This is a genomic window from Pseudomonas sp. P4_D7 (assembly GCF_056401755.1).
Window position 1 is genome coordinate 186,114 of sequence record NZ_JBFUIR010000002.1, and the last position, 57,671, is coordinate 243,784.

General features: G+C 59.7%; 40 protein-coding genes and 2 pseudogenes (2 of these 42 cut by a window edge). 25 read left to right on the forward strand and 17 right to left on the reverse strand.

All coding sequences use genetic code 11. From position 1 onward, the window contains the following. Together AC1DVF_RS02245 and AC1DVF_RS02250 are read right to left on the reverse strand one after the other, a co-directional pair. Nucleotides 1–590: the 5' portion of a lysophospholipid acyltransferase family protein gene (locus AC1DVF_RS02245; protein ID WP_477781935.1), read on the reverse strand. It extends 223 nt beyond the left edge of the window; 590 of the gene's 813 nt are visible here — the first part of the coding sequence; it begins with the start codon at nt 588–590; the stop codon falls past the left edge of the window. Beyond that, nucleotides 566–1,291, reverse strand: a complete 726-nt coding sequence (locus AC1DVF_RS02250; protein ID WP_093430106.1) for a beta-ketoacyl synthase chain length factor — start codon at nt 1,289–1,291, stop codon at nt 566–568. The genes AC1DVF_RS02245 and AC1DVF_RS02250 overlap by 25 nt, the downstream gene beginning before the upstream one ends. A gap of 356 nt (nt 1,292–1,647) precedes the next feature. Between AC1DVF_RS02250 and AC1DVF_RS02255 the strand changes: the two genes are divergently transcribed. Further along, entirely contained in the window at nt 1,648–2,418 is a 771-nt protein-coding gene (locus tag AC1DVF_RS02255; protein ID WP_034152927.1) for a ParA family protein, read from the forward strand. A gap of 130 nt (nt 2,419–2,548) precedes the next feature. Here the strand turns inward: AC1DVF_RS02255 and trxC are convergent, their stop codons facing one another. From trxC to AC1DVF_RS02285, 6 genes and pseudogenes are all read right to left on the reverse strand, one after another. After that, nucleotides 2,549–2,983 carry a thioredoxin TrxC gene (trxC, locus tag AC1DVF_RS02260; protein WP_099757797.1) on the reverse strand — a complete coding sequence of 145 codons (435 nt, stop codon included), beginning with the start codon at nt 2,981–2,983 and terminating at the stop codon, nt 2,549–2,551. Between the two features lie 80 nt (nt 2,984–3,063). Continuing rightward, on the reverse strand, nt 3,064–4,527 hold the full coding sequence (gene selO, locus AC1DVF_RS02265; protein ID WP_116255751.1) for a protein adenylyltransferase SelO: 1,464 nt from the start codon (nt 4,525–4,527) through the stop codon (nt 3,064–3,066). A gap of 48 nt (nt 4,528–4,575) precedes the next feature. Further along, nucleotides 4,576–7,929, reverse strand: coding sequence for a mechanosensitive channel MscK (mscK, locus tag AC1DVF_RS02270; protein ID WP_477781936.1), 3,354 nt, complete (start codon nt 7,927–7,929; stop codon nt 4,576–4,578). A gap of 34 nt (nt 7,930–7,963) precedes the next feature. Continuing rightward, complete coding sequence (locus AC1DVF_RS02275; protein WP_007909521.1) at nt 7,964–9,706, reverse strand: potassium/proton antiporter; 1,743 nt, start codon at nt 9,704–9,706, stop codon at nt 7,964–7,966. A 322-nt stretch (nt 9,707–10,028) separates the two neighbouring features. Next, nucleotides 10,029–10,901 carry a methyl-accepting chemotaxis protein gene (locus AC1DVF_RS02280; RefSeq protein WP_371042268.1) on the reverse strand — a complete coding sequence of 291 codons (873 nt, stop codon included), beginning with the start codon at nt 10,899–10,901 and terminating at the stop codon, nt 10,029–10,031. Nucleotides 10,902–10,931: 30 nt separating this feature from the next. Then, a pseudogene (locus AC1DVF_RS02285) lies at nt 10,932–11,684 on the reverse strand (MCP four helix bundle domain-containing protein); the annotation flags it as partial. A 248-nt stretch (nt 11,685–11,932) separates the two neighbouring features. On the opposite strand from AC1DVF_RS02285, the gene AC1DVF_RS02290 reads away from it, so the two are divergent. The 4 genes and pseudogenes from AC1DVF_RS02290 (at nt 11,933) to AC1DVF_RS02305 (ending at nt 14,499) form a co-directional block, all read left to right on the forward strand. Then, entirely contained in the window at nt 11,933–12,163 is a 231-nt protein-coding gene (locus AC1DVF_RS02290; protein ID WP_007909525.1) for a hypothetical protein, read from the forward strand. Beyond that, nucleotides 12,160–12,462 (forward strand): cell division protein ZapA, encoded by a 303-nt coding sequence (locus AC1DVF_RS02295; protein ID WP_064117128.1) that lies wholly within the window; start codon nt 12,160–12,162, stop codon nt 12,460–12,462. Before AC1DVF_RS02290 ends, AC1DVF_RS02295 begins: the two co-directional genes overlap by 4 nt. Nucleotides 12,463–12,606: 144 nt before the next feature. Continuing rightward, nucleotides 12,607–13,632, forward strand: a pseudogene (locus tag AC1DVF_RS02300) (HAMP domain-containing protein); the annotation flags it as partial. 135 nt (nt 13,633–13,767) lie between these two features. Next, nucleotides 13,768–14,499 (forward strand): methyl-accepting chemotaxis protein, encoded by a 732-nt coding sequence (locus AC1DVF_RS02305; RefSeq protein ID WP_371042269.1) that lies wholly within the window; start codon nt 13,768–13,770, stop codon nt 14,497–14,499. A gap of 211 nt (nt 14,500–14,710) precedes the next feature. Here AC1DVF_RS02305 and AC1DVF_RS02310 read toward each other — a convergent pair whose 3' ends face one another. Beyond that, the gene (locus AC1DVF_RS02310; protein WP_460089604.1) at nt 14,711–16,513 is read right to left on the reverse strand and encodes an acyl-CoA dehydrogenase; all 1,803 of its coding nucleotides are present in this window, start codon (nt 16,511–16,513) and stop codon (nt 14,711–14,713) included. Between the two features lie 259 nt (nt 16,514–16,772). Beyond that, complete coding sequence (gene putA, locus AC1DVF_RS02315; RefSeq protein WP_477781937.1) at nt 16,773–20,726, reverse strand: trifunctional transcriptional regulator/proline dehydrogenase/L-glutamate gamma-semialdehyde dehydrogenase; 3,954 nt, start codon at nt 20,724–20,726, stop codon at nt 16,773–16,775. 458 nt (nt 20,727–21,184) lie between these two features. On the opposite strand from putA, the gene putP reads away from it, so the two are divergent. From putP to AC1DVF_RS02335, 4 genes are all read left to right on the forward strand, one after another. After that, the gene (putP, locus tag AC1DVF_RS02320) at nt 21,185–22,669 is read left to right on the forward strand and encodes a sodium/proline symporter PutP (RefSeq protein WP_460089605.1); all 1,485 of its coding nucleotides are present in this window, start codon (nt 21,185–21,187) and stop codon (nt 22,667–22,669) included. A 351-nt stretch (nt 22,670–23,020) separates the two neighbouring features. After that, a complete protein-coding gene (locus tag AC1DVF_RS02325) occupies nt 23,021–25,036 on the forward strand; it encodes a type VI secretion system Vgr family protein (protein ID WP_477781938.1) in 2,016 nt (671 codons plus the stop codon). Continuing rightward, complete coding sequence (locus tag AC1DVF_RS02330) at nt 25,026–25,739, forward strand: DUF4123 domain-containing protein (protein ID WP_116255759.1); 714 nt, start codon at nt 25,026–25,028, stop codon at nt 25,737–25,739. The genes AC1DVF_RS02325 and AC1DVF_RS02330 overlap by 11 nt, the downstream gene beginning before the upstream one ends. A gap of 336 nt (nt 25,740–26,075) precedes the next feature. After that, on the forward strand, nt 26,076–26,396 hold the full coding sequence (locus AC1DVF_RS02335) for a hypothetical protein (protein WP_477781939.1): 321 nt from the start codon (nt 26,076–26,078) through the stop codon (nt 26,394–26,396). Between the two features lie 50 nt (nt 26,397–26,446). On the opposite strand, the gene AC1DVF_RS02340 is transcribed toward AC1DVF_RS02335, so the two are convergent. After that, nucleotides 26,447–26,902 (reverse strand): hypothetical protein, encoded by a 456-nt coding sequence (locus AC1DVF_RS02340; protein WP_320335937.1) that lies wholly within the window; start codon nt 26,900–26,902, stop codon nt 26,447–26,449. A gap of 517 nt (nt 26,903–27,419) precedes the next feature. Between AC1DVF_RS02340 and AC1DVF_RS02345 the strand changes: the two genes are divergently transcribed. Continuing rightward, nucleotides 27,420–28,259 (forward strand): 23S rRNA (adenine(2030)-N(6))-methyltransferase RlmJ, encoded by an 840-nt coding sequence (locus AC1DVF_RS02345; protein WP_093430119.1) that lies wholly within the window; start codon nt 27,420–27,422, stop codon nt 28,257–28,259. Between the two features lie 127 nt (nt 28,260–28,386). Here AC1DVF_RS02345 and msrA read toward each other — a convergent pair whose 3' ends face one another. The 5 genes from msrA to aceE form a co-directional block, all read right to left on the reverse strand. After that, a complete protein-coding gene (msrA, locus tag AC1DVF_RS02350) occupies nt 28,387–29,052 on the reverse strand; it encodes a peptide-methionine (S)-S-oxide reductase MsrA (protein WP_123448336.1) in 666 nt (221 codons plus the stop codon). Nucleotides 29,053–29,272: 220 nt separating this feature from the next. Then, nucleotides 29,273–31,969 carry a putative bifunctional diguanylate cyclase/phosphodiesterase gene (locus AC1DVF_RS02355; RefSeq protein WP_093430121.1) on the reverse strand — a complete coding sequence of 899 codons (2,697 nt, stop codon included), beginning with the start codon at nt 31,967–31,969 and terminating at the stop codon, nt 29,273–29,275. 252 nt (nt 31,970–32,221) lie between these two features. Next, nucleotides 32,222–33,619, reverse strand: a complete 1,398-nt coding sequence (locus AC1DVF_RS02360) for an alkaline phosphatase D family protein (protein ID WP_477781940.1) — start codon at nt 33,617–33,619, stop codon at nt 32,222–32,224. A gap of 276 nt (nt 33,620–33,895) precedes the next feature. Next, nucleotides 33,896–35,860, reverse strand: a complete 1,965-nt coding sequence (aceF, locus tag AC1DVF_RS02365; protein WP_477781941.1) for a dihydrolipoyllysine-residue acetyltransferase — start codon at nt 35,858–35,860, stop codon at nt 33,896–33,898. A gap of 11 nt (nt 35,861–35,871) precedes the next feature. Continuing rightward, nucleotides 35,872–38,517 carry a pyruvate dehydrogenase (acetyl-transferring), homodimeric type gene (gene aceE, locus AC1DVF_RS02370; RefSeq protein WP_007915682.1) on the reverse strand — a complete coding sequence of 882 codons (2,646 nt, stop codon included), beginning with the start codon at nt 38,515–38,517 and terminating at the stop codon, nt 35,872–35,874. A gap of 384 nt (nt 38,518–38,901) precedes the next feature. On the opposite strand from aceE, the gene glnE reads away from it, so the two are divergent. The 12 genes from glnE (at nt 38,902) to AC1DVF_RS02430 (ending at nt 53,906) form a co-directional block, all read left to right on the forward strand. Beyond that, on the forward strand, nt 38,902–41,841 hold the full coding sequence (gene glnE / locus AC1DVF_RS02375) for a bifunctional [glutamate--ammonia ligase]-adenylyl-L-tyrosine phosphorylase/[glutamate--ammonia-ligase] adenylyltransferase (protein ID WP_093430124.1): 2,940 nt from the start codon (nt 38,902–38,904) through the stop codon (nt 41,839–41,841). 307 nt (nt 41,842–42,148) lie between these two features. Continuing rightward, on the forward strand, nt 42,149–43,183 hold the full coding sequence (gene waaF / locus AC1DVF_RS02380) for a lipopolysaccharide heptosyltransferase II (RefSeq protein ID WP_093430125.1): 1,035 nt from the start codon (nt 42,149–42,151) through the stop codon (nt 43,181–43,183). Between the two features lies 1 nt (nt 43,184). Further along, nucleotides 43,185–44,246 (forward strand): lipopolysaccharide heptosyltransferase I, encoded by a 1,062-nt coding sequence (waaC, locus tag AC1DVF_RS02385; protein WP_077570514.1) that lies wholly within the window; start codon nt 43,185–43,187, stop codon nt 44,244–44,246. After that, the gene (locus tag AC1DVF_RS02390) at nt 44,246–45,367 is read left to right on the forward strand and encodes a glycosyltransferase family 4 protein (RefSeq protein WP_093430126.1); all 1,122 of its coding nucleotides are present in this window, start codon (nt 44,246–44,248) and stop codon (nt 45,365–45,367) included. The genes waaC and AC1DVF_RS02390 overlap by 1 nt, the downstream gene beginning before the upstream one ends. Continuing rightward, a complete protein-coding gene (gene rfaP / locus AC1DVF_RS02395) occupies nt 45,368–46,174 on the forward strand; it encodes a lipopolysaccharide core heptose(I) kinase RfaP (protein ID WP_093430127.1) in 807 nt (268 codons plus the stop codon). Beyond that, the gene (locus tag AC1DVF_RS02400; protein WP_093430128.1) at nt 46,174–46,908 is read left to right on the forward strand and encodes a lipopolysaccharide kinase InaA family protein; all 735 of its coding nucleotides are present in this window, start codon (nt 46,174–46,176) and stop codon (nt 46,906–46,908) included. Before rfaP ends, AC1DVF_RS02400 begins: the two co-directional genes overlap by 1 nt. Next, a complete protein-coding gene (locus AC1DVF_RS02405) occupies nt 46,905–47,657 on the forward strand; it encodes a lipopolysaccharide kinase InaA family protein (RefSeq protein WP_186621221.1) in 753 nt (250 codons plus the stop codon). Before AC1DVF_RS02400 ends, AC1DVF_RS02405 begins: the two co-directional genes overlap by 4 nt. Beyond that, a complete protein-coding gene (locus AC1DVF_RS02410; protein ID WP_477781942.1) occupies nt 47,657–49,108 on the forward strand; it encodes a lipopolysaccharide kinase InaA family protein in 1,452 nt (483 codons plus the stop codon). Before AC1DVF_RS02405 ends, AC1DVF_RS02410 begins: the two co-directional genes overlap by 1 nt. Before the next feature lie 119 nt (nt 49,109–49,227). Then, a complete protein-coding gene (locus AC1DVF_RS02415) occupies nt 49,228–49,563 on the forward strand; it encodes a YceK/YidQ family lipoprotein (RefSeq protein ID WP_093430131.1) in 336 nt (111 codons plus the stop codon). Nucleotides 49,564–49,735: 172 nt separating this feature from the next. Continuing rightward, nucleotides 49,736–51,490, forward strand: a complete 1,755-nt coding sequence (locus AC1DVF_RS02420) for a carbamoyltransferase family protein (protein ID WP_093430132.1) — start codon at nt 49,736–49,738, stop codon at nt 51,488–51,490. Beyond that, nucleotides 51,483–52,391: a glycosyltransferase family 2 protein gene (locus tag AC1DVF_RS02425; RefSeq protein ID WP_093430133.1), complete on the forward strand. Its 909-nt coding sequence runs from the start codon at nt 51,483–51,485 to the stop codon at nt 52,389–52,391. Before AC1DVF_RS02420 ends, AC1DVF_RS02425 begins: the two co-directional genes overlap by 8 nt. Nucleotides 52,392–52,466: 75 nt before the next feature. After that, nucleotides 52,467–53,906, forward strand: coding sequence for a hypothetical protein (locus AC1DVF_RS02430; RefSeq protein WP_460089623.1), 1,440 nt, complete (start codon nt 52,467–52,469; stop codon nt 53,904–53,906). A gap of 3 nt (nt 53,907–53,909) precedes the next feature. Here AC1DVF_RS02430 and AC1DVF_RS02435 read toward each other — a convergent pair whose 3' ends face one another. Next, a complete protein-coding gene (locus AC1DVF_RS02435) occupies nt 53,910–54,563 on the reverse strand; it encodes a toluene tolerance protein (protein WP_093430135.1) in 654 nt (217 codons plus the stop codon). A 125-nt stretch (nt 54,564–54,688) separates the two neighbouring features. Here AC1DVF_RS02435 and msbA point away from each other — a divergent pair, with 125 nt between their 5' ends. The 3 genes in view from msbA to AC1DVF_RS02450 are tightly spaced (at most 4 nt apart) and all read left to right on the forward strand, a layout consistent with a single transcriptional unit that may run on beyond the window. After that, nucleotides 54,689–56,515: a lipid A export permease/ATP-binding protein MsbA gene (gene msbA / locus AC1DVF_RS02440; protein ID WP_093430136.1), complete on the forward strand. Its 1,827-nt coding sequence runs from the start codon at nt 54,689–54,691 to the stop codon at nt 56,513–56,515. Then, nucleotides 56,509–57,405, forward strand: a complete 897-nt coding sequence (locus tag AC1DVF_RS02445) for a GNAT family N-acetyltransferase (RefSeq protein WP_460089625.1) — start codon at nt 56,509–56,511, stop codon at nt 57,403–57,405. The genes msbA and AC1DVF_RS02445 overlap by 7 nt, the downstream gene beginning before the upstream one ends. Nucleotides 57,406–57,409: 4 nt before the next feature. After that, on the forward strand, nt 57,410–57,671 hold the 5' portion of the coding sequence (locus AC1DVF_RS02450) for a PIG-L deacetylase family protein (RefSeq protein ID WP_477781943.1). The gene runs 1,139 nt beyond the window's last position; 262 of the gene's 1,401 nt are visible here — the first part of the coding sequence; it begins with the start codon at nt 57,410–57,412; its stop codon lies off the right edge, out of view.

The window sequence follows — 57,671 nt, forward strand, 5'->3', positions numbered from 1 at the left end:
GGCGTAAGGATTTTCGCACCGCGCAGGGCAATCGCCGCAGCGCCCCGATGAAAGGCCGGCGCCTGGCCCGGCTGGGTGCGCGTGCCTTCGGGAAAGATGATCAGGGTCTGGCCGTTTTGCAGGGATTGGGCGGCGGCATCGAGCATGTCCATGCTGCCGTCATTACTGATGTATTCGGTGCGGCGCAACGGGCCACGGGTGAAGGGGTTTTCCCACAGGCTTTTCTTCACCACGCAATTGGCGTGGCGCACCAGACCGATGAGGAACACCACGTCGATCAGCGACGGGTGGTTGGCGATGATCATCTGCCCGGGGCGACCGAGACGCTCGGCGCCCTGAATGTCATAGGTCAGCACACCGGTGCGGGCCATGAACCGGACGAAAAACCAGAACAGCCGGCTGACGGTCTGCCGCGCGCGCTGGCGATGCACAACGGCGTCACCGGGCAGGCAAGCCAGCAGCGGAAACACCAGCACACGCAGGCACAGCCCGCCAAGCCCGAACAGGGCGAAGCTTGCGGCGGTGGCCAGCAGGCGCCAGTAATAGGCATCGCGGTTTTTTTCGGTCACGGGTTGCGTTGCCAGGTCCATACACGATTTTTCCAGGCATGTTGGCAATGGGTTTGCTGGCCGAGCAGGTTTTGCAACAGATTGAGCGCGTGGGGCCAGTGCGCTTTTGACCGTGTTTCTGTGACGCTGTTCAGGGTCAGCCGCCAGTCGGTACCGGGGGTGAGCAAAAGACCGAGCGCGTAGGGAAACGGTACATCGTCGATCCACGCTGAATAGGCTTCGGGTGGTTGTTCTTCGGTGATCACCAGCAACACCGCCGGGGCGCCTTCATTGAGCAGCGCCGCTGCTTCGAGCATGCCGTGCTCAAGTCCGTCGCCGGCTGCGGCGAGGGCAGTCATTTCACTGGTTTCGCCACGCATGATCGACCACAGACCGATGATCGCGTTGTGCACGGACAGGCTGAACTGGGTCGGCGACAGCGGCTGTTCGGTCGCCAGATCACTGAGGATGTCGTAAGTCCGTGGGGTTTCACCGTGGCGCGAGACGAACACCAGCGGCAGGCTGTCCCGCCCGTCGGCCAGGGGCCAGCCAACGCTGAACGCCATGCGTGCCAGACGACTGAGGCGGCGGCGCTGCATGGCCGGCAAAAACGACACATCGGGCGCGGCATCACTGCGCTGGAGTACGACCGGTTGTCGGCTCCAGGCCTGCCAGGCGTCCACGCTGTCGAGGCCAGGGGCCCACGCGCGCCATTGGGCGATGTTGAAGTTGATCACGGACATTCATCCCGCCCCTGCGGGCTTTTGTTGACGCGTTTGGTCGCCAAAACCGCAGCAGGCTTGACGTGGCGCTTGGCGCCGGGTGGCGCGCATTATCCCGGTGCGACGAGTGTGTAGCAAATGCTGGTTACATTTTGCGCAACGAAATGTACCGAGTGGTTCGCAAGAAAACTGTCACTTGGCCATTATCCAGATTGTCAGCGGCTTGTCTGTCGGGGATCGCGGCGATCAATGGCGGTAATTGCGCTATCTGTCCGCGGATATTTGCACCTGACTCTGTAGTCCATGTCCATGAAGGTAGCGAAGCGAGGTCACGCGCATCTACACTCGGTCATTCTTTGATACACGGAGGTTTTGTCATGCGGCGCGTGGTGTTCAATCAGAAAGGTGGGGTAGGCAAGTCCAGCATTGCCTGCAATCTGGCGGCGGTCAGCGCCAGTGAGGGTTATCGCACGCTGTTGGTCGATCTCGATGCCCAGGCCAACTCCACTCAGTATCTGACCGGGCTCACCGGCGACGACATTCCGATGGGTATTGCCGACTTCTTCAAGCAGACCCTGTCTTCCGGGCCGTTCTCGAAGAAGAATCAGGCGGACATCTACGAAACCCCGTTCGACAACCTCCACATCATCACCGCCACGGCGGAGCTGGCCGACCTGCAGCCCAAGCTTGAGGCCAAACACAAGATCAACAAGCTACGGAAGTTGCTCGATGAGCTGTCCGAGGATTACGACCGGATTTACCTTGATACGCCGCCGGCGCTGAATTTTTATGCAGTATCGGCGTTGATTGCTGCCGATCGCGTGCTGATCCCTTTCGATTGCGACAGCTTTTCCCGTCAGGCGCTGTACGGGCTGATCGCGGAGATCGAGGAGTTGAAGGACGACCACAACGAAGGCCTGGAAGTCGAAGGCATTGTGGTCAACCAGTTCCAGGCCCGGGCGAGCCTGCCACAGCAGATCCTCGATGAGCTGATTGCCGAAGGTCTACCGGTGCTGCCGGTGTACCTGACCAGTTCGGTGCGCATGCGCGAATCGCATCAGGCCAGCATGCCGCTGATCCACCTCGATCCCCGGCACAAGCTGACCCAGCAATTCGTCGAACTGCACAACTTGCTCGAAGATCACTGATCCCTTGAGCTATCCATGAACACCTGTGGGAGCGAGCTTGCTCGCGAATGCGTCAGTTCAGTAGACATCTTCGTTAACTGATCCACCGCTTTCGCGAGCAAGCTCGCTCCCACAGGGGGGGTGGGGTGTGTCAGATCCCTTGGCTACGCAGCCACGCCATCAACTGCGGCAACGGCAACGCACCACTCTGCCGCGCCACTTCCCGGCCGTTCTTGAACAGAATCAGACTCGGAATCGAGCGAATCCCCAACTGCGCCGACAACTGTTGATTGGCCTCGCTATCAAGCTTGGCCAAGCGGCACTTGCCGGCCAGCTGCGCCGCCGCCTGCTCGAACACCGGCGCAAACGACTTGCACGGCCCACACCATTGCGCCCAGACATCCACCAGCAACGGCAGATCACCCTTGATCTGGCTGGCGTAATCGCCTTGCTTGAGTTCGAAGGGTTTGTTCAGCAGCACGGCGGATTTGCAGCGTCCGCACTTGGGTTGATCCGCAAGGCGCTCGGCAGGGATGCGGTTGAGGCCGTTGCAGGAGGGGCAGGGGATGAGGAGTGGGTCAGTCATATTCGGCTCGTTGGCGTTCAGCGTTTCGTACGACTTATCTGGAGCCGTACGAACTGTTTATCAAGATGAGGCGCTGGCACTCAGGAAGAACAACTGATCTCCAAATGCTTGCCCCACTCCGGTGGCCGCTCGGCATAAGCCTCCATCCCCGGCTGCTCCTCAAACGGTTTGCTCAGCACCGCATGCAACCGGCGTACCTCCGAGTAATCCCCTTGCTCTGCCGCATCAATGGCTTTTTGCGCCAGATAGTTGCGCAGGATGTATAGCGGATTGACCGCATGCATCCGCGCTTGGCGCTGCGTTTGATCAGCATCGCCATCGCGGGCAACCCGGGCGACGTAGCGTTCACCCCAGGCATCAAAACCCTTGATGTCGACGAAATCGTCGCGCAAACGGGCAATGGCTTCTACGGCGGACTCTTCACCGAGTCGGCGGAAAAACAGCGTGTAATCAACGCCGCTGTTCTGCATCAGTTGCAGCAGATTTTCCAGCAGTGTTTGGTCGTCATCTTCAGCTGTGGTGAAGCCTAAACGGCGGCGCATCAGGTCGAGGTAATGCGCCTGAAACAGCGGCAAGTACAGGCCGAGGGTTTCGCGCAGGGCTTCGACGCTGATGAACGGCGTCAGTGCCTGCGCCAGCGCGCTGAGGTTCCACTGGCCAACCGGCACCTGATTGCTGAACGAGTAGCGCCCTTGATCATCCGAGTGATTGCAGATGAAGTTGGCGTCGAAATCGTCGAGAAAAGCGAACGGGCCGAAGTCGAAGGTGATGCCGAGGATCGACATGTTGTCGGTGTTCATTACGCCGTGGCAGAAGCCGTAGGCCTGCCACTTAGCGATCAGCTCGGCGTTGCGCTCGACGATTTCACGGAACATCGCCAGATACGGTTCCGGCTGTTCCAGGCACTCAGGGAAATGCATCGCCAGAACGTGTTCGCCAAGCTGCTTCTGCTGCTCGGGGCGCTTGGTGTAATAGAAGTATTCGAAGTGGCCGAAGCGGATATGGCTCGGCGCCAGACGCAGCACCATCGCTGCGCGTTCCTGCTTTTCGCGCCATACCGGGGTGTCGGAGCCGATCACGCAAGCCGCGCGCGATGAAGGAATGTTCAACGCGTACAACGCTTCGGAAGCAAGGAATTCGCGGATCGACGAACGCAGCACCGCACGGCCATCACCCATGCGCGAAAACGGCGTCTGCCCGGCGCCCTTGAGGTGCAAGTCCCAATGCTCGCCGGCAGTGTTGTAGACCTCGCCGAGCAGCAAGCCCCGACCGTCACCCAGTTGCGGCGTGTAGCCACCGAACTGATGCCCGGAGTAAACCATCGCCCGTGGTTCGGCATCGGCCCACAGCTTGTGGCCACCAAACAGTTCGGCAAATTCGTTGGTTTCGGCGGTCGCCGGGTTGAGATCCAGCAAGGCCAGCGCCGCCGGGCTGGCGACGACCAGGCGCGGATTATCGATCGGTTCGGGCAGCACATGGGCGGAGAACGCATCGCCCAGGCGGGCGAAGCGATTGTCGAAGGTCAGTTCGTCGAGGGCTTTCAAGGGCCGGCTCCAGCAGAATGTCCGAGCATTCTGCTGGGAATAAACCGGTTAGTCGAGTTTGGCCGGCGGTGGCTCTTGCAGCGGTTTCTGATCGTCGGCGATCGGCACGATGGTTTTGGTTTCCGGCTCGATCGGCACCATCTTGTATTCCTGACCGTGAAGGTTCTTCAGGTAAACCTCCATCTGGCGGAACGAGATGTTGATGTGCTGCTTCTTGAACTCACGGTTGATGAAGCGGTTGACCTCATCGAGCACCGGGTTGCGGTCACCGAGGTCGCGCACGTGCATGCGCAACTCGTGGTCGAGGGTGCTTTCGCCGAAGTTGAGGAAGTACACGTGCGGCTCGGGTTCCTTGAGCACGCGCGGGTTCTCGCGGGCAGCCTTGAGCAGCAGTTCCTTGACCAGATCCAGATCGGAGCCGTAGTCGACGCCAAGTTTCAGCGTCACGCGGGTGATGGTGTCGGTCAGCGACCAGTTGATCAGTTGTCCGGTGATGAACGTCTTGTTCGGGACAATGATGTCCTTGCGGTCGAAGTCGGTGATGGTCGTGGCGCGGATGCGGATCTTGCTCACCGTGCCCGACAGGTTGCCGATGGTGATGGTGTCACCGATCCGCACTGGGCGTTCGAACAGAATCATGATGCCGGAGATGAAGTTCGCAAAAATCTCCTGCATACCGAAACCGAGGCCGACCGACAGCGCCGCCACCAGCCATTGCAACTTGTCCCAGCTGACGCCGAGGGTCGACAGGGTCGAGACGAAACCGACACCGGCGATCACATACGACAGCAGCGTCGTGGTCGCGTAGGCACTGCCCTGGGCCAGATTGAGCTTGGACAGCACAAACACTTCCAGCAGGCCGGGCAAGTTGCGCGCGAGGGCGAAAGTGATGCCGATGATGATCAGTGCACCAAGCATGTCGCCGATGCTGATTGGCACCATGCTCATGTTGGCGCCGGTGCCGCTGGTGTACTCGTAGAGGGTGATGTTGTCGAGGTACGAGAACACCGAAATCAGGTCCGACCAGACCCAGTACAGCGCGGCGATGAAACCGCCGAGCAGGGCCAGACGGATCAGGCGCAGGGATTGTTCGTTGACCTTTTCGATGTCCAGCGTCGGCTCTTCGATCACCGCTTCGCCATCGCCGGCTTCTTTCGCCGCCTGACGTTTGGCCAGGGCACGCTGGTAGGCCAGACGTCGTGCGGCAACGCTCAGACCGCGCACGAAGGTGGCTTCGATCACCAGCCAGAACATCAGCAGGTACAGGGTGTTGATCAACCGGTCGCTGAGCTTCAGCGCGGTGTAGTAGTAGCCGAAGCACACCGCCACGAACAACGCGATCGGCAGCAGGGTGAACATCACGCCGACGGCTTTGCGGAACAGCGAAGTGTTCTCGTGGGCCGGGCTGCTGATCAGCAAGCGACTGAGCAGCCAGGCCATCAGGGCATAGCAGGTCAGCACCACCGGCATGCCGAGCACGTCGTCTGCCAGTGCTGCCGGTTGCAGTTCGGCCACGGCGACAATAGTCACCAGCGCCATGACCACCAGACCCAGACGACGGATCCAGCCCTGGAGGAATTCGACCTGCGGCTTCTCCCAGCGGAAATGCAGTTCCGCCACGCCACCCGGCGCCAGAATCCGATAAGCGGTGTAGAACACCAGCCATGCCTGGCCCATTTGCAGCAGCGCCGCGCCCATGTTGGCGTTCTGCCCGCGAGCGTCGATCTGCAACGCCAGACCACACAAGGCCAGGCCCAACGCGACCGGCATCGCCAGCAGAATATTGATCAGAATCGCCTGCGGCGTGTGCCACTGGCTGTCACGCTTGAAGTGACCGATGTCCTGGTGAACCTTGTTCAGCCGCGCGTACAGATTCTTGCGCCGCCATAGCAGAGCACCGATCAACAGCGCCAGTGGCAGGAACAGCAACGGTCGCTGGATCAGACCGTCTGTCAGCTCACTCAGGCTGGAGGCCCACGGCAGGGTGTCGACCTGACGTTTCAGGCGTTCCGGCACCGCGCGCATCCATTCCAGGTCCAAGGGCTTGTTGCTGGGGATCCAGAACATCTGCTCATCCAGCGTTGCGCGCAGGCTCTGTGCGGTGCTCAGCAGTTGTTTCTGGTTGAGCTGCAGGGTGATCGACTCGTTGAGCATGGCGCTCAGTTCGCGGTTCAACCGCTCCAGCAGATCGGCGCGGGTGTTGGCCAGGTCCAGCAGGTTTTTGCGCAATTGCGGCGTGACCTGCTCCGGCGGCTGCGTGGATAGCAGGTTGTCGACATAGGCGACGGGATTACTCAGTTGCTCACGCTGCTGGCTGACGTCGAATTGCCACAAGCGAATGTCGGCGATCTGATCGGCCAGATCGCGGTCGACCTTGAGGCGCGGCAGGGCTTGTTTCTGCTTATAGAGAATCTTCGACAGCAGCAGGCTGCCCTTGAGCACGCTGATCTGCTCGTCCAGCGCTGAATCGCTTTGGGTCAGGCTGTCGAGCTGTTGTTTGGTCTGCAGATTCTGCTGGGTGACTTCGTTGAGGCGGTCAGTGCTTTTGAGCAGGTAGTCGGAGAGCTTGAGGTTCGCCGTGCTTTCGATGGCCAGCAGACTGCTGCTCCCGGCCTTCTGCGCTTCGATCGACTGTTGGGTAACGGTTTCCTGCGACTGCGCCAGACGTTTCTGGTTGATCAGGGTTTGCAGTTCCTGAATCTCGCGGTCGAGGCGGTCGGACTTCTCCGATAGCAAGTCATGCTGGGCATTGCCCAGATCCTGCAACTGGCTGTTGCCGGCCAGCTCCTGACGGCGCAGCGGGATCAGCGCATTCAGCGCCGCCAGTTCCGCGTTCAACTGGTCGCGCTGCTCGGCGGTGACGGTTTTACCCGCGTCCTTGCCGGATTTGAGGATGTTGTTGATCTGCTGGATGCGCGTCTGGCTGGCGGATATCTCCGCTTGCGCGCGTTCGGGACGCGTCTGCGCGGTGATGATCAGGCTGTTAGCGTCGGCGAGGGCTTTTTGCAGGTCACTTTGCTGAGTCGAGCGATCGGTGAGGATCTGCTCCAGTTGTTGGATCGACTCTTTGGGAAAACGCTGTGCCACCGGCACCACGGCCGTAGCCTTGAGGCGTGTCAGTTCGCGGGTGTTTTCAATCGTTTGCTTGGGCGCGGTGGCCAGCTGCTGCTTGAGATCGATCAGCTTCTGTTCGTAATCACGCTGGTTGTTCAGCTGATTGAGCGTGTTCTGCAGGACGGTCTGCAGGCTCTTTTTATCGGCATCCGGCAGTTTGCTGTCGGCGAGTTTGTCGAGGCTGGCCTGCACGGCGTCGCTGGACGGTGGTTCGGCGGCGTACAGCGGGCCGACAGTAAGACTCAGGCCCAGCAGGGCCGCGGCGAAAAAGGAGCGCAGGGTAGGCATAGAGACCGGTCAAGCAAGTGAGAGTGGACGCAGTTTAGAGGAAGAGCCCGGGGCCCGGGCGACTTCCTTCGGGGAATCTGACGCCCACTTTGCCGATCTTGTTCCCGTCCATGACCGCAACCGTCCAGTGAGTGTTGTTCCACTCCACCTGGTCGCCAACGATCGGTGCACCACCGACCTTGTGGGCAATGAACGCGCCCAGGGTCATGTCCGGATCGATGCCCTCGGCCGGCAGGCCATACAGCGCTGCAACCGCTTTAAGCTGGGCGTCTCCTTCGAGTACAAAATCGCCGAAGAAACGCAGATCGAGGCCGCGTTGCGGCGCCTGGCTGAACAGTTTTCCGAGGGCGCCGAGGTTGTGTTCATGGCCGATAACGCACAGTAAATCATCGACTTCCAGCACCGTACTACCCGACGGATGGAGCAGTTGCTGGCCACGAAACAGTGCCGCGATGCGCGTACCTTCGGGCATTTTCAGCTCACGCAGGGGCGAACCGATGCACCATTTCTCCGCACCCAGCTTGTACACGAACAGCTCCCACTCGCTGGTGACGTGGACTTCCAGCGCTGCGCGAGAAATCGGCGCCGGCTCTGGCGGCACGGTCACCTTCAATAGCTTGGCGACCCACGGCAGGCTCGTGCCCTGCACCAGCAGCGACACCAGCACGATGAAGAAGGCGAGGTTGAAGTACAGCTGCGCATTCGGCAGCCCGGCCATCAGCGGGAACACCGCGAGAATGATCGGCACCGCGCCGCGCAGGCCAACCCAGGAAATAAAGGCTTTCTCGCGGCCATGGAACGCCTTGAACGGCAGCAGGCCGACCATCACCGACAGCGGCCGCGCAAACAGAATCATCCATAGCGCCAGACCCAGGGCGGGCAGGGCGATCGGCAGCAAATCGTGCGGCGTCACCAGCAGCCCCAGCACCAGGAACATGCCGATCTGCGCCAGCCAAGCCATGCCGTCGAGCATGTGCAGAATGCCGTGACGGCTGCGCACCGGACGGTTGCCGATCACCAGACCGCACAGGTAAACGGCAAGGAAGCCGCTGCCATGCAGGGCGTTGGTCAGGGCGAATACCACCAGACCGCCAGCGATCACCAGAATCGGATACAGACCGGCAGCGAGGTTGATTCGATTGACCAGTTGCAGCATCAACCAGCCACCGCCCAGGCCGATCACGCCACCGATGCCGAACTCGCGGATCAGGTGGGTCAGCAGGCTCCAGTGCAAACCGGTCTGGCCGCTGGCGAGCATGTCGATCAGAGTCACGGTGAGAAACACCGCCATCGGGTCGTTGCTGCCGGATTCGATTTCCAGACTGGCGGTCACCCGCTCGTTCAGGCCTTTGCCGCCGAGCAGCGAGAACACCGCTGCGGCGTCGGTTGAGCCAACGATGGCACCGATCAACAAGCCTTGAATCAGATTGAGATCGAACAGCCAGGCAGCGGCCATGCCGGTCAGCCCGGTGGTGATCAACACCCCGACCGTGGCCAGCGACAACGCCGGCCATAACGCCACGCGGAAACTCGACACCCGCGTGCGCAAACCGCCGTCGAGGAGGATCACCGCCAGGGCGAGGTTGCCGACCAGATAGGCCGTCGGGTAGTTATCGAAGATGATCCCGCCGCCATCGACCCCGGCGGCCATGCCGACAGCGAGGATGATGACCAGAATCGGGATGCCGAGACGGGAAGAAAGCGAGCTGACGAGAATGCTTGCGCCTACCAGCAACGCGCCGATCAAGAACAGGCTGTTGATGGTCGTCGCATTCAAAGGCAGTACTCCAGAAGCGTAAAAACGGGCACAAACTGACCATGCAGTCTGCGTGCCAGCGATTCTAACCTGTTGAAATGTGATGCTGTCAAAAAGGTTTTTACGCTGGGGGATTCGAGGTTTTGGTTCGGCTGGCGATTGCTGCCCTCACCCTAGCCCTCTCCCGGAGGGAGAGGGGACTGATCGCGGTGTTTGTGCAAGGTACATCGACCTGAAATATCGCGTCGAACTGAAAATCTGAAAGGCCCCCGATCTGCTCCCTTTCCCCCTCTCCCTCTGGGAGAGGGCTGGGGTGAGGGGCTTTTGATCTTGATCTCAAAATTTACAGGCTGAACCGCCCAACCATGTTGTTCAGGTCCAGCGCCAACCGCGACAGCTCATTGCTCGCCGCACTCGTCTGATTCGCCCCAGTCGCCGATTGCACCGACAGATCACGAATATTCACCAGATTACGATCCACTTCCCGCGCCACCTGCGCCTGCTCTTCGGCGGCGCTGGCGATCACCAGGTTGCGCTCATTGATCTCGACGATGGCGGTGTTGATGGTGTCCAGCGACATGCCGGCACCTCGAGCAATGTTCAGCGTCGACTCGGCACGCTCGGTGCTGTTACGCATCGAATCCACGGCGTGTTCGGTGCCGCTCTGAATGCTGCCGATCATCCGCTCGATTTCGCTGGTCGACTGCTGAGTACGGTGCGCCAGGGCACGCACTTCATCCGCCACCACGGCAAAACCACGCCCGGCTTCACCGGCACGCGCCGCTTCAATCGCCGCGTTCAGCGCCAGCAGGTTGGTCTGATCGGCCAGACCCCGGATCACATCCAGCACCTTGCCGATGTCACGGGATTCATTGGCCAGATCGCCGATCAGGCTGGCGGTGCTCTGTACATCGGCACTCATGCGTTCGATCGCGCTGACCGTTTCCTGGACCAGGTCACGACCGTCGCCAGCCGAAGTGGTGGCGTTCTTCGAGGCTTCGGAGGTGCTCACCGCATTGCGGGCGACTTCTTCTACGGCGCTGGTCATTTCGTTGACCGCAGTGGCCGCTTGTTCGATCTCGTTGTTCTGCTGAGTCAGGCCACGCGCGCTTTCGTCGGTGACGCTATTCAGCTCTTCAGCCGCTGAAGCCAACTGAGTGGCCGAGCCGGAAATGCGTTGCAGGGTGTCCCGCAGTTTCGATTGCATCTTCGCCATCGCTGCCAGCAGACGTCCTGCCTCGTCTTCACCGTCAACGTGGATCGGCTGGGTCAGGTTGCCTTCGGCGATGGTTTCCGCAGCGTCCAGTGCTTTGGAAATCGGCTTGGTGATGCTGACGGTCAGCAGCCAGGCGAAGAGCAGGGTCAAGCCGCTGGCGATCACCAGCAGGGTGACCACCAGATCGAACGACATCGAATACTGATCTTTGGCGCCTTGATCGGTCTCGGCGATTTGCTGGGTGTTGATCTCCAGCAAGCGCGCCAGGGCGGTGTTTACCGCTTCAGAGTTGCTCAGCAGATCGCTGTTGAGCATCTGCCGCAATTCGTCGATCTGGTTGTTGCGCGACAGGGTTTTCATGCGGTCTTCGAGCTGACGGTATTGCGCCAGCAGTTGTACGTACTGATCGTACGCCGTACGTTCGTCGGGGCTTGAAATCAGCGGCTCGTAGGCACGCTGCGCCTCGGTGATCTGGCGGTTGCGCATATCGAAAAGCTCGATGGTTTTTTGCTGCACGTCCGGTTCGCGGTTGATCAGCAACCGATACGACAGCACTCGCAGACGCAGCGTCAGTTGAGTGAATTCATCGAGGGCCTTGATCGACGGCACGCTGGCCGTCGCGATGTCCTCGCCCGCTGAGCGGATTTTGCTCATCTGGTTCAGGGCGAAAACGCCCAGAATCAGCATCAGGCCGCCGATCAGGGCAAAGCCGGTAAACGCCCTTGGGGCGATATTCATATTGCGGAGGGACATGGGCGGATACCAAGAGAGGGCCGCATCCATGCGGGCTGAGACTGCGATATGGATGACTTATCGGTCATGCGACTAAAGTCTTGAGGCACTGTGCGTATTTGTCGCATAGGGACCGGGGCGACGAAGTGCAGGAACCAGATCGGCAGATCACAGTCTTTAAAACTCGCGAGAACGGTCGGCCACCAGGAAAATCAAGGCTTTGCGCCGGTTTAACCCTGGCATCCGTGATGACTTTTCTTTATCGTACGCGCCCTTTGAAAAACGCTTGGAAGATCAAAATGTTGGAAGCATCCCTCAGCCAATTGGAACAGCTCGTCAGCGACCTGGTGCAACAGAACCAGACACTCGCGCAAACCAACCAGACCCTGTCCACGGAACTGGCCCAGGCCAAGGATGAAAACGAAAGCCTGCAACTGAACCTGATGGAGCAGGAAGAAAAGCACGGCGCCACCGCTGCACGCATTCAAGCCCTGGTTGATCGCGTCAACGCAGGTCCTGTCAGCGCATGAACCACCATACAGCAGGGGTAAAAGTTGTCTCCATTCTCGGGGAGGACTATTCGATCAAGGCACCGGCCGGGGAAGAACAGACCCTGCTGGACGCGGCCATGATGCTCAAGGCAGCGCTGGATGACACCAAGCGCAAATACCCGACACTGATCGGTGACCGCTTGCTGGTGCTGGCGGCGATGAATCTGTGCTCGCAGCAGATTGAAATGAAGAAGCAGCACAAAGAAGAACTCGACCGTTACCAAGAGCAAGTCAGCGCCACGGTCGACACCATCGCCAAGACCATCAATCAGGGTTGATGGAGGTGCGCACAACCAAAGAATAGATTGTCGACTGGGTTGTATACAATCGGCACGGCTGTTGCATTGTTTCGGCCACTTATTCTTTGGGGGTGCTCCATGCAGTTGTGGCGACGCAGTATTCAATGGCAGCTGATTCTCAGCATGGGCACCGCCCTGCTGGTCAGCATCCTGATCGTGGTTGGCATTTATACCCTGGTGGTCAACCGCCTCGCCCAGAGCTATCTGGTCGAACAAGCGCTGCCGTCGAGCATTGAAGCGACGCGCAACGATATCGAGCGCATCCTCGTGCAACCGCTGACGGCGGCCAAAGATATCGCCAGCAATACGATGGTCCGCGACTGGCTCTCCTCAGGCGAAGACAGCAGCAAAACGGCTGGCTTCGCGCAGTATCTGGAAGGCATCCGCGCCGAACACAAGGCTTTTACCGCTTTGATCATCGGCACCGAATCCAATCACTACATCACCGAAAAAGGTCTGGATCGCACCCTCAGCCGTTCAAAACCGGCTGACGCGTGGTTCTATTCCTTTCTCGACAGCAATCAGCCGCGCACCCTGAACATCGACAACGACGGGGCGACCGGAGAGTTGGCGCTGTTCATTGATTTGAAGGTGGAGCAGGCCGGTAAGGTAGTCGGTGTGGCCGGGCTCGGTTTGAGTATGAAAGAGCTGTCGGAGCTGATTCACAACTTCAGCTTTGGTGAGCGCGGCAAGGTCTATCTGGTGCGTTCCGACGGTTTGATCCAGGTGCATCCCGAGGCGCAGTTCAGCGGCAAACGCACGCTGACGGAGCAGATTGGCGCCTCCGCTGCTCAAGCCGTCATGGGTCAAAAAAATGCTGTGAGCAGCAGCTTCCAAAGGGAGGGTGAAGACTTCCTCGCCTTCAGCCTGCCTCTGCGTGATCTGGGCTGGACCCTGGTGGCCGAAGTGCCGCAATCGCAGATCTACGCCGAAGCCCGTAAAGCGATGTGGATGAGCGGCGGTATCGGTCTGGCCGTAGCGCTGGTGTGCCTCGCTTTGGTGGTGTGGCTGGCGCAAGGGCTGGTGCGGCCGATTCGTCAGGTAACAGCGGCGCTGGTAGCGATTGGTAGCGGCGGTGGAGATTTGACCCACCGGTTAGATTCCAGCCGTGCCGATGAACTGGGCGACCTCGCTCGCGGCTTCAATCGTTTCCTCGACAGCCAGCGCGGGATGATCGGCGAAGTACTGACCACCAGCGAGCGTCTGCGCACGGCCGTGGGGCAAGTGGCGAAAGTGGTGGAGAACACCGCCGAACGTTCCGGCCGTCAGCAGGAAATGACCGACATGGTCGCAACTGCGGTTCACGAAATGGGCCTGACCGTGCAAGAAATTGCGCAGAACGCTGGTAACGCGGCACTCGCTTCGCAAACCGCGCGGGATGAAGCGATGCAGGCGCGGGAAGTGGTCGGCGGCTCGATCAAGCATATTGAAAGCATGTCCGATGAGATTGGCGTAGCGGCGGGTGCGGTCGGCGAGCTGGCGCATCAAGTGGCGTCGATTGATTCGGTGCTGGCGGTGATTCGCGGAGTTTCCGAGCAGACCAACCTGCTGGCACTTAATGCCGCCATCGAGGCGGCGCGCGCCGGTGATATGGGTCGCGGCTTTGCAGTTGTCGCCGATGAAGTGCGCACCTTGGCGCGCCGCACTCAGGCATCCACTGACGAAATCCAGCAAATGATCGGCAGCCTCAAGCAAGGCGCGGAAAACGCCGTGTCGTCTATGCGCACCGGTCAGGCGGCGACCGGTACCGGGGTTGAGTCGAGCCAGCGCACCGGGGCGTCGCTGACGGCGATTACCGGGCAGGTCGAGCGCATCAGTGACATGAACCATCAAGTGGCGACGGCGACCGAAGAGCAGTCGGCGGTGACGGAAGAGATCAATCGTAACGTGCAGGGGATTTCTGATTTGGCGCGGGCGACGGCTGGGGAGGTTCGGGCGTGTCGTGAGGATTGTCAGATGTTGCAGAGGTTGGCGGACGATCTGGCGCGGCAGATGGGTGGGTTCAAACTCAGCTGAGTGTTAAACCAGAAAAGCCCCTCACCCTAGCCCTCTCCCGGAGGGAGAGGGAACTGAATGTGGGATGCTTGAGAAGTACGCCGACCTGAAAGTGCTTTACCGAATCCATAATCGACACGGTTTTTCAGGTCGATGCGTAGACACCTCGGGTCGGCCCCCTCTCCCTCTGGGCGGTCCGAGGTTTCGGGAGGGCTGGGGTGAGGGTTGCGCTTCAGAACCACGCATCCTGCATCGCCAGGCACGTATCATCCCGCGCCTCCAGCAACGCCAGTTCATGGTGGCAACCCGGCACTTCCCACGTCAGAAAATACCGCGCTGCCTGCAACTTGCCCTTATAGAAGTCGGCATCCGCTGCATTCCCTTTGGCCAGCCCTTCCTCGGCTCGAATCGCCTGCTCCAGCCAGCGCCAGCCAATCACCGTGTGGCCGAACACCTTCAGGTACAGCGCCGAATTCGCCAGACTGCTATTGACCTTGCCCTGTGCCAGGTCGGTCAACAAACCGATGGTTACCGTTTGCAGGCGCGCGACCAGCTTTTCCAGTGGTTCACGCAGGGCGGTCAGCGATTCATACGCCGTCGCGCGTTCAGCGGTGGTGGCGATCAGTCGAATCAATTGCTTCAGTCCAGCGCCACCGTTCTGCGCCAATTTACGCCCGAGCAAGTCCAGCGATTGAATGCCATGGGTGCCTTCGTGAATCGGGTTCAAACGGTTGTCGCGGTAATACTGCTCGACCGGGTATTCGCGGGTGTAACCGTGGCCTCCAAGAATCTGGATCGCCAGTTCGTTGGCCTTGAGGCAGAACTCCGATGGCCAGGACTTGACGATCGGCGTCAGCAGATCCAGCAATTCGTGGGCCTGTTTACGCTCGGCTTCGGACTCAAGCGTCGTGGTGTCATCGAACAGGCGCGCTGCATACAAGCCGAGGTCAAATGCACCTTCGACGTAGGACTTTTGCGTCAACAGCATGCGTCGTACATCGGCGTGCTGAATGATCGCCACCGGCGCCGTCGTCGGATCTTTGCTGTCCGGAACGCGACCCTGTGGCCGTTCGCGGGCGTACTCCAGCGAATACAGGTAACCGGCATAACCGAGCATCACCGCCCCCATACCGACGCCGATCCGCGCTTCGTTCATCATCTGGAACATGTAGCTCAGGCCCTGATGCGGCTTACCCACCAGATAACCGACACATTCACCGTTATCGCCGAAGTTCAGTGCTGTGGAGGTGGTGCCGCGCCAGCCCATCTTGTGGAACAGCCCGGCCAGCAGCACGTCATTGCGTGGGCCGAGGCTGCCGTCATCGTTGACCAGAAACTTCGGCACGATGAACAGCGAAATGCCTTTAACGCCCGCAGGTGCGTCCGGCAGTTTGGCCAGGACCATGTGCACGATGTTTTCCGAGAGCGGGTGATCGCCGCCGGAGATGAAGATTTTGTTGCCCTTCAGGCGATAAGTGCCGTCGGACGCCGGCTCGGCGCGTGTACGAATATCCGACAGCGATGAACCTGCATGCGGTTCGGTCAGCGCCATGGTGCCGAAGAAGCGGCCATCGATCATGGGCTGCAGGAAGCGTTGTTTCTGTTCCTCAGTGCCAAAGCTCTCGATCAGGTTCGCCGCGCCCATGGTCAGGAACGGGTAGGACGTCGAAGCCGCGTTGGCCGACTGGAAATGCGCGAAGCAAGCTTGGGACAGCAGCGTCGGCAGTTGCATGCCGCCAGCATCGAAGCTGCGCGCAGCGTTGAGGAATCCGGCTTCAAGGAAGGCATCCACCGCCGGTTTCACTTCAGGAATCAGAATCGCCTGACCGTCTTCGTAGCGCGGCTCGTTCTCGTCGCCCTTGCGGTTGTGTGGCGCAAAGTACTTTTCGGCAATGTTGCGCGCGGTGCCGATGGCGGCGTCGAAGGTTTCGCGATTGTGCTCGGCAAAGCGCTCACGCCGGGTCAGGCCCTCGGCATCAAGGACTTCATACAGCTCGAAAGCCAGATTGCGGGAACTGAGCAGCGTTTCGGACATGGCGGCCTACCTGAAGTTGGGGTTGGGCCGAGTCTAGGCGTGCTGATAAAGGCTGAACAGGATGATTGATAAGCGTGATGTTGAAGCCGCGCGCAGACTTAACAAACACCACAAAACACTGTGGGAGCGAGCTTGCTCGCGAAGAGGCCGGCACATTCAACATTCACGTTGACTGGCAAACCGCTTTCGCGAGCAAGCTCGCTCCCACAGGGACTGTTGCTATGCCGGACACCCATGCAGGTGCCCGGTTTATCAGGTGTTAGCCGATAGTCATCAAGCTGGCATTACCCCCCGCCGCAGCGGTGTTAACGCTCAACGCCCGCTCAATCACCAGGCGCTCCAGCGCAATGTTGGTCTCGCCCTGGGACAAGCCCTGAACCCCAACGATCGCACCGGCACGCTTGGCAATCTGCTGGCAAACGCCGCGCAACTGGTCGGAATGGCCGTGATGCAGAACCGCATCAAACACCACCTCGTCTTTATTCCAGTCGGTAACCAGCTTGATCCGCGCCTGAATCTCCTTCGGCAGGCGTGCGAACAAGGCCTTGCTGATGTCGGACTCCGGCCATACCGCCGAACCGCCTACCGCCAGCACCGCCGCCAGTTGCGTCAGCAAATCACCTTCAACCTCGGCCAGGCACAACACGTGCTCACGCGGCAGGATGGCATAGCTGTTTTTCTCACCGGTCGGGCCGGCCAGCACGCGGGTGATGCCGCTCTGCGATTGCGCAGCGTACTGCACGCAAAGAGTGCTCAGGTCGGCAAACTTGTTGCTGTCGGCCCAGGCTTTCAGCGCGGTCAGCGGTTTGCTCATGGCGTCGCGCAGACGAACGTCCGGTGCCACGGCAGCATCACCGCGAGCGAAGGATTGTTCGATGGCATCAGTAGGGCGCGTCGACAGCAAGCGGTACAAGTACAGCGGGCCACCGGCTTTCGGACCGGTACCCGACAAGCCTTCGCCGCCGAATGGCTGCACGCCGACCACAGCGCCAACGATGTTGCGGTTGACGTAGACGTTACCGGCGTTGACGTTGTCGATCACCTTGGCGATGGTCTCGTCGATGCGCGTGTGTACGCCCAAAGTCAGGCCATAACCGGAAGCGTTGATCTGGCCGATCAGTTGATCGATCTCTTTGCGCTTGTAGCGAACCACGTGCAGCACCGGGCCGAAGATCTCGCGTTGCAGTTCGTCGAAGCTTTCCAGTTCGATCAGGGTCGGCATGACGAAGGTGCCGCGTTTGACTTCTTCGGTGTCGGCGATAGCGACCTGATACACGTTGCGACCTTTATCGCGCATGCCCTGGATGTGCTTGTCGATGCCCGCCTTGGCTTCGGCGTCGATCACCGGGCCGATGTCCACGGACAGGCGCTCTGGGTTGCCGAGACGGCTTTCCGCCATGGCACCTTTGAGCATCTCGATGACGCGATCGGCGGAATCTTCCTGCAGGCACAGTACGCGCAGCGCCGAGCAACGCTGACCGGCGCTGTCGAAGGCCGACGAAACTACGTCGATCACGACTTGTTCGGTCAGAGCCGAGGAGTCGACGATCATCGCGTTCTGGCCACCGGTTTCGGCGATCAGCGGAATCGGACGGCCCTGGTTGTCGAGGCGACCGGCAATGTTGCGTTGCAGCAGGCGCGCGACTTCGGTGGAACCGGTGAACATCACGCCTTTGACGCGCTCATCGCCGACCAGACCGGCGCCGACGGTTTCACCGCGACCCGGCAGCAGTTGCACCACGCCTTCCGGGATGCCGGCCTCAAGCATCAGGCGAACAGCCTGAGCCGCCACCAGTGGGGTTTGTTCGGCCGGTTTGGCCAGTACCGGGTTACCGGCAGCCAGTGCAGCAGCGACCTGGCCGCTGAAGATTGCCAGCGGGAAGTTCCACGGGCTGATGCACACCACCGGACCCAGTGGGCGGTGGGCGTCATTACTGAAATCGTTGCGAGCCTGCACCGCGTAATAACGCAGGAAGTCGACCGCTTCGCGGACTTCGGCGATGGCGTTGGCGTAGGTCTTGCCGGCTTCACGAGCCAACAGGCCCATCAGTGGCTGAATCTCGCCTTCCATCAAGTCAGCGGCACGTTCCAGAATCGCCGCACGTTCGGCCGGCGGGGTAGCCTGCCAGATCGGTGCGGCGTTCAGTGCGCATTGGATGGCGTTGTCGACGTCTTCAACCGTGGCTTCTTGAACATGACCGACCACATCACGGTGATCAGCCGGGTTCAGAACCGCTGCCGGCGTTTCGTTGCTGGAAGCGCAACCGAGCATCGGCGCGGCTTTCCAGTCATTGTGCGCAGTGGCGAGCAAGGCGCAGGACAATGAGGCCAGACGATGTTCGTTGGCCATGTCGATGCCGCTGGAGTTGGCACGCTCGGCACCATACAGATCACGCGGCAGCGGAATGCGCGGGTGCGGCAGGCCGAAACCACCTTCCACGGTCGCCATCTGCTCGATCTGCGCCACCGGATCGGCCACCAGTTCCTGAATCGAAATCGACTGGTCGGCGATGCGGTTGACGAACGAGGTGTTCGCGCCGTTTTCCAGCAAGCGACGTACGAGGTACGCCAGAAGGGTTTCGTGAGTACCGACCGGTGCGTACACGCGGCACGGACGGTTCAGCTTGCCTTCGGAAACTTTGCCGACAACCTGCTCGTAGAGCGGTTCGCCCATGCCGTGCAGGCACTGGAATTCGTACTGGCCCGGGTAATAGTTCTGACCGGCAATGTGGTAAATCGCCGACAGGGTGTGGGCGTTGTGCGTGGCGAACTGCGGGTAGATGACTTCCGGCACCGACAGCAGTTTGCGTGCGCAAGCGATGTAGGAAACGTCGGTGTACACCTTGCGGGTGTAGACCGGATAGCCTTCCAGACCTTCGACCTGGGCGCGCTTGATTTCGCTGTCCCAGTACGCGCCTTTTACCAGGCGGATCATCAGGCGATGACGGCTGCGACGGGCCAGATCGATCACGTAGTCGATCACGTACGGGCAGCGTTTCTGGTAAGCCTGGATGACGAAACCAATGCCGTTCCAGCCAGTCAGTTGCGGCTCGAAGCACAGGCGCTCAAGCAGATCCAGCGACAGTTCGAGACGGTCGGCTTCTTCGGCGTCGATGTTCAGGCCGATGTCGTATTGCTTGGCCAGCAAGGTCAGCGACAGCAGGCGCGGGTACAGCTCGTCCATCACGCGCTCGTACTGTGCACGGCTGTAACGCGGGTGCAGTGCCGACAACTTGATGGAGATGCCCGGGCCTTCATAAATCCCACGGCCGTGGGACGCTTTGCCGATCGAGTGAATGGCTTGTTCGTACGACGCCAGGTACTTCTGCGCGTCGTGTTCGGTGAGGGCCGCTTCACCGAGCATGTCGTAGGAATAACGGAAGCCCTTGGCTTCGAACTTGCTCGCGTTGGCCAGCGCTTCGGCGATGGTTTCGCCGGTGACGAACTGCTCGCCCATCAGGCGCATGGCCATGTCGACGCCCTTGCGGATCATCGGCTCGCCGCTCTTGCCGATGATGCGGCTCAGCGAAGAGGTCAGGCCAGCTTCGTTGTGCGTAGACACCAGTTTGCCGGTCAACAGCAGGCCCCAAGTGGCGGCGTTGACGAACAGCGACGGGCTGTTGCCCAAATGCGGGTGCCAGTTACCGGTGCTGATCTTGTCGCGGATCAGTGCATCGCGAGTGCCTTTGTCCGGGATACGCAGCAGCGCTTCGGCCAGACACATCAGCGCTACGCCTTCCTGGGACGACAGGGAAAATTCCTGCAGCAGACCTTGAACAATGCCTGCACGACCGCCGGCACTTTTCTGGTTACGCAGTTTTTCCGCGATAGAAGCGGCGAGTTTGTTGGTGGCTTCTGCCATCGGCGCTGGCAGGCGAGCCTGCTCGATCAGCATCGGCACCACTTCCGGCTCAGGGCGACGGTAAGCGGCAGTGATCGAAGCACGCAGTACGGATTGCGGCAGGATGCTTTCGGCGAATTCAAGGAAGCACTGGTGGGCGTGATCGGTGTGCACTTCGCCCGCCTCATCGGCGTCCTTGGCGGTCAAACCGTTCAGCTCGGTCAGGGTTGCACCACCCTCGAGTTTTTCCAGGTAATTGAAAATTGCCTGTTTGATCAGCCAGTGCGGCGTGCGATCAATCGAGGTTGCGGCGGCCTTCAGGCGTTCGCGGGTCGGGTCATCGAGTTTGACCCCAAGGGTGGTGGTAGCCATATTTTTATCCTCATGGTTGCCACAGTTGCGTGGCATCAGCTGGCGGCAAGATTAGCCGTGCGCCGAAAGAGGTGCAACCGGGTGCAACCCTTTTTTTGTCGGAATAATAGGCAACTCGTCAGGAATTATTTTCTGGTACGAAAGTGCTGCTCCTGCTTGGTGCTTTTGCTTCTAGCAAAGGGTTATGACTGCCACAAAAGGGAGCAAAAACGGGGTGATTGTCGATAAATCCGACTAGGTGCAACTAATTCTCACGAAACTGGTTGCACCTTATTTGATTTGTTGCATAGCATTCGCGCCCTAGGTGCAACCGGGAATAACCCGGTGTACCGGCTGATGGCTTTCCTGGGGAAACATCAGTCCTAAATGCGCGGGATCCCGGATCGTCTGCCAAACGTCGTCGTTTGCGTGCGGTTCACCACCGCCGCTACATAAAAACAAAGCCAGGGCGTAACTCAATGAGCGTAAGCAATCCAACCCTGATCACGTTCGTGATCTACATCGCAGCAATGGTGCTGATCGGCTTGATAGCCTATCGCTCCACCAACAACCTTTCTGACTATATCCTCGGCGGTCGAAGCCTCGGCAGCGTCGTCACCGCGCTGTCCGCCGGTGCTTCCGATATGAGCGGCTGGTTGTTGATGGGCCTGCCGGGCGCCATCTATATGTCGGGTCTGTCTGAAAGCTGGATCGCCATCGGTCTGGTCATCGGTGCCTACCTGAACTGGCTGTTCGTTGCCGGCCGTCTGCGCGTGCAGACCGAGCACAATGGCGACGCCCTGACCCTGCCGGACTACTTTGCCAGCCGTTTCGAAGACAAAAGCGGCCTGCTGCGGATCATCTCGGCGATCGTGATTCTGGTGTTCTTCACCATCTACTGCGCTTCCGGCATTGTGGCCGGTGCCCGTCTGTTCGAAAGCACCTTCGGCATGTCCTACGAGACCGCGCTGTGGGCCGGTGCTGCGGCGACAATTGCCTACACCTTTATCGGCGGTTTCCTGGCAGTGAGCTGGACCGACACCGTACAAGCCACTCTGATGATTTTCGCGCTGATCCTTACGCCAATCATCGTGCTGCTGGCCACCGGTGGTGTCGACACCACGTTCCTGGCCATCGAAGCGCAAGATCCAAGCAACTTCGACATGCTCAAAGGCACCACTTTCATTGGCATCATTTCGCTGATGGGCTGGGGTCTGGGCTACTTCGGCCAACCGCATATCCTCGCGCGTTTCATGGCGGCGGATTCGGTGAAATCGATCGCCAAGGCGCGTCGCATTTCCATGACCTGGATGATCCTGTGCCTGGGCGGCACCGTGGCGGTGGGCTTCTTCGGTATCGCGTATTTCTCGGCACACCCGGAAGTGGCCGGCCCCGTGACCGAGAACCCTGAGCGCGTGTTCATCGAACTGGCAAAGATCCTCTTCAATCCGTGGGTGGCCGGTGTCCTGCTGTCGGCGATTCTGGCTGCCGTCATGAGCACCCTGAGCTGCCAGTTACTGGTGTGCTCGAGCGCCCTGACTGAAGATTTCTACAAAGCCTTCCTGCGCAAATCCGCCTCCCAGGTTGAGCTGGTCTGGGTCGGCCGCGCCATGGTGCTGTTGGTGGCACTGATCGCGATCGCTCTGGCCGCCAACCCGGAAAACCGCGTACTGGGCCTGGTGTCCTACGCATGGGCCGGTTTCGGTGCTGCGTTCGGTCCGGTTGTGCTGATTTCGGTTATCTGGAAAGGCATGACTCGCGACGGCGCACTGGCCGGTATTCTGGTCGGCGCGATCACCGTGGTGGTCTGGAAGCATTTCGAACTGCTGGGTCTGTACGAAATCATCCCGGGCTTCATCTTCGCCAGCCTGGCCATCTACATCGTCAGCACGATGGGCGAGCCGACCAGAGGCATGGTGCAGCGCTTCGACGCGGCGGAAAAAGATTTCCACCTGAACAAGTGATTGTTCTGAGCTGAGGCTCACCGGAAAACGGCCCGTTTCCTATAGGAGGCGGGCCGTTTTTTTGTGCCTGTAATTTCTCTGATTCACCGCGATCCCCTGTAGGAGTGAGCCTGCTCGCGATAGCGGTTCATCAGTAACGAAAATGTTGACTGTCACACTGCTATCGCGAGCAGGCTCACTCCTACAAGGTTCGGCGGTGGTTTTGGAGACTTGTCTGTAGTTGAAGGCGCCGCTTTTTGCAGGGTTTTTCGTCAATGAAAGTAGGGCAAATCTGATTTTCCCGTCACCCATTCATCACCCCTTGCCCCTCATGCAGAATCGCCCGCCCTTCATTCTGCAGAGAGACATCGGATGTTCGCGCCTGCCAATCAACCGCGTTTCACGTTGACCCTCGAAGGCGCCCAACATGACCTCAAGGTCCTTGAGTTCACGGGCAAGGAAGCCATCAGCCAACCCTTTCGTTTCGAGCTGGAACTGGTCAGTGAACGGCCGGACCTGGACCTCGAAAGCCTGCTGCACTGTCAGGCGTTTCTGAGCTTTGATGCGGACGGTTCCGGCGTCCACGGTCAGATTTATCAGGTCGGGCAGGGCGATTCCGGGAAACGTCTGACGCGTTATCACATCAGCCTGGTCCCGCGTCTGACCTACCTCGGCCAGCGGATCAATCAGCGGATCTTCCAGCATCTGACGGTGCCGCAAATTGTCGCGCGAGTGCTCAAGGATCATTCGATCCTGCGTGATGCTTTTGAATTTCGCCTCGGCAGCGATTACCCGGTGCGTGAGTATTGCGTGCAGTACGCCGAGAGTGACCTGGCCTTTATCCAGCGCCTGTGTGCCGAAGTCGGCATTCATTACCATTTTCAACACAGCCCCCAGGGTCACCTGTTGGTGTTCGGCGATGATCAGACCGTGTTCCCGCGTCTGGCCGAGTCGACGGTGTATTTGCCGGGCAGTGGCATGTCTGCTGGTGCGCCGGCGATTCAGCGTTTCAATGTGCGCGTGGAAACCCGTACCAGCGTGGTCACCCGGCGCGACTACAACTTCGAAAAGCCGCGGCTGCAGTTGCAAAGCCGTATCGACGGCGAGCAGCGCCCGGTGCTGGAGGACTATCACTTCCCCGGTCAATTCAATGATCGGGAAACCGGCAAGCACCTGGCCCAGCGGGCACTTGAGCGACATGTCGCCGATTACCGTCAGGCTGAAGGCGTCAGCGACGAATCCGCATTGGTTTGCGGACATTTCCTGCAACTGACCGAGCATCCGCGCCACGACTGGAATGACCTCTGGTTGCTGACCGCCATCGAGCATCATGGCCGCCAGCCGCAGGTGCTGGAGGAATCGGTGACCAGCGATGGCGAGGGATTTCAGGGTTACCGTAATAGCTTTGTCACCACACCGTGGGACGTGTTCTTCCGCCCGGCGCTGGGGCCGGAAAAACCACGCATGCTCGGCTATCAACCGGCGGTCGTGACCGGGCCGAAAGACAAGGAAATCCACTGCGACGAGTACGGCCGGGTCAAGGTGCAACTGGCCTGGGATCGCGACGGCGAATTGAACGAGCATTCCAGTTGCTGGCTGCGCGTTGCTACTAATTGGGCGCACGACCTTTACGGCAGTGTGCTGATTCCGCGAGTCGGCATGGAAGTGCTGGTCGGCTTCATCGATGCCGACGCCGACAAGCCTTTGGTCGTGGGCTGCCTGCCCAACGCCGCGACGCCGATTCCGCTGGACCTGCCGGCGGACAAGACTCGTAGCATTTTTCGTAGTCAGAGCAGCCCCGGCGGTGGCGGCTACAACGAACTGCGCATTGAGGATAAGAAAGGCGCTGAGGAAATCTATCTGCGCGCCCAGCGTAACTGGACGCAGCATGTGTTGAACGATCAACAGGTGCAGGTTGATAACCAGCGCAGCATCGTCGTCACCGGCACCGCCCGCCACGAGTTGAAGGCTGATGAGCAGCGCATCACCCACGGGCAGCGCCAGACCGAAGTGAAGCAGGACGATCATCTGAGCGTGACCGGCGACCGTCATGTTCGCGTGAGTAATCAGGCGATCAGCGCCAGTGGGCAATTCCACGTCAGCGCCGGTCAGCAAGTGGTCATCGACGGCGGCGCGAGTGCGACGATTCAGGCGGGCGGGCAGTGGATCAACATCGGTCCCGGCGGGATTTTCAGCAGCGTGCCGATTGTTGTGGGCGGTGCGCCGATGGCGGCGATGAGTGCCGCGCCGGTTGTACCGGGATTGCCGGAGAAACTCGCCGCCGCGCCGGCTGCCATGCTCACCGCTGCACAAATCATGAGTTTTAAAGGTGATGCGCCATTCTGCGAAGAGTGTGAGCGTTGCAAGGACGGTCTCTGTGCAGCCTGATTCCCTTTTGCCTGTTGATTGGCTGGCGCGTGAACCGTTGAGCGCATCCGAGCAATTGTTCGCGGTGTTCAGCAATGCCAGCGAGGCAAAGCCGTTCAAGGCTTGGTCAGAAGCGGCCAGTCCGATCTGGGCCGGGACGATCTATGCCGAGTGGGATGCGGTGATGCCTTACGTGGGAATTGTCGCTGCTGACAGTGAGTTTCTGCATTGGGTCGCCACTACCGAGTCGCGGGATTGGGGATGGCTGGCGGTGTCTTCGGCGAGTCTTGAAGAGGTGGCGGCGCACTTTCGCAGCCTCACCCAAGTGTGGATGCCGGGCGGCAAAACGGTGTTTTTTCGTTTCTGGGACGGGCGGTTTCTATTGCCGGTTCTGCAGGCCAATGAAGTGGATACGGCGCAGCTGTTTCCGCTGATCGGGCGTTGTTTGATTAATGGTCAGGCGCTGGAAATTGGTGGCAGGGCGCAGGTTTCGGGGCGGGCATTGCCGTGGTGGCAGGTGCCGGAGTCAGTGCTGGCGCAGCAGGGTAATGACGTGCAAACGGCCAATGCGTTGCAGTGGTTGAGCGAAGAATATCCGGTTCTTTTCGAGGCCTTTCCCGAGGCGGTTTTGCGTTGCAAGGTGAGGCGGTTTTTTCAGGTTTCAATGTCGGAAGATTCGTCGCAATCGGCGTTGCTGGCGTTTTTGCTGGCAGAGTCGGAGTGAGTTTTCGGGGCGAAGGTCTCAGACGATTCCTTCGAGTTGCGGCGGTTTTCATGAACTGGTGGGCGGTGGGTTGCAGGGATAGTCTTTTCGTTGTCACTGCGAGAGTGGTGACAGGGCGTAGGACCCCTGTGAAATTCACCGCGCACCAGCGCTGTCGTTTGATTGCGGCACTTAATACGTGTCCGTAGCATCGTTTGCGGCAGCTGTGCGCGGGAACGCTTCGGCGTGACTGAGTTTGGTGGGTTTCTCAGTTTCCTACTCTCGCGTACGGCTGCCACCTATACCCGTAGGAAGGTCACTTGGCAGCCTCTCTAAACCTATTGAGGTAAAACTGAAATGACTATGCTTAAACCCTATCCACCCTACGAAAAGATCATCCCCCATCCCGACAACCGCTTCATGGCGCTGACCGGCAATTGCAGCGACATGCCGACGCTGTTCATCGACACCCACGTGCCCCTCGACATCCTCATGGACGCCGCCAACCATCGCCTGCGCGCCGTGATCCAGGTGCTGGAAAACATGTGCATGCGCGGCTCGGTCGAATGCGACTCCGTCATCCTCAGCGACTTCGCCCAGCTCTGCGTGATTCCTTTGCGCGACGGCTGTGATGTGCTGGATGTCATCGGCAGGCGCCTGCGCGGCATGCCCGCCTGAAAAAGGTCAAAAGATCGCAGCCTGCGGCAGCTCCTACACGAGATTGGTGCTCACTCTGTTGGAGCTGCCGAAGGCTGCGATCCTTTGACTTTGATGGATGGAATGTACGCATCCTGCGTTTTGATAAAGCGGCTGAACGCCTCGGAGTTGTAGACCTTCAGGCACGCAAGGAACACTACTTTTTCATTCGAGTATTTGCTGTTTGAAGGTGTCTCTTCGTAAGCCGTTAATACGTAGTTTCGAGTTTCTTTATAGGGGTCGTGCAGCACCTGCAGTGTGTCTTCATTTTGCAGGATGGAATGCATGCCTTTGCCCATGAACGAATAGGCATTGGCGGACAATGCGATGTCTTTTTCCAGCGCGGAGTGTTCGTTGAATGGCTTCAGAATGCAGTGGCTCAGGCCGTAGTTCTTTAGTGTCTCGCGTGCCTGTTCAATGTGAGTTTCGTCGGCAAGGGCGAGGTATGGGCTAAGCAGGCTGAATAAGCAGATGATCAGATATCGCATGAGTTTTTGACTTCCTGTCGTTCATGGCTAGCCAGTTTAACGCCATAAAAGCAAAGCCCCTCACCCTAACCCTCTCCCAGAGGGAGAGGGGACTGACCGAGTTGTCTGGGTGATGTACGCCGACCTGCGACTTCAGCGGTGAACTTCGCTTGGTCAAGCCTGGAGGGTGGTGTTCTTTCTGGGGACTGACCGAGTTGTCTGGGTGATGTACGCCGACCTGCGACTTCAGCGGTGAACTTCGCTTGGCCGAGCCTGGATGGAGGTGTTGTTTCGGGGGACTGACCGAGTTGTCTGGGCGGTTTACGCCGACTTGCGACTTCTGCACTGATCTTCGCTTGGACAAACCTGAGATCACGCTGATCTTTCAGGTCGGTGTAACTCGCAAGATCACCACCGTCAGTCCCCTCTCCCTCGGGGAGAGGGCTAGGGTGAGGGAAAGGCTTTTGTCCGCTCGGCTGCGAACCCCTGACTTGCCGCCCGGTAAAAGGTAAACTTTGCGCCCTTCGCAGGAGCAGCCATGAATTATCGTCACGCCTTCCATGCCGGCAATCACGCCGATGTGTTCAAACACCTGACCTTGACCCGCCTCATCGCCTTGATGTCGCGCAAGGAGCAGCCGTTTGCCTATCTCGACACGCACGCCGGCATCGGTCTGTATGACTTGCAGGGCGATCAGGCCAACCGTACCGGTGAGTACCTGGAAGGCATCGCGCGCTTATGGGATCAACCGGATCTGCCGGCGCTGACCGCCGACTACATGAAGGTGCTGCATGATATGAACCCGGACGGCCAGTTGCGCTATTACCCGGGTTCGCCGGAGCTGGCGCGGCGCCTGACCCGCCCGCAGGACCGGGTGATGCTCAACGAGAAGCACCCGGAAGACGGCGTGCTGCTCAAGGACAACATGGCCGGCGATCGTCGGGTCAAGGTTCATCTCGGCGAAGGCTGGCACGTCGCTCGTGCGATGTTGCCGGTTCAGGAAAAACGCGCGGTGATGTTGATTGATCCGCCGTTCGAGCAGCTCGACGAGATGCAGCGTTGTGCGGCGTCGTTGAAAGAGGCGATTGGCCGTATGCGCCAAACCGTAGCGGCGATATGGTATCCGGTGAAGGATCAGCGTGCGTTGCGCCGTTTCTATCAGGATCTGGCTGGCACCGGTGCGCCGAAGTTGCTGCGTGTGGAGCTGCTGGTGCATCCGCTGGATACGCCGAACAGCCTGAACGGTTCGGGCATGGCGATTGCCAATCCGCCGTGGGGGCTGGAGGAGGAATTGCGTGAGCTGCTGCCGTGGTTGTCGAAGAAGCTGGGGCAGACTCAGGGTGGGTGGCAGATGGATTGGTTGATTGCCGAGAGCTGATCACTGACTGATCGTTCCCACGCTCCGCGTGGGAATGCAGCCCGGGACGCTCCGCGTCCCAACAGCGGACGCAGAGCGTCCATTGAGGCATTCCCACGCAGAGCGTGGGAACGATCAGTCGGTGGGGTCAGTTACCCGCCAAGCTCGGTGGCATGCACACGCCGGTGCCGCCGATCCCGCAATAACCCTCAGGATTCTTCGCCAGATACTGCTGGTGATACGCCTCGGCGAAGTACACGGTCGGCGCCTGTTCGATCTCGGTGCTGATTTCGCCCAGACCCGCCTTCGACAGTTCCGCCTGATACACCGCTTTGCTTTTCAGCGCCGCGTCCAGATGCTCAGGCGAGGTCGCGTAGATCACCGAGCGGTACTGCGTGCCGATGTCATTGCCTTGGCGCATGCCCTGCGTCGGGTTGTGCAGTTCCCAGAACATCGCCAGCAGCTCTTCGTAGCTGACCTTGGCCTTGTCATACACCACCAGCACCACTTCAGCGTGGCCGGTCAGGCCCGAGCAGACTTCTTCGTAGGTCGGATTCGGCGTGAAACCGCCGGCATAACCGACGACCGTGCTGACCACGCCTTCACGCTGCCAGAAGCGGCGCTCGGCGCCCCAGAAGCAGCCCAGACCGAAGATCGCAAAGTCGACGTCCTGGAAAAACGGGCCAAGCAGCGGGGTTTCTTCAAACACGAAGTGCTTTTCAGGCAGGGTCATCGCGGTTTCGCGGCCGGGCAGAGCTTGTTCTTTAGTCGGGAGCACGTTCTTGTTCACCAGAATTTCCGAGCGCAGAACCATGATCGTTCCTCTCAGTCAGGTTGGATGTGAAAAGTCAGACCGCCAGTGTGCCGAATGATGCCCGACTTCGCACTCTCCAAATGTGGGGGCGACGGTGCGACGATTCGACTTGCTCGCGAAAGCGGTGGGTCAGGCAATGTTGATGTTGACTGACACTCCGTCTTCGCGAGCAGGCTCGCTCCCACAGGGGAGTGTCTTCTAGAGGAACAGCTTGTGGTGATCAGAGGCAGAGCGGACCGCGCGGGTAGCGTTTCAGCGCTTGGATGAGTTCTGCGCCCGGAATCGGCCGGTCGAACAGGTAACCCTGTCCGACATCGCAACGGTGGCGGCGTAGGAACGCCAGTTGTTCGGCGGTCTCGATGCCTTCGGCCACAACCTTGAGTTTCAGGTTGTGCGCCATGGCGATCACCGCCGAGGTGATTTCCATGTCGTCCTGGTTGTCGGGAATTTCGTGGATGAAGCTGCGATCGATCTTGATGATGTCGATCGGGAATTTCTTCAAATAACTCAGCGATGAATACCCGGTGCCGAAGTCGTCCATGGCTAGCGTCAACCCAAGGCGCTTGAGCTGGTCGAGTTGCAAGTGCGTGTCTTCGGTGGCTTCCAGCAGCAGGCCTTCGGTCAGCTCCAGCTCGAGCAGATTGGCCGGCAGCGCTTCTTCCTTGAGGATGTTGGCGATCGAGGCGACCAGATCCGGGTCGGAGAACTGTTTCGGCGACAGGTTGATCGCCACTTGCAGATTGCCCATGCCGGCGGCAGTCAACGCCTTGCTCATGCGGCAGGCCTGACGGGCGATCCACTTGCCGATCGGAATGATCAGGCCAGTTTCTTCGGCGACGCTGATGAACTGGTCCGGGCGAATCATGCCGCGTTCCGGGTGGTTCCAGCGCAGCAGCGCTTCCATGCCCAGCAGACGCCCGCTGCGCAGGCACAGCTTGGGCTGGTAGAACACGTCCAGCTCGTTCTGGGTCAGGGCTCGGCGCAGGTTGTTTTCGACGAACAGTTTGTAGCTGGCCTCGGCGTTCAGTGCTTCGGTGAAGACTTGCACCTGATGTTTACCGTTGGCCTTGGCTTTGTGCAGCGCCAGGCCGGCGTTACGCATCAGCGTTTGCGGATCGCGACCGTGTAGCGGCGCGCAGGCCAGGCCGACCGAACCGGTGACGCTGATCAACTGGTTGTCGACGAACATCGGCTTGTCGAGGGTCGCCAGCAATTGGTTGGCGATCTGCTGACCGGTCGCCAGGTCGGTGTCGTCGAGCAGCACGGCAAACTCGTTACTGGCGAACCGCGCGAGGCTGCCACTTGGGCTCAGGCTGTTGCGCAGACGCCGGGCCAGACTGATCAGCAGCTTGTCGCCGGTCTGGTGACCGAGGCTGTCGTTGATCCGCTTGAAATTGTCGATGTCGACCAGCAACAGGCTGATCGGCGTATCGCTATCGCGGGCGAAGCGTTCGTCCAGATTGCGGATAAACGCCGGCCGGTTGCCGAGGTTGGTCAGGTTGTCGGTGTAGGCCAGTCGTTCGATGCGCTGCTGCGCCAGTTTGGTCTGGGTGATGTCTTCGTAGATGCCGATGTAATGCGTCAGCTCACGGTTGTCACCGTAGACTTTGGAGATCGACAGCTGACCCCAGTACGGTTCGAGGTTCTTGCGGCGGCTTTTGAATTCGCCCTGCCAACTGTTGCTCTTGGCCAGCGCCGAGGGCGCGTCGAACAACAGTTCACTGAGGTTTTCCAGCGCCGGCAGCTCGGACAGACGCTGGCCGTGGACTTCTTCGGTGGTGTATTGGGTGATCGCGGTGAAGCTCGGGTTGACGTACTCGACCACGCCGTCGCAATTGACCAGCAAAAACGCGTTGGCGCTTTGCTCGACTGCACGCTGGAACAGGTGCAGGGCGCTGGTGGCAGTGCGGCGGTTGTGGTTGTTGATGACTTGCGCGAACTGGTCAGCCAGCTCGCCGGCAAAGGCGATTTCATCGGACTGCCAGGCGCGGGTGACGCCGGTCTGTTCCAGGCACAGCACGCCGACCACTTGCCCGTCGACGCGAATACTGGCGTCGAGCATGGCGTTGACGTCGCGCGGGCGCAGGGCTTCGGCCATCTCCCGGGTACGCGGGTCGCGCATCGCGTTGTGCGCATCGATGGCGCGACTGCCGTGCAGGGCGTCCATGTAATCCGGGAAGCTACTGATGTCGATCACGTCCGGAAGGATGTATTCCTGGGTCGCGCGGTGGTACGCGGAGATCGGCACCAGATGCTGGCCTTCGAGGTTCCACAAGCTGGCGCAGTCGATTTCATAGATATCGCAGGCGCAGCGGGTGATCAGCTCGGCGGCTTCCTGCAACGAGTTGTGCGTGCTGTAGCGCTGGCGCGCGAGCAGCAGAATCAGGTCCTGCTGGGCGCGCACGCGTTCCAGGTGCTGCAGTTGTTCCTGCTGCGCGCGTTGATTGAGTTCAAGGGCGATTTGCAGGCGTGAATTCTGGGTTTCGAGGTCGACGCAGGGCACCTGCGGCACTTCGTCGAACACATCATCGACCGCCAATAGATAGCCGCGCAGCAGATGACGATTGTGCTGTTTATACGCTTCGCCCAATTCGAGGATGTTCAGCTTGCCTGCGGCGGTGTGCAGGGTATAGCGCACCAGATAATGCGGGCTGTCGCGCAGTTGCTGCTGGATCGCGTCGTGCAGTTGATAGCGCGCTTCGGGTTCCATCAGGCTGGCGTAGGGTGAACCGACCAGGGCGCAAAGCTCAACGGCCGGCTGACCGAACTGGCGTTCACAGTTGGGATCGAGAAACAGCATCGCCCAACTGGCTTCATTCAAGCGCTCGAAACGCAGCATGCCGAGCCGCGAGGGCACAGGCAACTGCGTCACTACCTCGGCCGCCATACGGCTGGCGGCATCGGGTTGGCTCTTCATGAAGGGAACTCGCTTGGAAATATGCTGAACGCGCCGGGCTCTCGCCCTCTTTACTGTTGCCTGCGGCAAGGTTGCATCATTGCGGCACTGACTGACAAGAGACATGAAGGCCAAGTGCTATAAGAATATGTCGGCTGCGTCGGGCATTTCTCCAGCACGTCGTTGAAAAGAGTAAAAGATCGCAGCCTTGGGCAGTGTCTACAGGGGAATGCGCCCTCTGTAGGCGCTGTCGAAGGCTGCGATCTTTAAGGCTTAGCGCAGCTTTATGGCGATCGACTGCAGCCGTTTTCCATCCCGATCATGGTAATTGACCACAAGCTGATCAGCCTCGACCACCAAATGGGCGAAATTGTCTTCACTCACCACCGTGCTGGTCAGTTCATGCCGATAATCGCCCGCCGCCGTGCGCACCAGCGGCTGATCCAGGATGAACGTGGACGCTTTGGCATATGGCAGCAGTTTGCTGTTGCACAGCGGTGAGGACACCACCGTGTGGATTTCGAAGTCCGGGTCTTCGCTGTGTGTCAAACGAGCCGTCAGCGAGCCATGCACGTCCCCGGAAATGAACACGACATTCTTGATTCGCCGGGTGCGGATGGTTTCCAGCAGGCGCAGACGTTGTTCGGGAAAGGCTTTCCAGGCGTCATCGCCGTGGCGTTTGCGATCGGGATAGAACATCACGCTGGTGACCACGAACTTGACCCGCGCTGTGCTGTGGCTCAGCCATTTGACCAGGGCCTGTTCCTGTGCCTCGTCGAGGATGCGTCGGTCATCGGCTGACAAGTTGCGGCGGGTGCGACTATCGGTGACAAACCATTCGATATCGCCGTCGCTGAATTGATACCAGTAATGCTCAAGTGTCGAGTGATCTATTTCACCGTTACTTGTCAGCGGATGTACCGGGCTATGACTGGCCTGATACAACTCATAGGCAGCCATTGCGTTACGGTACAAGTCGCCGTCGGACTTGCTGGCATTGGCAGGCCAGTTATCTTCGATTTCGTGATCATCGAGAATCATGTAAGTCGACGTGCCAGACATCAACCGTTGAATGTTGGGTTGGGAAAACGCGGCGCGGTACTTGTTGAGAATGTCTTTGTATTCGCGATCCGGTGCGACCAGGTTCAAGTCGTCCACATAAATTTGATCGCCTGTCATCAATACCGCGCTGATCGGGGGTTGCATGCCCTCGATGAGCTGATTGATGGATGCAAAGATCCGGTCACCCAGTTGCGGCAGGGAGGCAATGCCAGCAGTCATGCGCAAGTAGCGGCAGGAGCCGACGATGTAGGCTCTGGGGTGCAGGGCTTTGCTGGAGCGGGTGCGCAGGCGATAGATTTCCCGTGGCCATTGCAACGGCAACTCGGCAACGCTGTCTGGCGTATGTACCGGATTCATCGGGCTGAACCAGCCGGTCTGATATTCATATTCGGTGTCGGCACTCAAGTTGTTGAGGGCGAACACATGTGACATGTCGCGTAATTCACTCAGTTGCGCAAAGTTACCTTTGGACCAATGTTTTGTGCTGGAAGCGCGATAACGAATCCCGGCAAATACCGGCGAGTTGTTCTGACGATCGCCACGCATGAAGATGCGCACATGATCAGTTGTAACGTGGCCGGTAATTGGGCCGATAGTTGGTTTTAACATGTCGATTCCATTCGAATTAACTTGAATTAACAGGGTTTCACTAAGTTTTCTTAGTTGAATTTGTTGCGCCTAGGTTAGTTGCGTATCGAATAAAAAAGATCGGTGCCAAGTCGACCGGAGTTGTGGCCGATGTCAGCGCGACGTGTGGGAAAAAGACGAGGGAGGTGATTCTTCAGGCAAAAAAAAGCCCCGCCAAACTGACGGGGTTGAGGTACGAGCGTGTGGCGCTCGAAAGGGTGCAGCAATCGGCCCTCCGTTGCCGGAGGGCCGATCGAGTTACAGCAGGATCGTGCGGATGTCCGCCAGCAGGCTGCCCAGACGCTGGGTGAAGCGTGCGGCAGCGGCACCGTTGATCACACGGTGATCGTAGGACAGCGACAGCGGCAGCATCAGTTTCGGCTGGAAGGCTTTGCCGTCCCAGACTGGCTGGATGGTTGCCTTGGAAACACCGAGGATCGCCACTTCCGGCGCGTTGACGATCGGCGTGAAGCCGGTGCCGCCAATGTGGCCAAGACTGGAAATGGTGAAGCAGGCGCCCTGCATGTCGTCAGCAGTCAGCTTCTTGTCGCGGGCTTTGGCGGCCAGCGCAGCGGCTTCGGCTGCCAGTTGCAACAGGCTCTTCTGGTCGACGTTCTTGATCACCGGTACCAGCAGGCCATCCGGGGTGTCGACGGCGAAGCCGATGTTCACGTATTTCTTGCGAATGATCGCTTTGCCGCTTGGCGCCAGCGAACTGTTGAAGTCCGGCAGCTCCTTGAGCATGTGCGCGCACGACTTGAGCAGCAGCGGCAGGATGGTCAGCTTGACGCCGGCCTTCTCTGCAACGGCTTTCTGCGCCACGCGGAAGGCTTCCAGCTCGGTGATATCAGCCGAATCGAACTGAGTCACGTGCGGGATGTTCAGCCAGCTGCGGTGCAGGCTCGACGCGCCGATCTGCATCAGGCGAGTCATCGGCACTTCTTCGATTTCGCCGAAACGGCTGAAGTCGACGACCGGAATCGGCGGGATGCCCRCGCCACCGGTTGCGCCCGCTGCAGCGGCCGGTGCTTCCTTGGCCTTCTGCATCATCGCTTTGACGTAAACCTGCACGTCTTCTTTCAAGATACGACCGTGCGGGCCGCTGGCGCCGACAGCGTTCAGTTCGACGCCGAACTCACGGGCCAGTTGACGCACGGCTGGGCCGGCGTGAACTTTCGCGCCCGGCTTGGCCGGTGCGGCGGCTGGAGCGGCAGCAGCAGGTGCAGCAGCCGGAGCAGCAGCGGCAGGTGCCGGAGCGCTCGGAGCAGCAGCGGCGGCAGCTGGAGCCGGGGCAGCAGCAGGGGCCGCGCCTTTGACTTTCAGCTTCAGAATCAGGTCGCCAGTACCGACTTCGTCATCCAGCTTGATGGAAACGCTTTCCACCACGCCAGCGGCAGGCGATGGGATTTCCATGCTCGCTTTGTCGGATTCCAGGGTGATCAGCGACTGGTCGGCTTCAACGCTGTCGCCAGCCTTGACCAACACTTCGATGATCTTGGCTTTGCCAGCCGAGCCGATGTCCGGAACGTGGATGTCCTGAACGCTGTCAGCCACCGGTGCTGCTGGCGCGGCTGCCGGAGCAGGCGCAGCGGCAGCGGCCGGTGCAGCAGCCTGGGCCGGAGCGGCAGCCGCAGGGGCCGCAGCACCTGCCACTTCCAGATCCAGAATCAGGTCGCCAGTGCCGACTTCGTCGTTGAGCTTGACGCTGATGGCTTTAACCACGCCAGCGGCAGGCGACGGGATTTCCATGCTCGCCTTGTCGGATTCCAGAGTGATCAAAGATTGATCAGCTTCGACGGTGTCGCCGACCTTGACCTGAATCTCGATGATCTGTGCCTTGCCCGAAGAGCCGATGTCCGGCACGTGCACTTGCTGAACCGAAGCGGCAGCAGGGGCAGCAGTTGGCGCAGCGGCAGCAGGCGCGGCAGCCGGTTTGGCCTCCGCTTTTGCGGCCGGCGCAGCGGCAGGAGCAGGGGCCGCTTCAGCGGCGCCCTCGACTTCCAGCTCAAGCAGTTCGTCGCCTTCTTTCAGACGGTCGCCCAGCTTCACTTTCAGGCTCTTGATGACGCCGGCTTTCGGGGCCGGCACTTCCATGCTGGCCTTGTCCGATTCCAGGGTCAGGATGCTCTGGTCGGCTTCGATACGGTCGCCGACCTTCACAAACAGTTCAATTACTTCACCTTCACCGCTGCCGATGTCAGGTACGCGAATGAGTTCGCTCACAAAATGTCTCCTCAGCAGTCCAGTGGGTTGCGTTTTTCCGGGTCGATGCCGAACTTGACGATGGCCTCAGCCACGACTTTAGGTTCGATATCACCACGGTCAGCCAGTGCTTCCAGGGCTGCCAACACCACGAAATGACGGTCAACTTCGAAGAAATGACGCAGTTTCTTGCGGCTGTCGCTGCGGCCGAAACCATCGGTGCCCAGGACTTTGAATTCCTTGGACGGTACCCACTGACGGATCTGCTCGGCGAACAGTTTCATGTAGTCGGTAGAGGCGATGACCGGACCTTTACGGCCGTTCAGACACTCTTCGACGTAGCTCAGCTTAGGCTTCTGGCCAGGCTTGAGACGGTTGCTGCGCTCGACAGCGAGGCCGTCGCGACGCAGTTCGTTGAAGCTGGTAACGCTCCAGACGTCGGCGCCAACGTTGAACTCTTCACGCAGGATCTTCGCCGCTTCACGGACTTCACGCAGGATGGTGCCGGAGCCCATCAGCTGAACGTGGTGCGCCGCATCGCGGGTGTCTTCTTCGAGCAGGTACATGCCTTTCTTGATGCCTTCTTCGGCACCGGCCGGCATGGCTGGCTGCTGGTACGACTCGTTCATCACGGTGATGTAGTAGAAGATGTCCTGTTGCTCTTCGGTCATCTTCTTCATGCCGTCCTGAATGATCACCGCCAGCTCGTAGCCGTAGGTTGGATCGTAGGTGCGGCAGTTCGGGATGGTTGCAGCCAACAGGTGGCTGTGACCGTCTTCGTGTTGCAGGCCTTCACCGTTCAGGGTGGTCCGGCCGGCGGTGCCGCCGATCAGGAAGCCACGGGTACGGCTGTCGCCGGCAGCCCAGGCCAGGTCGCCAATACGCTGGAAGCCGAACATCGAGTAGAAGATGTAGAACGGCAGCATCGGCTGGTTGTGGCTGGAGTACGAAGTACCGGCAGCGATGAAGGAGCTCATGGCGCCTGCTTCGTTGATGCCTTCTTCAAGGATCTGACCTTTCTGGTCTTCCTTGTAGAACATCACCTGGTCTTTATCGACTGGCTCGTAGAGCTGGCCGACGGACGAGTAGATGCCGAGCTGACGGAACATGCCTTCCATACCGAAGGTACGGGCTTCGTCCGGGATGATCGGAACGATGCGCGGGCCGATTTCCTTGTCCTTGACCAGTTGCGCGAGGATCCGCACGAAAGCCATGGTGGTGGAAATTTCACGGTCGCCGGAACCATCGAGGATGGCCTTGAGGGTGTCCAAGTCCGGCGTCGGTACGCTGAAGCTTTGTGCGCGGCGCTGAGGCACGAAACCGCCCAGTGCAGTGCGACGCTCACTGAGGTAGCGGGCTTCGGCGCTGTTTGGCTCTGGCTTGAAGAACGGCAGGTTCTCCAGCTCTTCGTCCTTGACCGGGATGTCGAAACGATCGCGGAACAACTTCAGGCTGTCGACATCGACTTTCTTGGTGTTGTGCGCAGTGTTCTTCGCTTCGCCGGCACCGGTGCCATAACCCTTGATGGTCTTGGCGAGGATAACGGTTGGTTGTTCTTTGTGGTTGACCGCTTCGTGGTAAGCCGCATAGACCTTGTACGGGTCGTGGCCGCCACGGTTGAGTTTCCAGATCTCGTCGTCGGACAGATCAGCAACCATCGCCTTGAGTTCTGGCGTGTTGAAGAAGTGTTCACGGACGAACGCGCCGTCTTTGGCTTTGTAGTTCTGGTACTCGCCGTCGATGACTTCGTCCATGCGACGTTGCAGGATGCCGTCGACGTCTTTGGCCAGCAGTGGGTCCCAGAAACGGCCCCAGATGACTTTGGTCACGTTCCACTGAGCACCGCGGAACACGCCTTCGAGTTCCTGGATGATCTTGCCGTTGCCGCGAACCGGGCCGTCGAGGCGCTGCAGGTTGCAGTTGATGACGAAGATCAGGTTGTCCAGCTTCTCGCGGCCGGCCAGGGAGATCGCGCCCAGGGATTCCGGCTCGTCGCACTCGCCGTCGCCCAGGAAGCACCAGACTTTCTGTTTGCCCGGCTGGATGAAACCGCGGTGTTCCAGGTACTTCATGAAGCGTGCCTGGTAGATCGCTTGAATTGGACCCAGACCCATCGATACGGTCGGGAACTGCCAGAAGTCAGGCATCAGCCAAGGGTGCGGGTAGGACGACAGGCCCTGACCGTCGACTTCCTGGCGGAAGTTGTTCATCTGGTCTTCGGTGATGCGGCCTTCCATGAACGCACGGGCGTAAACGCCTGGCGAAGTGTGGCCCTGGAAGTAGATCAGGTCGCCGCCGTGTTCGTCGGTCGGGGCCTGGAAGAAGTAGTTGAAGCCGATGTCATACAGGGTCGCACTGGAAGCGAAGCTGGAGATGTGACCACCCAGGTCAGAATCTTTCAGGTTCGTACGCATTACCATGGCCATCGCGTTCCAGCGTACCAGCGAGCGAATGCGGCGTTCCATGAACAGGTCGCCAGGCATGCGTGCTTCGTGGGTTACCGGGATGGTGTTGCGGTAAGGCGTGGTGATGGCGTAAGGGAGCTGCGAGCCGCTGCGGGTCGCGAGTTCGCCCATACGGGTCATCAGATAGTGAGCACGGTCTTCGCCTTCTTTGTCGAGAACCGATTCCAGGGCGTCCAGCCATTCCTGGGTTTCGACGGGATCGAGGTCTTGCATGGCTTGCTCCAGGGCGGAAAGGCTTCCAGAATCGGTTGCCTGAGTTTGCGACTGGCCTTGTGGGCAGACGATTTAAAATTCTTGGATTGCCGATAGGTTGTTCCGGCGGCGTGTAGTTTTACTACAAATCTTCCGGCATTTCAGCCTTTCGAATGTATAGACGAGTAGTAAAACTACAGAAGAATGGCTTGTGGCCTCCGGCTGCGTTGTGAGAATAATCGTTAAGGTTGGTCTTTTACCATCCGAAAAAGGTGAAACTTTGATGTTCGCTGCCAACGATAAAGAAATTTCAGCTATTTCTAACTTTTGTTCGACAGTCTTCCGGGTAGCGGCTTTTCACCAATCACTACAAGCGGCCATTTACACGCCGATCAAGGATAGACCATGACCCTGCCCGTGCTTGCCGAACTGCCCGCCATTCTCCTGCCGTTGGTCACTCGATCGGAGCAGTCGTTCCGTACGGCCGTCGCCGCGCTGGAAGACGATCACGGCCTGGCGAACTGGACGCCAGAGCGCTGGGCGCAATTCGCCCGCGTCACCGCCGCCAGCGAATTCGTCATTGAACAGAGCGTTCGTGACCCTTTGATGTTGCTCACACTGGTGCAGTCCGGCGAACTCGACCGGGCCTTCGCGCCGGGTGAATTGTGTGCGCAGATTGCCGCTGCGGTGAACGCTGCCCAGAATGAAGATGAACTCGGTCGCGCCCTGCGCCGCCAGCGCGCCCGTCATCAAGTGCGGATCATCTGGCGCGATCTCACCCGCCAGGCCGATCTGGTACAGAGCTGCCGGGATCTCTCGGACATGGCCGACGCCACCATCGACCAGGCCTATCAATGGTTGTACAGCCGCCATTGCGAGCAGTTCGGCACGCCGACCGGCCGCCGCAGCGGTGAGCCGCAGCAAATGGTCATCCTTGGCATGGGCAAGCTCGGCGCCGTTGAGTTGAACCTGTCTTCGGACATCGATCTGATCTTCGCTTACCCCGAGGGCGGCGAGACCGTTGGCGTGAAGCGTTCGCTGGATAATCAGGAATTCTTCATTCGTCTCGGCCAGCGCTTGATCAAGGCGCTGGATCCGATGACCGTCGACGGCTTCGTTTTCCGCGTCGACATGCGCCTGCGCCCTTACGGTTCATCCGGCGCGCTGGTGCTGAGCTTCAATGCGCTGGAGCAGTATTACCAGGATCAGGGCCGGGACTGGGAACGCTACGCGATGATCAAGGCGCGGGTGGTGGCCGGCGATCAGGTGGCGGGTGCGCAGTTGCTCGACATGCTGCGGCCGTTCGTTTACCGCCGTTATCTGGACTTCTCGGCGATCGAAGCGCTGCGCACCATGAAGCAGTTGATCCAGCAGGAAGTACGGCGCAAGGGCATGGCCGACAACATCAAGCTCGGCTCAGGCGGCATCCGCGAGGTCGAGTTCATCGCGCAGGCTTTTCAGTTGATCCATGGTGGCCGCGATCTGAGCCTGCAACAGCGTCCTCTATTAAAGGTGCTGAGCACGCTGGAAGGGCAGGGTTATCTGCCGCCAGCGGTGATCAGCGAATTGCGCGAGGGCTACGAATTTCTGCGTTACACCGAACACGCCATTCAGGCGATCGCCGACCGCCAGACCCAGATGCTGCCGGATGGCGCGCAGGATCAAGCGCGCATTGCGTTTATGCTCGGTTTTGCCGATTGGGACGCCTTCCACGAGAAGTTGATGTTCTGGCGCGGCCGCGTGGCCTGGCACTTCGCCCAGGTGATTGCCGATCCCGACGAGGATGAAAACGCCGAAAGTGAAGTGGTGGTCGGCGGTGAATGGCTGCCGCTGTGGGAAGAGGCGCAAGACGAAGAGGCGGCGTGCCGGCAGTTGGAGGAGGGCGGCTTTGCTGATGCCAGCAAAGCTCTGAAAGCGCTGGCCGGATTGCGCAGCAGCCCGCAATTGCGCGCGATGCAGCGGTTGGGGCGTGAGCGTCTGGATGCCTTTATTCCGCGTCTGCTCGCACAGGCTGTGGAGCACGCCAACCCGGATCTGGTGCTTGAGCGGGTATTGCCGCTGGTGGAGGCGGTGGCCCGGCGTTCGGCGTATCTGGTCTTGCTGACGGAAAACCCCGGTGCACTGCGGCGCTTGCTGACGTTGTGCGCCGCGAGCCCGTGGATCGCTGAGCAAATTACGCGTTTCCCGCTGCTGCTTGATGAATTGCTGAACGAAGGTCGTTTGTTCAAGCCGCCCTTGGCGCCGGAACTGGCGGCTGAATTGCGCGAGCGCCTGACGCGGATTCCCGAAGACGACCTCGAACAACAAATGGAAGCCTTGCGCCATTTCAAATTGGCGCACCGCTTGCGCGTGGCGGCGTCGGAAATCGCCGGCAGCCTGCCGCTGATGAAAGTCAGCGATTACCTGACCTGGCTGGCCGAGGCGATTCTCGAGCAAGTGCTGGCCCTGGCCTGGCGCCAGACCGTGGCCAAGTACGGCACGCCGCTGCGCACCGACGGCACCTTGTGCGATCCCGGCTTCATCATTGTCGGTTATGGCAAAGTCGGCGGCCTGGAACTGGGGCATGGTTCGGATCTGGACCTGGTGTTTATCCACGACGGCGATCCGCAGGCGGAAACCGACGGGCCGAAGTCGATTGATGGCGCGCAGTTCTTCACGCGCCTGGGGCAGCGGATCATTCACCTGCTGACGGCGCAGACCAACTCCGGTCAGCTCTATGAAGTGGACATGCGTCTGCGGCCATCCGGTGCTTCGGGGCTGTTGGTCAGTTCGCTGGGGGCGTTTGCGCGCTATCAGGAAAATGAAGCCTGGACCTGGGAACATCAGGCGTTGGTGCGGGCGCGGGTGCTGGTCGGCAGTCAGGATGTCGGCCGGGCGTTCGAGAGCGTCCGCGCGCAGGTCTTGGGCAAGGCGCGCGATCTGGCCAAGTTGCAACAGGAAGTCAGTGAGATGCGCGCGAAGATGCGCGATAACCTCGGCACCAAGAGCACCGCGGCCGGTACGGCGGCAAATGCCTTCGACGCCACAGCGCCCTTCGACCTCAAGCAGGACGCCGGAGGTATCGTCGATATTGAATTTATGGTGCAATACGCGGCTCTGGCGTGGTCGCAAAGCCACCCGCCATTGCTGCGCTGGACCGATAACATCCGCATTCTGGAAGAGCTGGAACACGAAGGGCTGATGCCTGCCGAAGATGCCAGCCTGTTGCGCGAGGCCTATAAAGCCTACCGCTCCGCCGCTCACCGGCAGGCGTTGCAGAAGGACGCCGGGGTGATATCGGGCGATCAGTTTGCCGAAGAACGGCGGCAGGTTTTGCGGATATGGAAAGAGATGGGGCTAAGCTGAAACCGGTTTGTGCAGCACCCAATACCCTGTGGGAGCGAGCTTGCTCGCGAAGACGGAGTGTCAGACGACACCGATGTCGGATGTGCTGGCCCCTTCGCGAGCAAGCTCGCTCCCACAGTGGATCTACAGTGTCTGTAGATCTGAAGCAGGACGAAAAAACCATGTGGGAGCGAGCCTGCTCGCGATAGCGGAGTGACAGTCGACAGTCATGTTGAAGGTAATGACCCATCGCAAGCAGTGCCGCTCCCTCAGTGATTCTCGAGGCGGGGAGGCGTAAATGCCTCCCCGGTTCGTTTTTGGAAACCACATGAATATTCTGATCGTTGGGCCCAGTTGGGTCGGTGACATGGTGATGGCACAGACACTGTTTCAGTGTCTCAAACAGCGCCATCCGCAATGCGAAATCGACGTCCTGGCCCCTGAGTGGAGCCGGCCGATCTTGGAACGCATGCCCGAAGTGCGCAAGGCCTTGAGCTTCCCGCTCGGCCACGGTGCGCTGGAATTGGCGACGCGTCGGCGCATCGGCAAATCCCTGCGTGGTCAGTACGATCAGGCGATCCTGCTGCCCAACTCGCTGAAGTCGGCGCTGGTGCCGTTTTTCGCCGGCATTCCGAAACGCACCGGCTGGCGCGGCGAATTCCGCTACGGCCTGCTCAACGATGTGCGCACCCTCGACAAACAACGCTATCCGTTGATGATCGAGCGGTTCATGGCTTTGGCCTATGAGCCGAACGCCGAGCTGCCGAAGCCTTATCCGCGCCCAAGCCTGCAAATCGACCCGGTCACTCGCGAAGCAGCGTTGGCCAAGTTCGGCCTGACCCTCGACCGCCCGGTGTTGGCCCTGTGCCCTGGCGCCGAGTTTGGCGAGTCCAAGCGCTGGCCGTCCGAGCACTACGCCAAAGTCGCCGAAGCGCGCATTCGTGAAGGCTGGCAGGTGTGGCTGTTCGGTTCGAAGAACGATCATGCGGTCGGTGAAGATATCCGCGCTCGACTGATTCCTGGCCTGCGTGAAGAATCTGTCAACCTCAGCGGCGGCACTTCGCTGGCCGAGGCCATCGACCTGATGTCCTGCGCCGACGCGGTGGTCTCCAACGACTCCGGCCTGATGCACGTTGCCGCTGCGCTGAACCGTCCACTGGTGGCGGTCTACGGTTCGACTTCGCCGGGTTTTACCCCGCCGCTGGCCGAGCATGTCGAAGTGGTTCGTCTGGGCCTCGATTGCAGCCCCTGCTTCGACCGCACCTGCCGTTTCGGTCATTACAACTGCCTGCGCCAGCTGATGCCGGATGCGGTCAACGATGCCTTGCAGAAGTTGCAGGGCTCTGTGGTCGAGGTTCATTAAGTTGCGGGTACTGCTGATCAAGACTTCATCGCTGGGTGACGTGATTCATGCGTTGCCGGCGCTGACCGACGCCGCCCGGGCCATCCCTGGGATCAAGTTCGACTGGGTGGTGGAAGAAGGCTTTGCCGAGATCCCGACCTGGCACCCGGCCGTTGGCAAAGTGATTCCGGTGGCGATCCGTCGCTGGCGCAAAAACCTCTGGAAAACCATCACCAGCGGCGAGTGGAAACGCTTCAAACAAAGTGTGCGCGCCAATAAATACGACTTGGTGATCGACGCTCAAGGCCTGCTGAAAAGCGCCTGGCTGACCCGTTACGTCAAAGCGCCGGTGGCCGGTCTCGATAAAGGTTCGGCGCGCGAGCCGATGGCTTCGCGTTTCTATGATCGCAAACTGGCTGTGGCCCGCGGTCAGCACGCCGTCGAGCGCGTGCGCCAACTGTTCGCCATCGCTCTCGGCTACGACTTGCCGAAAGGCTTGGGTGATTACGGCCTCAACGTCGAGCGTTTGGTCGAACTGCCGCGCAAAAATGCCTTTGTGGTGTTCCTGCATGGCACCACCTGGGACACCAAACACTGGCCGGAAAGTTACTGGCGTGAACTGACCGAGCGCGTCGGCTACCTCGGCGTCGGTGTCAAACTGCCGTGGGGCAACCCGCAGGAAAAGGCCCGCGCCGAACGCATCGCCGCCGGTTTCAAACACGCCGAAGTGCTGCCGAAGCTCAATCTGGCCGGCGTCGGCAAAGTCCTCGCCGGTGCGCAAGCCTGCGTCGCGGTGGACACCGGTCTCGGCCACTTGGCCGCCGCGCTGGACGTGCCGACCATCTCGCTGTTCGGCCCGACCAACCCAGGCCTGACCGGCGCTTACGGCAAGCTGCAGATTCACCTGGCCAGCGACTTCCCGTGCGCGCCATGCCTGCAAAAGAAATGTACCTATCAACCGACCGCGCAGGATGCCCGTCAGTTTGACCTGAAGCGTGAACAGCCGCTGTGCTTCACGCGTCTGAACCCCGAGCGTGTCGCCAGCCGACTGAGCACGTTGTTAATGGCTGAGGAGCTGCGCTGATGCAATTGGCATTCGTCCTGTACAAATATTTCCCGTTCGGTGGCTTGCAGCGCGACTTCATGCGCATCGCCCTTGAATGCCAGAAGCGCGGTCACCAGATTCGCGTCTACACGCTGATCTGGGAAGGCGACGTGCCGCCCGGTTTCGAAGTGCTGGTGGCGCCGGTCAAAGCGTTCTTCAATCACCGTCGCAACGAAAAGCTCAGCGCATGGATGGAAGCGGATCTGGCCAAGCGCCCGGTTGATCGCCTGATCGGTTTCAACAAGATGCCGGGGCTGGACGTTTATTACGCCGCCGACGGCTGCTTCGAAGACAAGGCGCAGAACCTGCGCAACTCTTTGTACCGTCGCTGGGGCCGTTATCGCCACTTCGCCGAGTACGAGCGCGCGGTGTTCGCCAAGGACGCGAAGACCGAAGTGCTGATGATTTCCGAAGTGCAGCAGCCGTTGTTCATCAAGCATTACGACACGCCGCTGGAGCGTTTCCACCTGCTGCCACCGGGCATTGCCCAGGATCGTCGCCGCCCGGCGGATGCCGCTGAAATTCGCGCCGGGTTCCGCGCTGAATTCAATCTCAAGGACGACGAACTGCTGCTGGTGCAGATCGGCTCCGGCTTCAAGACCAAAGGCGTCGATCGCAGCCTGAAAGCGCTGGCTGCATTGCCTGCCGAACTGAAGAAACGCACCCGGCTGTTTGTAATCGGCCAGGATGACCCCAAATTATTCCAAATGCAGAGCGCAACCTTGGGGCTGGGCGATAACGTAACGTTCCTCAAGGGCCGCAGCGATATTCCGCGTTTCCTGCTCGGTGCCGATCTGTTGATCCACCCGGCGTACAACGAAAACACCGGCACCGTACTGCTTGAAGCGCTGGTCGCCGGTTTGCCGGTGCTGGTCAGCGCGGTCTGCGGTTACGCCCATTACATTGCCGAGGCGGATGCCGGGCGAGTGCTGGACGAACCGTTCGATCAGGCGCAACTGACGCAATACTTGACTGAAATGTTGCATGACGACGCTGCACGGGCGGCCTGGAGCCGCAATGGTCTGGCCTTCGCCGAGACGGCCGACCTCTACAGCATGCCGCAGCACGCGGCCGATGTGATTCTGGCGGAGCACGCTTAAATGAAGTTGATGCTGGCTGAACCGTTCAAAAGCCTGTGGGCCGGCCGCGACCCGTTCGCTGAAGTCGAAGGCTTGCAGGGCGAGGTATACCGCGAGCTGGAAGCGCGCCGGACGCTGCGCACGGAAGTCGACGGCAACGGATTTTTCGTGAAAATCCACCGAGGTATCGGCTGGGGCGAGATCTTCAAGAATCTGCTGACCGCCAAGCTGCCGGTTCTCGGCGCGGGCCAGGAGTGGCAAGCCATTCAGCGTCTGCAGGAAGTCGGCGTGCCGACCATGACTGCCGTGGCTTACGGTGAGAAGGGCAGTAACCCGGCAGATCAGCACTCGTTTATCGTCACCGAAGAACTGGCGCCGACCATCAGCCTCGAAGACTTCAGCATCGATTGGGTCAAGCAGCCACCCGAGCCGAAACTCAAGCGCGCGCTGATCGCCGAAGTCGCACGCATGACCGGCATGATGCACCGCGCTGGCGTCAACCATCGTGACTGCTATATCTGCCACTTCCTGCTGCACACTGATAAACCGGTGACGCCAGACGACTTCAAACTCTCAGTGATCGACCTGCACCGTGCCCAGACCCGCACGAAAATCACGCAGCGCTGGCGCAATAAAGATCTGGCCGCGTTGTACTTTTCCGCGCTGGACATCGGCCTGACCCGCCGCGACAAACTGCGTTTCCTCAAAGGCTATTTCCAGCAACCGCTGCGCCAGATCCTGGCTGAAGAAGCGCCGTTGCTGAGCTGGCTGGAAGGCAAGGCCAACAAACTCTACGCGCGTAAACAGCGTTACGGGGATGCGCTCTGATGGCGGGTTGGACTCTCGAGCCGCAATACAGCGAGCTCGCCGAAGACTTCGGCAGTCTCGAAGCGGTATTTGCGTTGCAGGGCGAACGTCTGACCCGTGATCCGCTGTCGGAAGTGATTCGCGTGCAGCGCAACGGTGTCAATTATTACGTCAAACGCTATGTCGGCGCTGGTAAAGGCTTGCGCCGTTACCTCGGCAAGCCGCGGGTGAAGATGGAATGGCAGAACCTCAAGCGCTTCGCCAAGTGGGGCATTCCCACCGCTGAAGTGGTGGCCTGGGGCCTGGAACGACGTGGCGCGGCGTATGATCGTGGCGCGATGATCACCCGTGAACTGCCCGACACCGAAGACCTTTCGGCGCTCGCCGAGCGCAAGGATCCGAAACTCAAGGATCGCGCCTGGGTTGACGGCGTCAGTCGGCAATTGGCCGGCTATACCCGGACGATGCATGATCACCGATTTACCCATAACGATCTGAAATGGCGCAACCTGTTGATCGATGATCAGGCGCGGATATTTCTGATCGATTGCCCTAACGGCGAGTTCTGGCGCGGCTTCTGGCTCAAGTATCGGATCACCAAGGATCTGGCCTGTCTCGATAAACTCGCCAAATACCACCTGTCCAATACCCAACGCCTGCGCTTCTATAAGCAGTACCGCCAGTGCGATCGGCTTGATAGCGCCGACAAGAAACGGATTCGGCACGTGGTGAGATTTTTCGAGGGACGCGAATGACTGATTTTCTCGCCGCTGAAGACCGCGCACTGCTTGAGCGCCATGGTCTCGGCACTTTTGACGCGCTTTGGGCGAAGCAGCTTGAGGCCGTGGACGAACCCAATACCGCCCGTGGCGGTTGGAGCAGCGTCTTCCGTTTGGATCTTGAAGGGCAGGGTTATTACCTCAAGCGCCAGAGCAACTACCTGACGCGGACCTTGCACGCGCCTTTCGGCGAGCCAAGCTTTGCCCGCGAGTTTCGCAATATCAGTCGCTATCGCAAGCTCGGTATCCCGGCGCTGCAAGCGGCGTTTTTCGGTGAGCGTAAGGTCAACGGCGAAGTCCGTGCCATTCTGCTGACTCGGGCACTCGATGGCTGGAGTGATCTGGAATCGCTGTTGCAGCGTTGGGCGCAGCTCAGTGCTGCACAGCATTCAGCCATCCTCAAGGCTTGTGGATTGCTGGCTCGGCATCTGCACGGTGTGCGTCAGGTGCACGGCTGCTTCTATCCCAAGCATATTTTTCTGCGGGCAACCGGTGACGGGTATCAGGCGCAATTGATCGACCTGGAAAAGACCCGACCGTTGTTGTTTGGCATGCGCGACCGGATCAAGGATCTGGAGCCGCTGCAACGCCGCGCGCCGGAATGGAACGAGGCACAACTGCGTGAGTTGCTGGCGGCTTATCTCGATCAGTCGACCGATAGCACGCTGCTCGACAGCTGGCTCGCCCGGCTGACTGCGCGCCGCAGTCACAAGGAGACGCGCTGATGCAATTGTCCGAGCTGGCCGCTGTCGGGCGAGCCCCGCAACTGCCTCTGACGGTGACGCTGGCCGATGCCGCCGGCAGTGCTGATCTGCAATTGCTGAGTCTGCTGCGGGTGTTGCCGGGACAGCGTTACGTTGGTGCTGGTGTCTGGCGCGGGCGTCCGGTGCTGGCCAAATTGCTGGTCGGCGGCAAAGCTGCCCGGCATTTTCAGCGCGAGCTGGAAGGCGTGCGCTTGCTGGCTGCGCAAAGCCTGACCACGCCGATGCTACTGGCCGATGGTTTGCAAAATGGCGAAGGTGGCTGGTTGCTGTTCGATTTCCTTGAGGGTGCCGAAAGCCTTGGCGATGCCTGGGCGAAAGTCGAGTCGCTGCCGGTGTTGGCCGATGAACAATCGGCGGTGCTGGCCGAGGCGCTGGGCGCTATCGGCCAATTGCACGGCAAAGGGCTTTGGCAGGAAGACCTGCACCTGGACAATCTGCTGCGCCACGGCGGCCAGTTGTACCTGATTGACGGTGCCGGGATTTGCGCAGAAACCGCCGGCCAGCCGTTGTCGCGACAAAAAGTCCTGGAAAATCTCGGGGTGTTTTTCGCCCAGTTACCCAAGGCGCTGGAACCGTTCACTGAAGAACTGCTGGTGTATTACCTGTTGAGCAACAGCGAGCATGCGTTGCCGCTGGAGGCCTTGCAGAAACAGATCGACAAAGTGCGGCGCTGGCGTTTGAAAGACTTCCTGATCAAGGTCGGTCGCGAGTGCACGCTGTTCAGTGTGCAGCGTGGAGCGTTCGCTCTGCGCGCAATCCGCCGCGAAGAAGAGTCAGCCATGCTGCCGGTGCTGGCGCAGGCCGATGCGTTGCTTGATCAGGGGCACCTGTACAAGACCGGTGGTGCGGCGAGCGTTGGCAAGGTTCAGGCCGGTGCGCGCACGCTGGTGATCAAGCGCTACAACATCAAGGGCTTTGCGCATTGGCTCAAGCGTTTCTGGCGGCCAAGTCGGGCCTGGCATTCGTGGCGCGAAGGCAATCGCCTGGCGTTTCTCGGCATCGCCACACCCAAACCGCTGGCGGTGCTGGAACAGCGCTTTTTGTGGCTGCGCAGCCGTGCGTATCTGGTGACCGAGTTCCTGCCGGGGCCGGATATCATCGAGCGCTTTGCGCCGTACGTTGAAAGTGGTGAAGCGCCGGAAGCGGAGTTGCAGGCGCTGGATCAGTTGTTCGCCAGATTGATTGACGAGCGGATCAGTCATGGCGACTTCAAGGGACATAATCTGTTCTGGCAGCAGGATCGCTGGGCGCTGATCGATCTGGACTCGATGTGCCAGCATGGATCTGTCGGCAGTTTCGCGCCGGCCTATGCCCGTGACCGTGCGCGATTCATGCGCAACTGGCCCGAAAGCAGCGCGCTGTATCAGATTATTGATCTGCGTTTGCCGAAAGACATTTCCAGCGTGGCCTGAGACAAACCAGCAGTAGAGGACAAGATTCAGCGACTTGTCCTACAGCTTCTCCAGAAGCCATGAACTGTGCCCTGTTCAGTCCCGATGCTAATTTGCCCAACGACCTTGGAGGGCGAATTTTGACCATTAAACAGGCTGCAACGCTGGGTGTATTTTCATGGATTCTGGCTGGCTGTGGCAGCGCCATGACTGTCTTGCAGGACGATGCCGACGTGGCGCGGGACATGCGCAAACAAAAAACCTATTGCCAGTCCATTCCGCGGATTTACAGCGGTCTGGCCTTCGATTTCTGCGTGTTGAACGCGCCGCCGGATCCCAGCGGTTTTCTGGTGCCATTCGTGTTGCTGGATCTGCCATTGTCGGGAGTATTCGATACAGTAGCGTTGCCCTATACGGTTTATCGTCAGCTCACCGACGGCAATCTTGGTATTTACTGGCGCAAGGGCAGTTATTGAGTAGCAGGGTAAGGTTTCTCCAGACCATTCACCCAGAGGGCAATCGCACAGGGTAATTCCCTACTCGTTTACGCTATAATCCCGCCCTTTAGCTGTCACTCGCCCTGTGCGAGGGCACATCAATTTTCAAGGCGCATCGCGCCTGCACGCAGACTAAAGAGGCTAGACCCCTGTGGCATTGACGATTCTTGGCCTGTCCGGCGCCCTTAGCCATGACCCTTCAGCAGCCTTGTACATCGACGGCAAGCTGGTGGCGGCGGCTGAAGAAGAGCGCTTCGTACGCGATAAGCATGCAAAGAACCGCATGCCCTACGAATCGGCGAAGTTCTGTCTTGAGCAGGCCGGCATCAAGCCGTCCGACGTTGACGTAGTTGCGATCCCGTTCGCTCCGATCAGCCTGTTCGGCAAGGCGCGCTGGCACTACGCCAAGCGTTACTGGTATGCACCGGATCGCGCCCTGGATGCGATCCTGATGGGCAACCGCCGCTACAAGCGCTACCGCAACAAGATTGTCTGGTGCCTGGAGCAATTGGGTTTTGATCCGAAGAAGATCAAGATCGAACCAGTCGAGCACCATTTGGCTCACGCCTCCAGCGCCTACCACTGCTCCGGTTTTAAAGAAAAAACCGCGATCCTCGGTATCGACGGCAAGGGCGAGTACGCCACGACCTTCTTTGGCTACGGTGAAAACGGCAAGATCCACAAGATCAAGGAATTCTTCGATCCGGACTCCCTCGGCGGCCTGTATGGCGCGATCACCGAGTTCCTCGGCTTCGAGATGCTCGACGGTGAGTTCAAGGTCATGGGCATGGCGCCGTACGGCGATGCCAGCAAGTACGATTTCTCGCGTCTGGCCTCGTTCGAAAACGGTGAGCTGGTGATCAACACCGACTACGCCAACGTTATCGGCCTGCGCCGCTATAAAGAGAAGGGTAAAGGCTTCTACTTCTCGCCTAAGCTGATCGAGTGGCTGGGGCCGAAGCGCGAAGGCGATATTGCTGACGAACCGTACATTCACTACGCCGCGAGCATGCAAGCGCTGTTCGAGAAACTGGCGCTGCAGATGATTGATCACTATTTGGGTGACGTGCTCAAGGAAACCGGCAAACTGGCCTTCGCCGGTGGCTGTGCGCTGAACGTCAAACTGAACCAGAAAATCATTGCCCGCGACGACATCAAGGAACTGTTCGTGCAACCGGCGTCCGGCGATGCCGGTACGGCGGTCGGCGCAGCAGCCTATGTGTCCCACGCCCGTGGCGTGCCGGTAGAAAAGATGGAACACGTCTACCTCGGCCCGTCGTACAGCAACGAGGACGTGATCGCCGCCTGCGCCCGTCACGAGAACAAGCCGGCGTGGCGCAAGCTCGATAACATGCCGGAACAGATCGCCAAAATCATGGTCGATGGTAATCCGGTGGCCTGGTTCCAGGGACGTATGGAGTTCGGTCCGCGTGCATTGGGCGGTCGATCGATCATTGGTTGCCCGAGCGTGGCCGGCGTGGCCGACCGCATCAACCATCAGATCAAGTTCCGCGAGCGCTGGAGGCCTTTCTGCCCGTCGATGCTCGACACCGTTGCACCACAGATGATCAAGATCGATCATCCGGCGCCGTTCATGACATTCACTTTCGAAGTGGCGGACGAGTGGAAGACCCGTGTGCCGGAAGTCGTTCACGAAGATGGCACTTCTCGTGCCCAGGTCCTCAAGCGTGAATACAACCCGCGCTACTACGACATGATGAAGGCGCTGGAAAACCTGACCGGTAACGGCGTATCGCTGAACACCTCGCTCAACCGTCGTGGCGAACCGATGATTTGCTCGCCGACCGACGCGCTGAACATGTTTTTCGGTTCGGATCTGGAATACCTGATCATGGAAGATATTCTGGTCGTAAAAGAGGGTGTGAAAGGATACGAACTTGACTGAAACACTGATCAGCGTCGTCATTCCGGTTTACAACTATGCGCGAACGCTGCCTCGTGCAGTGGAGTCGGTGTTGGCGCAATTGGATGAAACGACGGCGGATCTGCTGGTCATCGACGACGGGTCGACGGACGATACGCCTGAGGTAGTGGAACGGCTCCTGCTTAAGCATGGCGGTCGTTTTCGTGCGCTGCGTAAAAGCAACGGCGGATTGTCATCGGTGCGCAATCGGGGGCTGGAAGAGACAACCGGGCGATATCTGGTGTTTCTCGACTCTGACGATGAAATGGCTCCCGGTGCATTGGCTGCGCTTGCGCAGCACATTGCCAGTCATCCGCAGACTCTTATGGTGATCGGTGCGCACTGGTCAGTGTTCGCTGACGGGCGCCGCAGTTTGCAGGCGGCCAGGCCTTTGCCTGGGACGCCCCGCCAGCGCCTGCAGGGTTACCTGCTGAACAAGACGGTGTCGATTTCCAACGGTGCCTGTGCGATGCACCGCGAAGTGTTCGCTCTGGGCAATTACCCGGAACATTTGCGCAACGTCGAGGACCTGCCAGTGTTTGCCCAAGTGCTGGCGCGCTACCCCTGCACCGTTCTGGACAAGCCTCTCGCACTGATCCACAAGCACGCCGACAGCATGCGCCATGATTTGCGCCAGAGTCTTGCTGCCGGTACGGAGCAGGTCGTCAGCGAAGTGTTTTCCAGCCGAAGAATGCCCGAAGAAATGTGTGATCTGCGCCAGGCGTTTCTGGCACAACGCTGTTTGTCGCTGTTTCGCGACTGTTATTCCCATGGCGAGTACAAGCTGGCCAGGTCGTTCTATTTCCAGGCTTTGCGTGCAGACTGGCGGACGTTTTCACGCTGGTCATACACCCGCAAGGCTTTGCGGTTGCTGTTTCGGTAAGCGGGTCGCGATGATGTGCGCGTACCTTGTAACGGATGTCGGTGAGGTGGCTGGGTGAAAGATACGGGCGGTAGCGTGGCAACTCGAGTCTCCAGAATCATCGATAAATACCCGGTCTGGCTGGCGTTTGTGGGCAGCGCGCTGTTATCGCTGATAGCCGTCCTGGGCACTGCGACAGTGGGGCGTGATGCCGCGCTGTACATCGATATTGCGCAACAGGTCACCGAGTACGGGCCGAATGTGGCTTGGGCTACTTTCGACTGGCCCTGGTTTTCCTTTCTGCTGGCCGCTACGCATTCCATCCTGCATTTGCCGCTGGAGCTGAGTGCCTATCTTTGGTGTGCACTCTTTTTTGCCGGCACCAGCGCGTTGATGGTGGACTGCGTGCGTCAGCGGTCTGCGCAGGTCACCGGTTGGGCGTGCCTGGTGGTATTGGCCATGCCGGCGGTGAATGCCTTTCGAAACGACATCATCCGTGAGTGCGGTTTCTGGTTCTTCTGCACGCTGACGCTTTGGCTCGCGCTGCACTGGCAAGCCCGTGGCGGCTGGTTGCGCGCGGCATTCATCCACCTGGCAATCGTCGCAGCAGCCTTGTTTCGGCTGGAGGCCTTGTTGCTGGTGCCGGCGTTGGCTCTGTGGCAGTTGCCCAACCTGTGGTCATCTGGCCGGCGGATGCAGTTTGCCCAGTTTTCGCTGCTGCCGGTTTTGGGGCTGCTGGCCATTTCGGCAACCGGTGTACTCATGTCGGCGCGAGTGATGCTGTATCTGGACATGATTGCCCCGCACAGTGTGTTTGCGTCCTTTCAGATGCTGTGCGATCAGTTTGCCAATTCGCTCATCAACAAGTACTCCCAGGATGAAGCCGGGCGGATCATTTTCTTCGGCATCCTGGCGACCATGACCATCAGTTTTGTGAAGTTGATGGGGCCTTTCGCCGTTCCCTTCATTCTGCGGCGTAACTGGGGGGTGCTAGGCGTCTACTGGCGCGACTATCGACCCTTCGCCTGGGCGGCGCTGCTGTATCTGGTCGTGCTGGTGCTGTTTTTCATCAAGCAACAGTTCATGAATACGCGCTACCTGAGCTTTCTCAATCTGTTGTTTGTGCCCGTGCTGGCGATGGGGCTGGCGGCGTTCGTTCGCGAGTTCCCGCGTTGGGGCAAGTGGCTGGTGGTTCTGTGTTTGCTGGTGATGCTGTCGAACGTCATCTCCACCGGGGCCGGCAAAACCCATTACGTCCAGGCCGGGCGCTGGTTGTCGGCCCATGTCGAGCCAGGGGCGAAGACCTATTTCGAGGATGGGCGGATCAGCTATTACGCCGGTCGTGGCTATGTGATACCGGTATTGACCGCAGAGGAAGCGATGTCGGCAGCGCACGCTGGCGACTATCAATATTTCCTCATCGAGGCCAAGGGTGACGAGCCTTGGCTGAATGAGTGGCTGGTGGCGCACAAGCTGCGCATCATCGAGCATTTCGCCAATCGCAAAGGTGCCACTGTAGTGGTCATCGGCCGCTAAGGCTTAACCGAGCAGCGGGCGCAGGCGCGAGATCAGCGGCGCTTGCCGGTTGCTCGGCAGTGCCTGCCGATAGCCCTCGATAAACGTGTCGCCGGCGTCCTGGCCGAGCAGCCATTGGCGGTCTTCCTTGTAGCGCAGCAAATGCGCGAAGTTACGCAGGCGTTTACTGTCACTGAGCGCGTGCTTCTGGCAGCGCAGGTCGGCAATATCGATCAGGCCCAAACGCTTGTCGGGGGTCTGCACGACGTTGCCAAAGTGCAGTGATCGAAAGTACACACCTTTTTCGTGCAGCAGGGCGAAGTACCCGCCCAGCTGGAATCTCAGTGTGTCAGCCTCTTCGTCAGTGCCTTGTAGCTGACGCACTGTATTGCCTTCCAGCGGGCTGTAATACACGCAGTCACGTTCGATGCTCGGGATGCGGTAGACCGCGATGACTTTGGGGCAGAGGATGCCGCGTTGTTCGAGGGCCCGGGTATTGTCGGCAAAGCGTTGTGCATAGGGGTAGAACAGTGCCGAACTGAGCAGCCGCTTGCGGCGGAACAGCTTGAGCATGCGTCCATCGGCCAATCTGAGCACCTTGTCGCCGGAACCGTCGGCTTCCAATACGTGTGCACCCGCGCGCAGTGCCTCGTAAGTGCTGTGATCAATCGATTGCATATCCGGCTCCCCATCATTAGCGGGGTATCTTAACCGAGTTGGTCGAAGGCTGGCTTGAAGTCATGTTTATCGGGGCAAAAACGCGTGTGATATCATCGGCGCCTCACTGAATTGCGCGGATCACCATGAGCAGTCCTGAACCGAAAGCCCAGTCCACGCTGGCGATCTATTTCCGCCTTTTGGCTTACGTGCGGCCTTATGCCGGCCTTTTCCTTCTCAGCATCGTCGGGTTTCTGATTTTCGCATCGACTCAGCCGATGCTCGCTTACATCCTCAAGTACTTTGTCGACGGTCTGGCCAATCCTGAAGCCAGTCTGTTCCCGGGCAACCCTTATCTGGGCAAGCTGCAGTTGCTCGAAACCGTGCCACTGATGATCGTCTTCATCGCGTTGTGGCAGGGCGTGGGTTCTTACCTGGGCAACTTCTTCCTGGCGCGGGTTTCTCTGGGCCTGGTGCATGACCTGCGGGTGGTGTTGTTCAATAAATTGCTGGAGTTGCCCAATCGCTTCTTCGACAAGAACAATTCCGGCCACCTGATTTCCCGGATCACCTTCAACGTGACCATGGTCACCGGCGCGGCAACGGATGCAATCAAAGTCGTCATCCGTGAAGGCATGACCGTGATTTTCCTGTTCTGCACACTGTTGTGGATGAACTGGAAGCTCACGCTGGTGATGGTCGCCATCCTGCCGTTGATCGGTTTGATGGTGAACAGCACCAGCAAAAAATTCCGCAAGCAAAGCAAGAAGATCCAGGTCTCGATGGGCAACGTCACGCACGTCGCGTCCGAGACCATTCACGGCTATCGCGTCGTGCGCAGTTTTGGCGGCGAGCAGTACGAAAAGGATCGCTTTCGCGATGCCAGCCAGAGCAACACCGACAAGCAGTTGACGATGACCAAGACCGGCGCCGTTTACACGCCGATGCTGCAGCTGGTGACTTACAGCGCCATGGCGGTGGTCATGTTCCTCGTCCTGTACCTTCGCGGCGATGCATCGCCGGGTGATCTGGTGGCCTACATCACCATGGCTGGCTTGTTGCCCAAGCCGATCCGTCAGTTGTCGGAGGTCAGCTCGACGATTCAGAAAGGTGTCGCCGGTGCCGAAAGTATTTTCGAGCAACTGGATGAGCCGGCGGAAGTGGATCAGGGCACGGTCGAGCAAGATCGTCTCGAAGGCCGTCTGGAAGTGCGCAATCTGAGCTTCCACTATCCTGACACCGACAAAGCGGTGCTCAATGACATCAGTTTCGTCGTCGAACCGGGGCAAATGGTTGCCTTGGTCGGCCGCTCGGGCAGTGGCAAATCGACCCTGGCCAGCCTGATTCCGCGCTTCTATCAGCATGATCATGCGCAGGGCCAGATCCTGCTCGATGGCGTGCAGGTGCAGGACTTCACCTTGCGCAGCCTGCGTCGGCAGATTGCTCTGGTGACCCAACAGGTCACGCTGTTCAACGATACGGTGACCAACAACATCGCCTACGGTGATCTGGCCGGTGCGCCGTTCGATGAGGTCAAGCGCGCGGCCACCGAAGCCTATGCCGATGAGTTCATCATCAAGATGCCGCAAGGCTACGAAACCATGGTCGGCGAAAACGGCGTGCTGCTGTCCGGCGGCCAGCGTCAGCGCATCGCCATTGCCCGGGCGTTGCTCAAGGATGCACCGCTGCTGATTCTCGACGAGGCCACTTCCGCGCTCGATACCGAGTCGGAGCGGCATATCCAGGCTGCCCTGGATCATGTGGTGAAAAACCGCACGACCCTGGTGATCGCCCACCGTTTGAGCACCATCGAGAAAGCCGACCTGATTCTGGTCATGGACGAAGGTCGCATCGTCGAGCGCGGTTCTCACGCACAATTGCTCGAGCAGAACGGCTATTACGCCCGTCTGCACGCCAAAGAGTTTGAAGAGGGTGACGAGCCTCAGCCGGCACACGCGACCGACGTATGCTGACGATGTTTCGCAGCTTTCGCGAGCGTGGCTGGACCGAAATCGACCGGGACAGCTACGCCCGCGCCTGGCAACGTTTCGGCGGCAGTTTTGCTACACACCCCGAAGTCGTCGAGCGCTTGTCGACGTTCCTTGGCATCGAGTTGCGCTACCTGGGCTGGGTCGTTGGCGGTGATGTGCTGGCCGCCATCCCTTGCTGGGGGCGGCATGTTGCCTTGTCCAAGGAAGTGCTCAAGCGCGAGGGCAAGCGTGGCTTGCTGGACATGGGCAATGCGGAAATCATTCTGCCGATCGCGCCAGACGTCATCGTGCCGGTGCGCCAGCGCGTGGCTTATGTGTCCCAGCTCAATGCCGGGCAGATCAGCACGCTGAAGCCACAGCCTGAGGGCCTGGCGCTGGCCCGGTTGCCGGAAGAATATTCGAAGAAGTTCCGCTACAACCAGCGTCGCGAACAGCGCCTGCTGGAAGAGGCGGGCGGATCGCTGGTGCCGATGTCCGACTTTACGCCGCAGGAACAGGCTGCCGCTTACGGCGATTTATTCCAGCGTCGCTGGGGCTTCGAGGTGCCGGGCAAGGCCGGGTTGGTTGAGGTTTTTACCTTGCTGCGCGAGTTCATGACCGGTTCGGTGGTGATGCTCGAATCGGCGCCCGTCGCCATTCAGGTGCTCTATCGCGTCGAGGCCCCGCAATGGGTTTCGCTGGAATACATCAACGGTGGTGTCGACCCGCAGAGTCGCGAGTTCAGCCCCGGCAGTGTGCTGAGTTTCGTCAATACCCAAGAGGCCTGGGCGCACGCGCAAGCGCTGGGCAAACCTCTGCGTTACTCATTCGGTCGTGCCGACCGAGAGTACAAGGATCGCTGGTGCCACTCGGTGCCGGTCTACAAGGTCTGAATTCATGAGCGCTCGCAAGCAACAGCTTCTCAAAGCTCATCGGCGCAACAAGCGTCTGTTCCTGATCGCCTTTGTGCTGGCGCTGTTGCTGATCGGCGTGCTGATCGCGTGGTGGCTGGTGCCGTTGTTGCTGGTGCTGGCCTGGGTCGCTCACGAGGCCTGGTTTGCCGACCATTTGTTCTACCGGCCTACCGACGACTATCAATACGACTTTCCGCCGCTAACCGCACGGCAGGCCGTGAGTCTTGAGGGCGGCGTGGTAGGCC

What these genes read in the sequence shown, in the direction of transcription:
- AC1DVF_RS02250 (WP_093430106.1), bottom strand. Translation starts at nt 1,291, where the DNA reads ATGTCCGTGATCAACTTCAACATCGCCCAATGGCGCGCGTGGGCCCCT.
- AC1DVF_RS02255 (WP_034152927.1), top strand. Translation starts at nt 1,648, where the DNA reads ATGCGGCGCGTGGTGTTCAATCAGAAAGGTGGGGTAGGCAAGTCCAGC.
- trxC (WP_099757797.1), bottom strand. Translation starts at nt 2,983, where the DNA reads ATGACTGACCCACTCCTCATCCCCTGCCCCTCCTGCAACGGCCTCAAC.
- mscK (WP_477781936.1), bottom strand. Translation starts at nt 7,929, where the DNA reads ATGCCTACCCTGCGCTCCTTTTTCGCCGCGGCCCTGCTGGGCCTGAGT.
- AC1DVF_RS02280 (WP_371042268.1), bottom strand. Translation starts at nt 10,901, where the DNA reads ATGGCGAAGATGCAATCGAAACTGCGGGACACCCTGCAACGCATTTCC.
- AC1DVF_RS02290 (WP_007909525.1), top strand. Translation starts at nt 11,933, where the DNA reads ATGTTGGAAGCATCCCTCAGCCAATTGGAACAGCTCGTCAGCGACCTG.
- AC1DVF_RS02295 (WP_064117128.1), top strand. Translation starts at nt 12,160, where the DNA reads ATGAACCACCATACAGCAGGGGTAAAAGTTGTCTCCATTCTCGGGGAG.
- AC1DVF_RS02305 (WP_371042269.1), top strand. Translation starts at nt 13,768, where the DNA reads ATGGTCGCAACTGCGGTTCACGAAATGGGCCTGACCGTGCAAGAAATT.
- AC1DVF_RS02310 (WP_460089604.1), bottom strand. Translation starts at nt 16,513, where the DNA reads ATGTCCGAAACGCTGCTCAGTTCCCGCAATCTGGCTTTCGAGCTGTAT.
- putA (WP_477781937.1), bottom strand. Translation starts at nt 20,726, where the DNA reads ATGGCTACCACCACCCTTGGGGTCAAACTCGATGACCCGACCCGCGAA.
- putP (WP_460089605.1), top strand. Translation starts at nt 21,185, where the DNA reads ATGAGCGTAAGCAATCCAACCCTGATCACGTTCGTGATCTACATCGCA.
- AC1DVF_RS02325 (WP_477781938.1), top strand. Translation starts at nt 23,021, where the DNA reads ATGTTCGCGCCTGCCAATCAACCGCGTTTCACGTTGACCCTCGAAGGC.
- AC1DVF_RS02335 (WP_477781939.1), top strand. Translation starts at nt 26,076, where the DNA reads ATGACTATGCTTAAACCCTATCCACCCTACGAAAAGATCATCCCCCAT.
- AC1DVF_RS02340 (WP_320335937.1), bottom strand. Translation starts at nt 26,902, where the DNA reads ATGCGATATCTGATCATCTGCTTATTCAGCCTGCTTAGCCCATACCTC.
- AC1DVF_RS02345 (WP_093430119.1), top strand. Translation starts at nt 27,420, where the DNA reads ATGAATTATCGTCACGCCTTCCATGCCGGCAATCACGCCGATGTGTTC.
- msrA (WP_123448336.1), bottom strand. Translation starts at nt 29,052, where the DNA reads ATGGTTCTGCGCTCGGAAATTCTGGTGAACAAGAACGTGCTCCCGACT.
- AC1DVF_RS02355 (WP_093430121.1), bottom strand. Translation starts at nt 31,969, where the DNA reads ATGAAGAGCCAACCCGATGCCGCCAGCCGTATGGCGGCCGAGGTAGTG.
- AC1DVF_RS02360 (WP_477781940.1), bottom strand. Translation starts at nt 33,619, where the DNA reads ATGTTAAAACCAACTATCGGCCCAATTACCGGCCACGTTACAACTGAT.
- aceE (WP_007915682.1), bottom strand. Translation starts at nt 38,517, where the DNA reads ATGCAAGACCTCGATCCCGTCGAAACCCAGGAATGGCTGGACGCCCTG.
- glnE (WP_093430124.1), top strand. Translation starts at nt 38,902, where the DNA reads ATGACCCTGCCCGTGCTTGCCGAACTGCCCGCCATTCTCCTGCCGTTG.
- waaF (WP_093430125.1), top strand. Translation starts at nt 42,149, where the DNA reads ATGAATATTCTGATCGTTGGGCCCAGTTGGGTCGGTGACATGGTGATG.
- AC1DVF_RS02390 (WP_093430126.1), top strand. Translation starts at nt 44,246, where the DNA reads ATGCAATTGGCATTCGTCCTGTACAAATATTTCCCGTTCGGTGGCTTG.
- rfaP (WP_093430127.1), top strand. Translation starts at nt 45,368, where the DNA reads ATGAAGTTGATGCTGGCTGAACCGTTCAAAAGCCTGTGGGCCGGCCGC.
- AC1DVF_RS02400 (WP_093430128.1), top strand. Translation starts at nt 46,174, where the DNA reads ATGGCGGGTTGGACTCTCGAGCCGCAATACAGCGAGCTCGCCGAAGAC.
- AC1DVF_RS02405 (WP_186621221.1), top strand. Translation starts at nt 46,905, where the DNA reads ATGACTGATTTTCTCGCCGCTGAAGACCGCGCACTGCTTGAGCGCCAT.
- AC1DVF_RS02410 (WP_477781942.1), top strand. Translation starts at nt 47,657, where the DNA reads ATGCAATTGTCCGAGCTGGCCGCTGTCGGGCGAGCCCCGCAACTGCCT.
- AC1DVF_RS02435 (WP_093430135.1), bottom strand. Translation starts at nt 54,563, where the DNA reads ATGCAATCGATTGATCACAGCACTTACGAGGCACTGCGCGCGGGTGCA.
- msbA (WP_093430136.1), top strand. Translation starts at nt 54,689, where the DNA reads ATGAGCAGTCCTGAACCGAAAGCCCAGTCCACGCTGGCGATCTATTTC.
- AC1DVF_RS02445 (WP_460089625.1), top strand. Translation starts at nt 56,509, where the DNA reads ATGCTGACGATGTTTCGCAGCTTTCGCGAGCGTGGCTGGACCGAAATC.